The 57671-nt window shown below is 62.8% G+C and carries 53 protein-coding genes and 3 pseudogenes (2 of these 56 cut by a window edge); 42 read left to right on the top strand and 14 right to left on the bottom strand.

The genetic code is table 11. The annotated features are described in order from the left end of the window. Positions 1 to 927, bottom strand: the 5' end (the start) of a protein-coding gene (gene fdh / locus ACR65J_RS10090) for a formate dehydrogenase (RefSeq protein ID WP_440168275.1). The gene continues 2406 nt to the left of window position 1, outside the view; only the first 927 of its 3333 coding nucleotides appear in the window; it begins with the start codon at positions 925 to 927; the stop codon falls past the left edge of the window. 177 nt (positions 928 to 1104) lie between these two features. Further along, positions 1105 to 1377, bottom strand: coding sequence for a hypothetical protein (locus tag ACR65J_RS10085; RefSeq protein ID WP_440168273.1), 273 nt, complete (start codon positions 1375 to 1377; stop codon positions 1105 to 1107). Between the two features lie 233 nt (positions 1378 to 1610). On the opposite strand from ACR65J_RS10085, the gene ACR65J_RS10080 reads away from it, so the two are divergent. Together ACR65J_RS10080 and ACR65J_RS10075 are read left to right on the top strand one after the other, a co-directional pair. Then, entirely contained in the window at positions 1611 to 2657 is a 1047-nt protein-coding gene (locus ACR65J_RS10080) for a glucose 1-dehydrogenase (protein WP_440168271.1), read from the top strand. A gap of 14 nt (positions 2658 to 2671) precedes the next feature. Further along, positions 2672 to 3640 (top strand): aldose 1-epimerase family protein, encoded by a 969-nt coding sequence (locus ACR65J_RS10075; protein ID WP_440168270.1) that lies wholly within the window; start codon positions 2672 to 2674, stop codon positions 3638 to 3640. A 124-nt stretch (positions 3641 to 3764) separates the two neighbouring features. On the opposite strand, the gene ACR65J_RS10070 is transcribed toward ACR65J_RS10075, so the two are convergent. Further along, complete coding sequence (locus ACR65J_RS10070) at positions 3765 to 4265, bottom strand: MarR family winged helix-turn-helix transcriptional regulator (protein ID WP_440168269.1); 501 nt, start codon at positions 4263 to 4265, stop codon at positions 3765 to 3767. 91 nt (positions 4266 to 4356) lie between these two features. On the opposite strand from ACR65J_RS10070, the gene ACR65J_RS10065 reads away from it, so the two are divergent. From ACR65J_RS10065 to ACR65J_RS09995, 15 genes are all read left to right on the top strand, one after another. After that, positions 4357 to 4824, top strand: coding sequence for a hypothetical protein (locus ACR65J_RS10065; protein ID WP_440168267.1), 468 nt, complete (start codon positions 4357 to 4359; stop codon positions 4822 to 4824). After that, on the top strand, positions 4821 to 5462 hold the full coding sequence (locus ACR65J_RS10060) for a gluconate 2-dehydrogenase subunit 3 family protein (protein ID WP_440168265.1): 642 nt from the start codon (positions 4821 to 4823) through the stop codon (positions 5460 to 5462). The genes ACR65J_RS10065 and ACR65J_RS10060 overlap by 4 nt, the downstream gene beginning before the upstream one ends. Next, positions 5459 to 7114 (top strand): GMC family oxidoreductase, encoded by a 1656-nt coding sequence (locus ACR65J_RS10055; protein WP_440168263.1) that lies wholly within the window; start codon positions 5459 to 5461, stop codon positions 7112 to 7114. The genes ACR65J_RS10060 and ACR65J_RS10055 overlap by 4 nt, the downstream gene beginning before the upstream one ends. A gap of 2 nt (positions 7115 to 7116) precedes the next feature. Continuing rightward, positions 7117 to 8907 (top strand): thiamine pyrophosphate-requiring protein, encoded by a 1791-nt coding sequence (locus ACR65J_RS10050; protein ID WP_440168262.1) that lies wholly within the window; start codon positions 7117 to 7119, stop codon positions 8905 to 8907. A 3-nt stretch (positions 8908 to 8910) separates the two neighbouring features. Continuing rightward, a complete protein-coding gene (locus ACR65J_RS10045; protein WP_440168260.1) occupies positions 8911 to 10032 on the top strand; it encodes an enolase C-terminal domain-like protein in 1122 nt (373 codons plus the stop codon). A gap of 87 nt (positions 10033 to 10119) precedes the next feature. Then, positions 10120 to 10875, top strand: a complete 756-nt coding sequence (locus ACR65J_RS10040; RefSeq protein WP_440168258.1) for a ZIP family metal transporter — start codon at positions 10120 to 10122, stop codon at positions 10873 to 10875. Between the two features lie 21 nt (positions 10876 to 10896). Next, positions 10897 to 11532 carry a hypothetical protein gene (locus ACR65J_RS10035; protein ID WP_440168256.1) on the top strand — a complete coding sequence of 212 codons (636 nt, stop codon included), beginning with the start codon at positions 10897 to 10899 and terminating at the stop codon, positions 11530 to 11532. Then, positions 11525 to 13387 carry a glycoside hydrolase family 15 protein gene (locus ACR65J_RS10030; RefSeq protein ID WP_440168254.1) on the top strand — a complete coding sequence of 621 codons (1863 nt, stop codon included), beginning with the start codon at positions 11525 to 11527 and terminating at the stop codon, positions 13385 to 13387. The genes ACR65J_RS10035 and ACR65J_RS10030 overlap by 8 nt, the downstream gene beginning before the upstream one ends. Positions 13388 to 13593: 206 nt before the next feature. Then, positions 13594 to 14931 (top strand): MFS transporter, encoded by a 1338-nt coding sequence (locus ACR65J_RS10025; protein WP_440168252.1) that lies wholly within the window; start codon positions 13594 to 13596, stop codon positions 14929 to 14931. A 687-nt stretch (positions 14932 to 15618) separates the two neighbouring features. Further along, on the top strand, positions 15619 to 15840 hold the full coding sequence (locus tag ACR65J_RS10020) for a hypothetical protein (RefSeq protein ID WP_440168250.1): 222 nt from the start codon (positions 15619 to 15621) through the stop codon (positions 15838 to 15840). A gap of 151 nt (positions 15841 to 15991) precedes the next feature. Beyond that, entirely contained in the window at positions 15992 to 16441 is a 450-nt protein-coding gene (locus tag ACR65J_RS10015; protein WP_440168248.1) for a rhodanese-like domain-containing protein, read from the top strand. Positions 16442 to 17072: 631 nt separating this feature from the next. Next, on the top strand, positions 17073 to 17876 hold the full coding sequence (locus ACR65J_RS10010; protein ID WP_440168246.1) for a helix-turn-helix transcriptional regulator: 804 nt from the start codon (positions 17073 to 17075) through the stop codon (positions 17874 to 17876). A gap of 214 nt (positions 17877 to 18090) precedes the next feature. Then, complete coding sequence (locus tag ACR65J_RS10005; protein ID WP_440168244.1) at positions 18091 to 19017, top strand: SDR family NAD(P)-dependent oxidoreductase; 927 nt, start codon at positions 18091 to 18093, stop codon at positions 19015 to 19017. Positions 19018 to 19102: 85 nt separating this feature from the next. Continuing rightward, positions 19103 to 19459, top strand: a complete 357-nt coding sequence (locus ACR65J_RS10000) for a hypothetical protein (RefSeq protein WP_440168243.1) — start codon at positions 19103 to 19105, stop codon at positions 19457 to 19459. Positions 19460 to 19563: 104 nt separating this feature from the next. Further along, entirely contained in the window at positions 19564 to 19752 is a 189-nt protein-coding gene (locus tag ACR65J_RS09995) for a hypothetical protein (protein WP_440168242.1), read from the top strand. Positions 19753 to 19945: 193 nt separating this feature from the next. On the opposite strand, the gene ACR65J_RS09990 is transcribed toward ACR65J_RS09995, so the two are convergent. Then, positions 19946 to 20467: a response regulator transcription factor gene (locus ACR65J_RS09990; protein ID WP_440168240.1), complete on the bottom strand. Its 522-nt coding sequence runs from the start codon at positions 20465 to 20467 to the stop codon at positions 19946 to 19948. A gap of 481 nt (positions 20468 to 20948) precedes the next feature. Between ACR65J_RS09990 and ACR65J_RS09985 the strand changes: the two genes are divergently transcribed. After that, the gene (locus ACR65J_RS09985) at positions 20949 to 21272 is read left to right on the top strand and encodes a hypothetical protein (RefSeq protein ID WP_440168238.1); all 324 of its coding nucleotides are present in this window, start codon (positions 20949 to 20951) and stop codon (positions 21270 to 21272) included. An 877-nt stretch (positions 21273 to 22149) separates the two neighbouring features. Next, positions 22150 to 22974 carry an alpha/beta fold hydrolase gene (locus ACR65J_RS09980; RefSeq protein ID WP_440168236.1) on the top strand — a complete coding sequence of 275 codons (825 nt, stop codon included), beginning with the start codon at positions 22150 to 22152 and terminating at the stop codon, positions 22972 to 22974. On the opposite strand, the gene ACR65J_RS09975 is transcribed toward ACR65J_RS09980, so the two are convergent. After that, complete coding sequence (locus tag ACR65J_RS09975) at positions 22959 to 23312, bottom strand: hypothetical protein (RefSeq protein ID WP_440168235.1); 354 nt, start codon at positions 23310 to 23312, stop codon at positions 22959 to 22961. The genes ACR65J_RS09980 and ACR65J_RS09975 overlap by 16 nt on opposite strands. A 146-nt stretch (positions 23313 to 23458) precedes the next feature. Here ACR65J_RS09975 and ACR65J_RS09970 point away from each other — a divergent pair, with 146 nt between their 5' ends. Continuing rightward, positions 23459 to 23851 (top strand): nuclear transport factor 2 family protein, encoded by a 393-nt coding sequence (locus tag ACR65J_RS09970; RefSeq protein ID WP_440168233.1) that lies wholly within the window; start codon positions 23459 to 23461, stop codon positions 23849 to 23851. A 189-nt stretch (positions 23852 to 24040) separates the two neighbouring features. Here ACR65J_RS09970 and ACR65J_RS09965 read toward each other — a convergent pair whose 3' ends face one another. After that, positions 24041 to 24208, bottom strand: a complete 168-nt coding sequence (locus ACR65J_RS09965; protein ID WP_440168231.1) for a hypothetical protein — start codon at positions 24206 to 24208, stop codon at positions 24041 to 24043. Positions 24209 to 24925: 717 nt separating this feature from the next. Here ACR65J_RS09965 and ACR65J_RS09960 point away from each other — a divergent pair. The 10 genes and pseudogenes from ACR65J_RS09960 to ACR65J_RS09915 all read left to right on the top strand — a co-directional run bounded on the left by ACR65J_RS09960 (position 24926) and on the right by ACR65J_RS09915 (position 34314). Continuing rightward, the gene (locus tag ACR65J_RS09960) at positions 24926 to 25552 is read left to right on the top strand and encodes an HD domain-containing protein (protein WP_440168229.1); all 627 of its coding nucleotides are present in this window, start codon (positions 24926 to 24928) and stop codon (positions 25550 to 25552) included. A gap of 209 nt (positions 25553 to 25761) precedes the next feature. Next, a complete protein-coding gene (locus ACR65J_RS09955; RefSeq protein WP_440168227.1) occupies positions 25762 to 26745 on the top strand; it encodes a GlxA family transcriptional regulator in 984 nt (327 codons plus the stop codon). Positions 26746 to 26868: 123 nt separating this feature from the next. Then, complete coding sequence (locus ACR65J_RS09950; RefSeq protein ID WP_440168225.1) at positions 26869 to 27240, top strand: tautomerase family protein; 372 nt, start codon at positions 26869 to 26871, stop codon at positions 27238 to 27240. Beyond that, a pseudogene (locus ACR65J_RS09945) lies at positions 27185 to 28017 on the top strand (alpha/beta fold hydrolase). The gene ACR65J_RS09950 and the pseudogene ACR65J_RS09945 overlap by 56 nt, the downstream one beginning before the upstream one ends. Before the next feature lie 90 nt (positions 28018 to 28107). Next, on the top strand, positions 28108 to 28665 hold the full coding sequence (locus tag ACR65J_RS09940) for an NAD(P)H-dependent oxidoreductase (protein ID WP_440168223.1): 558 nt from the start codon (positions 28108 to 28110) through the stop codon (positions 28663 to 28665). An 80-nt stretch (positions 28666 to 28745) separates the two neighbouring features. Continuing rightward, a complete protein-coding gene (locus tag ACR65J_RS09935) occupies positions 28746 to 29708 on the top strand; it encodes a quinone oxidoreductase family protein (protein WP_440168461.1) in 963 nt (320 codons plus the stop codon). 64 nt (positions 29709 to 29772) lie between these two features. Then, the gene (locus ACR65J_RS09930; protein ID WP_440168221.1) at positions 29773 to 30507 is read left to right on the top strand and encodes an SDR family oxidoreductase; all 735 of its coding nucleotides are present in this window, start codon (positions 29773 to 29775) and stop codon (positions 30505 to 30507) included. A gap of 270 nt (positions 30508 to 30777) precedes the next feature. Then, the gene (locus ACR65J_RS09925) at positions 30778 to 32688 is read left to right on the top strand and encodes a hypothetical protein (protein ID WP_440168219.1); all 1911 of its coding nucleotides are present in this window, start codon (positions 30778 to 30780) and stop codon (positions 32686 to 32688) included. Next, a complete protein-coding gene (locus ACR65J_RS09920; protein WP_440168217.1) occupies positions 32685 to 33845 on the top strand; it encodes an ROK family protein in 1161 nt (386 codons plus the stop codon). Before ACR65J_RS09925 ends, ACR65J_RS09920 begins: the two co-directional genes overlap by 4 nt. A 67-nt stretch (positions 33846 to 33912) precedes the next feature. Further along, the gene (locus ACR65J_RS09915) at positions 33913 to 34314 is read left to right on the top strand and encodes a hypothetical protein (RefSeq protein WP_440168215.1); all 402 of its coding nucleotides are present in this window, start codon (positions 33913 to 33915) and stop codon (positions 34312 to 34314) included. A 106-nt stretch (positions 34315 to 34420) separates the two neighbouring features. On the opposite strand, the gene ACR65J_RS09910 is transcribed toward ACR65J_RS09915, so the two are convergent. Together ACR65J_RS09910 and ACR65J_RS09905 are read right to left on the bottom strand one after the other, a co-directional pair. Continuing rightward, positions 34421 to 35275, bottom strand: a complete 855-nt coding sequence (locus ACR65J_RS09910) for a 3-hydroxyacyl-CoA dehydrogenase (protein ID WP_440168213.1) — start codon at positions 35273 to 35275, stop codon at positions 34421 to 34423. Positions 35276 to 35299: 24 nt separating this feature from the next. Next, positions 35300 to 35932: a TetR/AcrR family transcriptional regulator gene (locus ACR65J_RS09905; RefSeq protein ID WP_440168211.1), complete on the bottom strand. Its 633-nt coding sequence runs from the start codon at positions 35930 to 35932 to the stop codon at positions 35300 to 35302. Between the two features lie 69 nt (positions 35933 to 36001). Here ACR65J_RS09905 and ACR65J_RS09900 point away from each other — a divergent pair, with 69 nt between their 5' ends. Both ACR65J_RS09900 and ACR65J_RS09895 read left to right on the top strand, forming a co-directional pair. Then, on the top strand, positions 36002 to 38410 hold the full coding sequence (locus tag ACR65J_RS09900) for an alpha/beta fold hydrolase (RefSeq protein ID WP_440168209.1): 2409 nt from the start codon (positions 36002 to 36004) through the stop codon (positions 38408 to 38410). A gap of 693 nt (positions 38411 to 39103) precedes the next feature. Then, the gene (locus ACR65J_RS09895; protein ID WP_440168207.1) at positions 39104 to 39577 is read left to right on the top strand and encodes a hypothetical protein; all 474 of its coding nucleotides are present in this window, start codon (positions 39104 to 39106) and stop codon (positions 39575 to 39577) included. 1635 nt (positions 39578 to 41212) lie between these two features. On the opposite strand, the gene ACR65J_RS09890 is transcribed toward ACR65J_RS09895, so the two are convergent. Further along, positions 41213 to 41356 carry a hypothetical protein gene (locus ACR65J_RS09890; RefSeq protein ID WP_440168205.1) on the bottom strand — a complete coding sequence of 48 codons (144 nt, stop codon included), beginning with the start codon at positions 41354 to 41356 and terminating at the stop codon, positions 41213 to 41215. Positions 41357 to 41578: 222 nt separating this feature from the next. Next, a complete protein-coding gene (locus tag ACR65J_RS09885; RefSeq protein ID WP_440168203.1) occupies positions 41579 to 41785 on the bottom strand; it encodes a ribbon-helix-helix protein, CopG family in 207 nt (68 codons plus the stop codon). 275 nt (positions 41786 to 42060) lie between these two features. Between ACR65J_RS09885 and ACR65J_RS09880 the strand changes: the two are divergent. Continuing rightward, positions 42061 to 42276 (top strand): annotated as a pseudogene (locus ACR65J_RS09880) (transposase); the annotation flags it as partial. Here the strand turns inward: ACR65J_RS09880 and ACR65J_RS09875 are convergent. Together ACR65J_RS09875 and ACR65J_RS09870 are read right to left on the bottom strand one after the other, a co-directional pair. After that, positions 42273 to 42479, bottom strand: a pseudogene (locus ACR65J_RS09875) (IS30 family transposase); the annotation flags it as partial. The pseudogenes ACR65J_RS09880 and ACR65J_RS09875 overlap by 4 nt on opposite strands. A 1380-nt stretch (positions 42480 to 43859) precedes the next feature. Next, entirely contained in the window at positions 43860 to 46895 is a 3036-nt protein-coding gene (locus ACR65J_RS09870; protein ID WP_440168201.1) for a tetratricopeptide repeat protein, read from the bottom strand. A gap of 569 nt (positions 46896 to 47464) precedes the next feature. Between ACR65J_RS09870 and ACR65J_RS09865 the strand changes: the two genes are divergently transcribed. The 7 genes from ACR65J_RS09865 (at position 47465) to ACR65J_RS09835 (ending at position 52244) form a co-directional block, all read left to right on the top strand. Beyond that, positions 47465 to 47824 (top strand): DoxX family protein, encoded by a 360-nt coding sequence (locus ACR65J_RS09865; protein ID WP_440168199.1) that lies wholly within the window; start codon positions 47465 to 47467, stop codon positions 47822 to 47824. 21 nt (positions 47825 to 47845) lie between these two features. Next, entirely contained in the window at positions 47846 to 48073 is a 228-nt protein-coding gene (locus tag ACR65J_RS09860) for a hypothetical protein (protein WP_440168197.1), read from the top strand. A gap of 221 nt (positions 48074 to 48294) precedes the next feature. Then, positions 48295 to 49200: an NADP-dependent oxidoreductase gene (locus ACR65J_RS09855; protein WP_440168195.1), complete on the top strand. Its 906-nt coding sequence runs from the start codon at positions 48295 to 48297 to the stop codon at positions 49198 to 49200. A 51-nt stretch (positions 49201 to 49251) separates the two neighbouring features. Next, positions 49252 to 50313, top strand: coding sequence for an alkene reductase (locus ACR65J_RS09850; RefSeq protein ID WP_440168193.1), 1062 nt, complete (start codon positions 49252 to 49254; stop codon positions 50311 to 50313). Positions 50314 to 50325: 12 nt separating this feature from the next. After that, positions 50326 to 50814, top strand: a complete 489-nt coding sequence (locus tag ACR65J_RS09845; RefSeq protein ID WP_440168191.1) for a MarR family winged helix-turn-helix transcriptional regulator — start codon at positions 50326 to 50328, stop codon at positions 50812 to 50814. Further along, positions 50811 to 51728 (top strand): SDR family oxidoreductase, encoded by a 918-nt coding sequence (locus tag ACR65J_RS09840; protein WP_440168189.1) that lies wholly within the window; start codon positions 50811 to 50813, stop codon positions 51726 to 51728. Before ACR65J_RS09845 ends, ACR65J_RS09840 begins: the two co-directional genes overlap by 4 nt. Positions 51729 to 51857: 129 nt before the next feature. Continuing rightward, positions 51858 to 52244 (top strand): MmcQ/YjbR family DNA-binding protein, encoded by a 387-nt coding sequence (locus ACR65J_RS09835; protein WP_440168187.1) that lies wholly within the window; start codon positions 51858 to 51860, stop codon positions 52242 to 52244. A gap of 1193 nt (positions 52245 to 53437) precedes the next feature. Here the strand turns inward: ACR65J_RS09835 and ACR65J_RS09830 are convergent. Together ACR65J_RS09830 and ACR65J_RS09825 are read right to left on the bottom strand one after the other, a co-directional pair. Next, positions 53438 to 53581 carry a hypothetical protein gene (locus ACR65J_RS09830; RefSeq protein WP_440168185.1) on the bottom strand — a complete coding sequence of 48 codons (144 nt, stop codon included), beginning with the start codon at positions 53579 to 53581 and terminating at the stop codon, positions 53438 to 53440. 6 nt (positions 53582 to 53587) lie between these two features. Continuing rightward, positions 53588 to 53794 carry a Fic family protein gene (locus tag ACR65J_RS09825; RefSeq protein ID WP_440168183.1) on the bottom strand — a complete coding sequence of 69 codons (207 nt, stop codon included), beginning with the start codon at positions 53792 to 53794 and terminating at the stop codon, positions 53588 to 53590. Between the two features lie 597 nt (positions 53795 to 54391). On the opposite strand from ACR65J_RS09825, the gene ACR65J_RS09820 reads away from it, so the two are divergent. Together ACR65J_RS09820 and ACR65J_RS09815 are read left to right on the top strand one after the other, a co-directional pair. After that, entirely contained in the window at positions 54392 to 55420 is a 1029-nt protein-coding gene (locus ACR65J_RS09820) for a serine hydrolase domain-containing protein (protein WP_440168181.1), read from the top strand. A 662-nt stretch (positions 55421 to 56082) separates the two neighbouring features. Continuing rightward, positions 56083 to 57671 carry the 5' portion of an alkaline phosphatase family protein gene (locus ACR65J_RS09815; protein ID WP_440168179.1) on the top strand. Its footprint extends 1312 nt past the window's final position, so 1589 of the gene's 2901 nt are visible here — the first part of the coding sequence; its start codon is at positions 56083 to 56085; its stop codon lies off the right edge, out of view.

Genomic DNA, 57671 nt, shown 5'->3' with positions numbered 1-57671 from the left:
GCGGTAATCGTCGTGGACCAGCGTGGCTGCGTTGGTGTACGCGCTGACGTACTCCTTGAACCAGAGGTCGTTGGTGATCACATAGTTGATGAGCGCGCCAAGGAGCACAACGTCGGAACCGGCGCGGATGGGAATGTGCTTATCTGCGACCGCGGACGTACGGGTGAAGCGGGGATCAACGTGGATGACCTTCGCTCCGCGGGCCTTAGCTTCCGCCACCCACTGGTACCCCACAGGATGGCATTCGGCCATGTTGGAACCCTGGATGACGATGCAGTCGGCGTTGGCCATGTCCTGCAGTGACTGCGTAGCGCCACCGCGTCCAAACGAGGCTCCCAAACTGGGAACCGTGGCGGAGTGTCATATGCGGGCCTGGTTCTCGGTCTGCACCGCCCCCGCAGCTGTGAAGAGCTTCTTGATCAGGTAGTTTTCTTCGTTGTCCAGGGTTGCGCCGCCCAGCGAGGCGATGCCCATGGTGCGGCGCAGCAGCCGCCCTTGATCGTCTTCCTGCTGCCATGTCCTGCGGCGGGTTTCGAGGAAGCGGTCCGCCACCATTTCGACGGCCGTTGCCAGGTCCAGGTGCTGCCACTCGGTGGAACGCGGTGCACGGTAGAGGACTTTCGTCTGCCGGCCCGGCGAGTTGACCAGCTGCTCGCTGGCAGAGCCCTTGGGGCAAAGCCGGCCGCGGGAGATGGGTGAATCCGGATCGCCCTCGATCTGGATGACCTTCTCGTCCTTGACGTAGACACGCTGTCCACACCCGACGGCGCAGTATGGGCACACGCTCTGCACCACGCGGTCGGCAGTTGCCGTCCGCGGGGCTATTGCCTTCGTCTTGGCCGACGTAACCGCCGGCCCACGGCCCAAGAGGTCGCCCGTACTCAGCTGACGGACGACCGGCCATTGAAGAAAACTTCGCGGTGCCATTTCTGGAGCATATCCCAGACGGTGTCGGGAGCAACAGGACAAGGGCAGGCGTGTCTCCCGGCCGGGTCAGGCCTGGCCTTGCAAATTCGCCAACAACAAAACGGCCGTTGCAGTCCCGGGAATTCCGGGGCTGCAACGACCGTGGAAGAGCCGGCGGTCCGGGCTCCGCAGAGCCGGTTACCGCTCGATGCTGACGGTGAGGTCCAGGTGGATATTCTCGCAGGCGAGCCGGTCCTGGAGGTACCGCGCGAGGCTTGCATTGGTGGCAGTGTGCGCGCCTTTTGGAACCGCGCCGCGGAAAACGGCCTCGGTATTCGTCGACCTGAGTACGTCCAGGGGAGTGGACCGGAGATGTCCGTCGGTCAAGCGTTCGATGTCGGTGCGGAAGGTGCGCCGGTGGTCCTGCCGCACGGAGGCGTGCAGGGTGAATGGAATAAAAGCTACGGGCAAGAGGGTCCTTTCGAGCGAGGCAGCTTCCGGTTGGCGCCTCGTAGGGAACAAGGCAAAAGTGATCCGCGGTATTCCCGCTCAGCCCAAAGGAGGCGGATGTCACGGCAGGCCTCGTTCCACGATGCTGCCCGGCTTCCGACGGCGGGACAACGTATTTGCCTCCCGGTTACCATTGCGCGTGCGCAAGTAATGGGTGAGACTGGCAGTACGGACCTTCCGCTCGAGGAGAGACGATGCGTGCATTGACAGTTACACCCGGCCAAAAGGACTCACTCCGCCTCCGCGATGTTCCGGAGCCGCCGGCCGGCGAGGGCGAGGTACTGGTAGGGGCACTTGCCGTAGGCCTCTGCGGCACCGACAGCGAGATCATTGCGGCGGAATACGGCGAAGCGCCTCCCGGCCAGGACTACCTGGTGCTGGGGCACGAGAATCTGGGCCGCGTGCTGGAGGCTCCCCCGGATTCAGGATTTGCCAAGGGCGACCTGGTGGTGGGCATTGTCCGCAGGCCTGACCCCGAACCGTGCAAGGCCTGCGCCGCCGGGGAATGGGACATGTGCCTGAACGGGAACTACACGGAGCACGGGATCAAGGGCATCGACGGTTTCGCCCGGCAGCAGTGGCGTGCGGATGCAGATGCAATGGTCAAACTTGATCCCGGACTGGAGGACGTGGGCGTCCTGCTGGAGCCCACCACCATCGTTGCCAAGGCGTGGGAACAGATCAACAGAATCGGGCAGCGCGCCTTCTTCGACCCCCACACCGCCGTCGTTACCGGGGCCGGGCCCGTTGGTCTCCTCGCGGCATTGCTGGGGATTCAACAGGGCCTGGACGTCCACGTCTTCGACGTCGTCAAGGACGGTCCCAAGCCCCAGCTTGTCCGCGACCTGGGCGCCACCTACCACAGTGAACCCCTGCCGGAATCGGACCTGTTGCCCGACATCCTCGTCGAGTGCACGGGGGTCACGCCCGTGGTCCTTGATGCACTCAAGTGCCGGGACCAGGACGCCATTACGTGCCTCACCGGCGTCTCCGGAACCGGGAAACAGACGAAGGTGGACGTGGGCGCGCTCAACCGGGAGGAGGTGCTCATGAATGGCGTGGTGTTCGGCAGCGTCAATGCCAACCGCCGCCACTACGACGCCGGAGCACAGGCACTTGCGAAAGCTGACCGTGGCTGGTTGCGCCGCCTCATCAGCCGAAGGCTTCCGCTGGAAGACTATTCGGACGCCTTCGACCACCAAGACGACGACGTCAAAGTCGTCCTCGACCTGCTGCAGTGACGGCAGGCGCAGCCATGACTGCGGAGCCAGGCCCTGATAACCCCGGCGCGCCCCGCCGGCTCCCCTCAGGACGGCAGTATGAGATCGCCGTCGGCGGGCAAAGGGTCCTGCTGACCGAAGTCGGGGGCGCCCTTCGCGCTTACCTGCAGGACGGCCGCAACCTGTTGGATGGGTACGGGCCGGAGGACATGTGCACGGGCGCACGCGGGCAGTCCCTGATCCCCTGGCCCAACCGGGTCAAAGACGGGCGGTACGAGTGGGGCGGCGACCGGCTGCAGCTGGACCTGAGCGAGCCGGACAAGGGTGGTGCAATCCATGGCCTGACCCGGTGGCGGAACTGGAGCGTCCCGGTCGTGGAGCAGGAGATCAACAAAATTTCGTTCACTTATACCCTTCACGCCTGCCAGGGCTGGCCGTGGGTCCTTGATGCCAGGCTGGATTACCTGCTCAGCGACCACGGCTTGAGTGTGCGGACGACGGTAGTTAATCGAAGCGCATCCGCCTGCCCGTTCGGGACGGGAGCCCATCCCTACCTGAGTACGGGGGCCACGCATGCGGGCGCCATCGACGGCGGCCTGGTGCAGGTGCCCGGCCGCACCTTCCTGCCGGTGGACGAACGCGGCATCCCCACGGGGCACGAGCGCGTGGATGGCACCATGTACGACCTACGGGAACTCCAGCAGCTGGGCGGGCGGCACATTGATGTTGCCTACAGCGACCTGATCCGTGATGCGGACGGACGCGCACGGGTAAGACTGCTGCGGCCGGACAATTCCGGAGGGGTTGAATTGTGGGTGGATGAGTCCTATCCGTACCTGGAAATTTTTACCGGGGACACCCTTCCCCAACGGGACCGGCGGCGCAGCGGACTCGGGGTTGAACCCATGACGTGCGCCCCTGATGCCTTCAACTCAGGCGAAGGCCTGATAATCCTTGAGCCGGGCCAGTCCCATACCGGTCAATGGGGCATCAAGCCGCTCTAACGGAGCTGCGCCGGCGCCCGGACCCGAAAGACATCCACACCCACAGCGAAGTGCCAACTATTGCGCATGCGCAAGTACTGTAGTTCAATGAAATCATGCGTTGCCGCAGCAGTCCCAGCTCAGTTCACGCGCCGGCTCCCAATGTAAAGCGGCCGTCGGAGGTGCCCTCGCCCCCGGCGGCGGCTGCAAAAGCCTCCAGCGCTGCAGCCAACGCCGGACGGCGGCCCGATGGCATTCTTGAAATGACCTCCGCAATCGCCTGCCGCCGGTGGTCGAGCACCGAATCCACCAGCGCATTGCCTTCCGCTGTGAGTTCGAGCCGGACATATCGCCGGTCTGCCGGGTCCTCCCGCCGTTGCAGCAGCTCAGCAGCTACCAGCCGGTCACAGATCCGCGTCGCATTCGAGGCATGCACGCCAAGTTCGGCGGCGACTCCGCCGAGGTTCTGCGGCCCCCGGTTGTGGATCAGGACCAGGACCCGCAGTTGCGGGGTATTCACTACATCCTCCACCTCAGCGACAGAGCGGGCCACCACACGCAAAAGGGTATCGGCAGCACGCATCACCGCTTCAACTTCCCGGCTCGAAGGTTCCGGGATTGTTTCAGATCCGCCAACTGTATCCATGGGCACCAGTTTCCTCCGATAGTTGCTTCCCCGCAAAGTTTGAAGCTTCCACGGGACCGGTGCGGGACAGTCAGTCCAGGTAAGGAGAATCGTGAGAACAATACAGGCAAAAGATTCTGTGGCAAGCACGGTCAGTGGAATCGACCGGCTCATCAGGAACGTACAGACCGGCCGGTTCGAACGTTCGCTCTCCGGATTGACGGCGGCAGGCGCCCTGGTGACTGCTGCCGAGATCTTCCTTGAGCATGACAAGGCCAGCTTCGGCAACAAGTGGATGTGGGTCCCAGTGGCCCTGGGACCGGTGGGGGCAGCGGCCGGGGTCGCGGGTGTCTTCAGCCGGCGCATGGCAAAGACGGCGCTTCCACTGGCCAGCGCCGCCATCATCGCCAATGGCCTGCAGGGAACCTGGCTGCACCTGCGCGGCATCCGGCAAAAGCCGGGGGGCCTGTCCAACCTGCGCTACAACCTGGAGATGGGCCCGCCCCTGTTCGCACCGCTGCTGGTCACCCTGGTGGGCGGGATGGGCCTGCTGGCCTCAGTCCTGAGGAGGGAACCGTGACCGGTCTCCCCCTGGGCGAGGACGACGGCGGCGGCCGGTACCCGGGCTTCAGCACCCTCGCGCAGGCGAAGCATTGGGACCACGCAACTGCCGCCGTCGTACAGTCCAGGCTGGGCCTGCCTCCGGACGTGCGCTTCTTCACCCCGGCGGAGGAAGCGGCGGCGCGCGCCCTCTTCGACCAGTTGCTGGACCAGCATGCGGAGCCACGGGTGCCGGTGGTGAACATGGTGGACGCCCGCCTGGCCGAGGAGCAAACCGATGGCTGGCACTACGGGAACATGCCGCGCGACGGCGAGGCGTGGCGTGTTTCCCTCGCGGCGCTGGACCGCGAAGCAAACTCCCGCGCCGGCTGCATCTTCGCCCGCCTGGATGCAGGGCAGCAGGCCGGACTCCTGCAGGACATCTGCGATCTGGACCAGGAACTCTGGCAGGGCCTGCCGGCGGACCGCGTATGGAGTTTGTGGACCCGGTATGCCTGTACTGCGTTCTACTCGCATCCGCTGGCCTGGGACGAGATCGGGTTTGGTGGGCCGGCCTATCCGCGCGGCTATAAGAACCTTGGCGTGGACAGGCTGGAACCGTTCGAGGTACGTGACGTCCGCCCCGGTGCGGACCCCACCAGCGGGGCCGACCGGTGAGCAGCCTCCGCGGGCGCAATGAGTCGGCGTGGCTGTTGCCCGCCGGCCCCGGCAGCAACCTGCGGCTGCGCGAGGACATGCGCCGGTACCGTGACGATGACGAAGTGGACATTGTCATCGTGGGCTGCGGTGCAGGCGGCGCCACGCTGCTCCAGCGCCTTGCCCGCGCCGGGTGGCGTGCGGTGGGCCTGGACGCGGGGCCGTTCTGGGAACCCGAGCAGGACTGGGTCAGCGACGAAGCCGGCTCCCACCACCTGTACTGGACGGAACCGCGGGTGATCACTGGTTCAGATCCCGTCCCGCTGGGTTCCAATAATTCAGGCCGGGGCGTAGGCGGCTCCATGGTTCATTTCGCCGGGTACACCCCGCGTTTCCATCCCAGCGATTTCCGCACCTTCAGTGCGGACGGAGTGGGGGCCGACTGGCCGCTGGAGTACGCCGACCTGCGGCCGTTCTATGAGGACATCGAGGGCGAGCTGCCCGTTTCCGGAGAGCACTGGCCGTGGGGAGACCCGCACAGCTACCCCCACCGCCCGCACCCGGTTTCCGGCAACGGGGACCTGTTCCTGAGAGGCGCGAACGCGTGCGGCATCACCGCAAAGGTGGGACCGGTGGCGATCGCCAACGGCCGCTTCGGCAACCGCCCGCACTGCATCTACCGCGGCTTCTGCCTCCAGGGCTGCAAAGTCAACGCCAAGGCCTCACCACTGATCACGCACGTCCCGGACGCGCTGGCCCACGGCGCCGAAATCCGGCCCGACTCCATGGCGACCAGGATCCGACTGGACGAACGCACGGGCCTGGCAACCGGCGTCGAATACCTCCACGGGGGCGTTCAAAGGTTCCAGCGCGCCCGCCTTGTGGCGGTGGCCGGCTACTCGATCGAAACTCCGCGGCTGCTGCTGAACTCCACCTCACCGCGCTTCCCGGACGGAATGTGCAACGACTTCGACCAGGTGGGCCGCTACCTGATGGTGCAGGGCGCGCCTCAAACCGGCGGGCGGTTCCAGGCCGAAGTGCGGATGTGGAAGGCCCCTCCACCCGAAGTCAGTACCGAGGACTTCTACGAGACAAACCCGGCAAAGCCGTACAAGCGGGGGTTCTCCGTCCAGTGCGTCTCCCCGCTTCCCATTACCTGGGCCGAACATGTGGCAGCACAGGGACACTGGGGCGCCGCCCTCCGCCGGTACATGAGCGACTACCCGCACTGGGCCTGCCTCGGCGCCCTCTGCGAATTCCTCCCCTTCGAAGGGAACCGGGTCACCCTTGCGGACGAAACGGACCGCAGCGGCATCCCTGTGGCCTGCTTCAGCTACAGCCAGTGCGACAACGACCGGCAGCTGATGTCCGCAGCGCAACAGGTGATGGAGCAGATCCTGACGGCCGCCGGGGCCCAGGAAGTCATCACCATCAACCGCTATGCACACCTGGTGGGCGGTGCCCGGATGGCCGCCGGCGAGCGTGAAGGAGTGGTGGACCGGAACCTGCGGAGTTTCGCAGTACCCAACCTGCTGGTCACCGACGGCAGCGTCCTGCCGACACAGGGCAGCGCAAACCCTGCCCTGACCATCATGGCCCTGGCAGCCCGCGCCGCCAGGGACCTGATCCAAGGTGCCCGCCTGGGCGCCGCGATGAGCGTGAAGGAAGACTGATCATGGCAACTACAGTGGCTGACTACCTGCTCTCCCGTTTGGGCGAGTGGGGCGTGGATAAGGTCTTTGGCTTCCCCGGAGACGGCATCAACGGCATCCTTGCCGCCTTTGGCAAGGCGGGCAACCAGCCGAAATTCATCCAGGCCCGGCACGAGGAGATGGCCGCGTTTGAGGCCGTGGGCTACGCCAAGTTCGGCGGCAGCCCGGCCATCTGCATGGCCACCTCCGGACCGGGGGCGATCCACCTGCTCAACGGCCTTTACGACGCCAAGCTGGACCACGTTCCGGTGGTGGCCATTGTGGGACAGACCGCCAGAAGCGCCATGGGCGGTTCCTACCAGCAGGAGGTGGACCTGCTGACCCTGTTCAAGGACGTCGCCTCCGATTACGTCCAGATGGTCACCGTCCCGCAGCAATTGCCCAATGTCATCGACCGGGCCATCCGGATCGCCGAAGCGCAGCGGGCCCCCACCGCCGTGATCATCCCCGCTGACGTCCAGGAACTGGAGTATGCCGCGCCCACCCATGAGTTCAAGATGGTGCCCTCCAGCGTGGGAATCCGCTGGCCAGAGATCCAGCCGGACAGCGAATCGATCCGCGGTGCGGCCCAACTCCTTAACGAGGGCACCAAGGTGGCCATCCTCATTGGGCAGGGTGCCCGGGGGGCGGCCGCTGAGGTGCGGGAAGTGGCAGAACTGCTGGGAGCGGGCGTAGCCAAGGCCCTGCTGGGCAAGGATTCGCTGCCCGACGACCTGCCGTACGTCACGGGATCCATTGGTTTGCTGGGCACCCGGCCCAGCTACGAGATGATGCGCGACTGCGACACCCTCCTGACGGTGGGTTCCAGTTTCCCCTACACACAGTTCCTGCCCGAGCCCGGCCAGGCCCGGGGCGTGCAAATCGACGTGGACCCTAAAATGATCGGCCTGCGCTACACCAACGAGTTCAACATCGTCGCGGACGCCGGCACCGCGCTGCGCGCGTTGATCCCACACCTGGACCAGAAGAAGGACCGGTCCTGGCAGGAAGGCCTGGAATCATCTGTCAGCCGCTGGTGGGAAACCATGCACGACGAGGCCATGGTCAGCGCCGATCCCGTCAACCCCATGCGGCTGTTCGCCGAGCTCTCCACCCGGCTTCCGGAGAACGCCATGCTCAGCGCCGACTCGGGCTCCTCGGCAAACTGGTACGCGCGGCAGCTCAAGTTCCGGGGTTCGGTCCGCGGCTCACTCTCAGGCAACCTGGCCACCATGGGGCCAGGCGTCCCCTACGCCATCGGGGCCAAGTTCGCCCACCCGGGCCGGCCGGCCATCGCCTTCGCCGGCGACGGCGCCATGCAGATGAACGGACTCGCCGAGCTCATCACGGTGAAACACTACTGGCACGAATGGGATGATCCCCGCCTGGTGGTCGCCGTCCTGCACAATAACGACCTCAACCAGGTCACCTGGGAAATGCGCGCCATGGGCGGAGTCCCCGCCTTCCGGGAATCCCAGGCCCTGCCCGACGTCGATTATGCCGGTTTCGCCGAAAGCCTTGGGCTGCAGGGCATCCACGTGGACAATCCCGACGACGTCGGGCCGGCCTGGGAAAAGGCCCTCGCCGCGGACCGGCCCACACTTTTGGACGTCCGGACAGATCCCGACATTCCGCCGATCCCGCCGCACGCCACCTTTGAGCAGGCCCGCAAGACCGCCGAGGCCATGATCAAAGGCGATGACAGTGCCTGGGGCGTGGTGAAGGAAGGGGTCAAGACCAAGATCCAGGAGTTCCTGCCGCACAAGGAGGGCTGACCCTTGGCAAGTCGCGCCACGAGCCAAACGGACGCTCCCGTTACCGCCGTCCGGGCAGCGGCCTACACCGTCCCCACGGACGGTCCGGAAGCGGACGGCACGTTCAGCTGGGACTCCACCACCATGGTGCTGGTCCAGGCAGCAGCGGGCGGGAAAACCGGCCTGGGCTGGACCTATGCTCCCGCCGCAGCGGCGGGGCTGGTGGAGGAACTCCTCGGCCCCGCGGTCTGCGGCGTGGACGCACTGGACGTGCCCGCAGCGGCGGCGGCGATGGCACGTGCGGTGCGCAACCCGGGAAGCACCGGGCTGGCCTCCTATGCCGTGTCCGCCGTCGACTGCGCGCTCTGGGACCTGAAAGCCCGCCTCCTGGACCTGCCGCTGCACCAGCTGCTCGGCGCCGTCCGGGACCAGGTGGCCGTCTATGGCAGCGGCGGGTTCACTACCTATTCCGAAGACCAGCTGCGGAAGCAGCTGGAGGGCTGGGCCCTTGGCCAGCGCATCCCGCGGGTGAAGATCAAGGTCGGCCAGGATGGCGGAACCAACGTGCCGCGGGACCTGGCGCGCATCCGCCAGGCGCGTGCCGCCGTCGGCCCTGGCACGGAACTCTTCGTTGACGCCAACGGCGCCTATACCGCCAAGCAGGCGATCCGCGTCATGCAGGCGGTTGCTGCCGAGAACGTGACCTGGTTCGAAGAGCCGGTCTCCAGTGACCACCTGGCCGGGCTCAGGGTTGTCCGGAACGCCGTGGAAGCGGATGTCGCCGCCGGCGAATATGGGACCGGGCTCCCCTACTTCCAGCGTATGTGCGCGGCCGATGCCATCGACTGCCTCCAGGCGGACGTGAGCAGGTGTGGAGGGATCAGCGAATGGTTACGCATCGCTGCTGTGGCCGCCGCCCACGGCCTGGAGCTCTCCGGCCACTGCGCTCCCCACCTCAGCGCCGCCGTCGCCGTTGCCACTCCCAACTTCCGCCACCTGGAGTGGTTCCACGACCACGTCCGCATCGAGGACCTCTTTTTCGACGGAACCTTGGACCCCGCCGGAGGGTGGATATGCCCCGGCGACGGCCCCGGCAACGGGCTGCAGTTCCGCAGTAGCGATGCTGAGCAATACCGGGTCCCCTAAGGTGTCCCGGCCGGCTATACGAGAGGACTGAACAGTGAAGAACGTGGGCAATAGCCTGAGGAAACGTCCGACGGCGGGTGTCGCCTGATGCCGATGTGGCTGCAGGCCTGGATGTGGGGCACTATCGCCGGGGCAGCACTGGTGGTGGGTTGCGCGCTGGCGTGGAAGTGGAAGATCCCCGCCAAGGTGGTGTCTTCCGTGATGTCCTTTGGCGCCGGTGTGCTGATCTCGGCCCTTGCCTTTGAACTGGTGGAAGAAGCCGTCAACGGCGGTGGCCTGTGGCCGACCATCGGCGGATTCGCCACCGGCGCCGTCGTCTACGTCGCTGCGAACGCATTGCTTGCCCTCAAAGGAGCCAAGCACCGCAAACGGTCGGGCGGGAAACAGCCATCGGAACAACAGAAGCCAGGCAGCGGGACCGCCATCGCCGTCGGGGCCCTGCTGGACGGGATCCCGGAATCAGTGGTCCTGGGCGTGGGCCTGGTGACTGCCGGCGCCGTCAGCCCTGCCATGCTGGCGGCCGTGTTCATCTCGAACGTCCCGGAAGGCCTCTCCAGCACGGCGGGCATGAAAAAGGCAGGCCGCAGTGCCAAATACGTGTTTGGGGTCTGGGTGGGCATCGCCGTCCTGTCGGGGATCGCCGCCCTGATCGGTTTCCTGGTCCTGCAGGATGCACCGGGGGAAGTTGTGGCCTTCATTACCGCGGTGGCGGCGGGAGCCATCCTGGCCATGCTGGCCGACACGATGATTCCTGAGGCCTTCGAGGAGCACCACCTGCTCACCGGCCTCATCGCCGCCGCCGGATTCCTGGCCGCCTTCACGGTGGACCAGGTAGGGGGCTGAACCATGACCGAAAGGAACCCCATGAGCAGCGACCCACACAAGGCCGGCCCCGTCAACGCAAAGCCCCTCAGCGCAGATCCCACCGGGCAGGATCCCGCCGCCAAGGACCCGGCCGCAGAAGCCAAGCTAAGGCTCCAGCTGGCCATCTTCGACGTTACCAACAACGCCAAAGGCAAAAGCCTGCACGAGATCCTGGAAAGCCTGCGGTCCGCCTTCGCCACCCAAGGTGTTGAGACACCGCCCGCCACGTGGCTTGAATCCGTAGCCTCCTCGGCCTATTACGGCGAGCCCTACATCATCGACCTCCCGGCAGCCATCGCGGCGGACGATGCCGTGTCCGCCCCCAACAAGAACGTCCGTGACCGCCTCGCCTCCCGCCGGAAGCTCCGCCAAAAGAAACTCCCGGCAGGAACCTTCCCCTCCCCCACCGACTGGGACGTGCCAGCCAACGAAATCAGCCACACCGGCGCACCCGGGCACGTCCACCCCGTCACGGTGTCCAGGACGAGACGAGGAACCCGCCCGATCCTGGCTGCGGCCGGCGTCGCAGCGGCGGTGATTGCGGCCATCGTGGCCGTGCGCGGGGCCGGCCGCCGCCCTGTACCCCTCCCACTCCAACCGCGCAACGCTATAACAAGGAAGGGCAGCCATGTCTGACATCAGCGATTACGCACTCGTGGGGGACCTGCACACGGCGGCTCTGATCAGCACAGCCGGGTCAGTTGATTGGTTATGCCTGCCCAATTTCGACTCCCCCGCCTGCTTTGCAGCCTTACTGGACACCCCGGCCGCCGGCCGGTGGCTCCTGGCCCCCGCCGGAGCACATAAGTGCACCCGCCGCCAGTACCGCCCGGGCACCCTGATCCTCGAAACCGAATGGGAAACATCCAATGGAAGCGTGAGAGTCATCGACTTCATGCCCATCCGCGACGACGCCGCGGACATGGTGCGTATCGTCGAAGGGATAAGCGGCAGCGTGCAGATGTATGGGGAATTGTGTCTGCGCTTCGATTACGGGCACATCGTGCCGTGGGTGCGGCGCAATGATCACGGCCTGAGCGCCATCGCAGGTCCGGACGCCGCCTACCTCACCACCGCAGCCCCGCTGCAAGGCAGGGACATGCGCACGGTCAGCGAATTCACCGTCCGGGCCGGCGAACAGGTGCCCTTCGTGCTGACTTGGGTTCCGAGCAGCAAACCAGCCCCGCGCCCAACCGATCCAGACACGGCGCTGCGGGTAACGAAGGAGTTCTGGCAGAAATGGACCGGCCGCAGCAGGCTGGACGGAAAGTACAAGGACGCGGTCGAGCGGTCCATAATCACCCTCAAAGGGCTCATCTTTGCCCCCACAGGCGGCATCGTGGCCGCACCCACTACGTCACTCCCCGAGGACCCCGGCGGATCCAGGAACTGGGACTACCGGTTCTGCTGGCTCCGGGACGCAACCCTGACCCTGCAGTCACTGCTCGCCGGAGGCTACACCGAAGAAGCCGCCGCCTGGCGCGAATGGCTGCTCCGCGCCGTCGCGGGCGACCCCGCCGACCTTCAGATCATGTATGGGATCGACGGCACCCGCCGCCTCCCCGAAACCGAACTGCCATGGCTGTCAGGGTTCGAAGGCTCCAAACCTGTCCGGATCGGCAACGCAGCCGCACCGCAACTCCAGCTTGATGTATGGGGCGAGGTCCTGGACGGGCTCTCCCTTACGCGGGCGGCCTTCCCGGACACCGCCGACGATTCCTGGGATATCCAGGTCGCCCTCATGGAATACCTCGAAGGGGCCTGGGACCAGCCCGACAATGGGCTCTGGGAGATGCGCGGACCACGCCGCCACAACACCCATTCGAAAGTCATGTGCTGGGTGGCCGCAGACCGGATGGTCAAGGGAGTAGAGCAATTCGGGCTGCCAGGTCCCCGGGATCGCTGGGCCGCGCTGCGGGAGCACATCCACGACGACGTCATGACCCACGGCTTCAACGAAAAACAGAACACCTTCGTCCAGTCCTACGGCAGCACCGAACTCGACGCCAGCCTGTTGCTCATCCCCCGCGTCGGGTTCCTCCCGCACGACCATCCGCGCGTCGTGGGCACCGTCGAGGCCATCCAGAAAAACCTCACGCAGGATGGTTTTGTTCTGCGTTACCACCCCGAGGCGAGCAATGATGGGCTCCCCGGGACCGAAGGAGTATTCCTGGCCTGCTCCTTCTGGCTCGTGGACGCGCTGCTGGGGATCGGCCGCAAGGAGCAGGCCACGGAGCTTTTCGAACGCCTGCTCACCCTCCGAAACGACGTAGGCCTGCTGAGCGAGGAATGGGACCCGGGGAAGAACCGGCAACTCGGAAACATGCCACAGGCTTTCAGCCACTTCCCCCTTATCCACTGCGCCCTGCAACTCGAGCACGGACGCTCGCGCCACAGCGACACGCCGTTGCCCGGCTCCCGGCACTCCGATCACCGGAAGCCCGTGCGAGAACGGGCTGACCGACAGGACGGAAGGAGATCCTTGCGTTAACGCAATAGTTGCCGTTGAATAATAGAGTGGTTCGTGTGGGAGGACCGCCGCAAACCGACGCATCTGGATTTCGCCGCGCTCGCAGCCCCCCCAACAGTCCTGCTCCTTCCGTCCTGCACGGAAAGCTGGCCAGCCTGGGTCCGCGGGAGAGCAACAGCACGCTGGGGGTGCTTTCTGACAGGCCATATTGCAAAGGAGCAATTCCGATGGCACGCAACGTTACGTCAGCACCGGCAGTGGGCAATGCCCGCTGGAAAAGGCTGATTCCCGTCGCAATCATCGTCTACATCATCTCGTTCATGGACAGGACCAATATTGGGTTCGCCCTTAACGGCCTCCACCAGGACCTGGGCATAGACGCCGCCCAACAGGGACTGGCCGCCGGTATCTTCTTCATCGGCTACCTCGTCCTGCAGATACCCGGCGGCCACCTCGCCGAACACTGGAGTGCCAAGAAGTTCGTGGGAATCATGGTGCTCGTCTGGGGCGTCCTGGCTGTCCTCTCCGGGTTCATCCAGGACTTCACCCAGCTGCTCGTGGTGCGCTTCTTCCTTGGCGTCGCCGAGGCCGGGATCTGGCCCGCGATCCTTGTCCTGATCAGCCACTGGTTCCCCGCCGCCGAACGGGCCCGGGCCTACGCGTTCTGGATGATGAACATCGCCATCGCTTCGATCATCACCGCGCCCCTCTCCGGGTGGATCCTGTCGTTCTCGGACTGGCGGTGGCTGTTCATCATCGAAGGCATCTTCCCGTTCGTTATCGCCGCACCCCTGTGGTGGGCCCTGATCGCCGACCACCCCCGCGAAGCGAAGTGGTGCTCCATCGAGGAGCGTGACTACATCGAAAAGGGCCTGGCCGCTGATGCTGCAGCGCATCCCCAGCAGGAAAAGCTCGGCCTCCGCCACGTCCTGTCCAACGCAGTGGTGTGGCGGCTGACGCTGGTGTACTTCCTCATCCAGATCGGCTTCTACGGCATCAACATCTGGCTCCCCCACGTGATCAAGACGATCACCTCCGGATCTTCCATAGAGGTGGGCCTGATCACCGCCATTCCTTATGTTCTGGCGATGTTCGGCCTTTGGTACAACGCCAAAGCAGCCGACCGTTCCGGCCGCTACTCCACCCACGTGCTGCTGTCGATGGCCGTGGGTGCTGTCGCCCTGGTCATCTCGGTCGCAACCGGAGACAACCTTCCGTTCCTTGCGGTCACCCTGATCAGCATCGCCGTCGCCGGCGCCCTTGCCTACGACGGCCCGTTCTGGGCGTCCGCATCCCGTGCCATGCCGGTGGCCGTCGCCGGCACCGCCATGGGCCTGATCAACGCAGTTGGCAACCTCGGCGGATTCGTCGGACCCTACGTGGGTGGTTACCTGCAGGACCTGACGCACGGCAGCTTCCTTGCCACGTCCATCTTCCTGGCATGCTGCCTGCTCGCTGCCGGCCTGGTGATGCTCAGCCTGCGCCGCGGCGGTGACAGGCCAGTGGCAGCCGGACAGGCGCCCGGGCACAAGTCCCCGGTGAGGCAGGCAGGAAAGGGGACGTAACCTTCGGAAGCTGGGTTGGCTGCCCAGCAGGCCTGGGCAGGCCTGGGCCACGGCGGCCGGGCCCCCGATCACCCGAAAGCAGCCCACGCCGTCGAACGCTCAGCCGGGGAAACCCGCCCCGCTTCCAAGCCGGCGCCTGCGTGGCCCGGCGCCGGCACCGGCATGATTGTGCCCTTGCCTCCTTTGCCGGATGAGCGGAAACTTGACGTACCGGGTTATGCAGCCAGCCGAATCGGCAGCCAGCAAGAGCCAGGCCCATGATTACCAGCGCTGACCCAACCCCCCGCACAGGCTTCCGCGGATGCATCCCGCGCTTTCCTCGAAGTGTCCGTCATGAACACGGTTGACGCCGTCGTCCTGATACTCCTTGCTGCCTTCGCCTGGGTTGGCGGGACTGCCTTCGTCCTGATGAAGCTACGCCGCCGCAGAAGAGGCTCTTCGCTGGTAGCTTCAGCGCCACCTCCCGCTGCGCCTACCACTCCCCGGTCCCACAGGCCATGGCGCCGGGTCCGTTCCGTGACAGGCCAAAGCCCTGGCCGGCGGCGCCGGCTGAGACTCAGAAAAGTCCGCCATTGAAGTCCTGCACCGCCCGCAAATTGGTCCCGCGGTTCAGTGCCGCCGGCTCAGGGCCACGCCACGTACAGTTCAGTGCCACCCATTGAGGGTGATTAGTTCTTGGGAGCAGTCATGGATACCGGGACGATCCTCGGGTTCCTTGCCGGATATCTTGCCGCAATCACCGGCGCCTTCCTCCTCTACCTTCCGGTTATCGTCTTGGTCGTTGCTCTGCTGGTCGCTGGCGGGTTGCTGCAACTGCTGTTGCTGCCGATCATCATCTTGGTCAGGAGGCTGCGGCACCGCCAAGAACCGGATGTGGATCCATCGTGGCTCCTGGAACGCCGTCGCTAGGTAGGCCGCCTGATGCAGGCAAGACGGCTGTGCACAAACAGCCGGTCACCAGGGCTATTGGCCATAGTCTGGGAACCGAGGAGCATATGGCTCGTCGTTCCGCTTGATGGTGGAACTGTTAGGGTCCCAGATCAGCAGGCAAAGCGAGGAAATGATGGAACAGCGCCATATCGCCAACGAGGGCACCACGAGCGGCAAACACGGACTGGATCCTGGCGGTTCCCCTGCGACCGTCACGATCGAGCAGTTACTGATAGAGAGCCGCGCCGGGCTTCAGCGGGTCCAGCCCGCGGATCTTGAGCAGGAGATGTCCGCGGGCGCCCTCGTTGTTGACACGCGTCCGGTCGAGCAACGGGAGCGCGACGGTGACCTTCCTGGAGCAGTGGTTATCGACCGAAACGTTCTTGAGTGGCGGCTGGACCCTTCCAGCCCCCACCGGCTCCCCATCGCCAACGACCCGGCCCGGCGGATTGTGGTGGTCTGCAACGAGGGCTACAGCTCCAGCCTCGCTGCCCACACCCTGCAACGGCTGGGGCTGAGCCGTGCCACTGACCTTATCGGGGGTTTCCAGGCCTGGGCTGCGTTGCGGAGCGGTTCCTGAAATTTCTTCTGTGCAGGGCCACAGCGAGGACAATGAGGGGTACATGGATGGCCGGGAGGTTATGGGCGAACCAACGCGGCAGGTAAATGTCCGTTACAGATCCATGGGGATCACCCAGGCGTTGTGCGAGCGGGGTAAGGGGGCAACGGAAGCCGTTCACCACGAAGACCAGGGTTTCCCCGCCCACAACTGCAGCAGCCACCGCCGCGCGCCTATCGCTCTTTCCAGAAAACCCCGCATAGAGCAGGTAGACCATGCAGGCCTCGATGCTGAACCATGCTGCAGTATGAAAGCCCTTTACCGCCCGAAGGGCGGCATCTCTGCTGATCATGCCGTCAAGACAACCATGGCAGGTGGCGCGGCATCAGGGGCTTTAGGCATGACGCTTAGCGAGGTCCAACGCCCCAGATTTTGTCCCCCCACCTGAGAAGCAGCGCCTCCGCGGGGCCACTCGAGCCCGTCCTGTCCGTCAGCATTCCGTATGCTGAATCCATGGCACATAACCAGGCCTCGGTGGCGCGCCCTCCGGCTGAATTGGCACGTACCCCGTTGGTTAGTTCCGTACGGCGCCGGGCCTGACCCCTTGGGAAGGAATGTTGCCCTGAGCGAGTACCTGAAGGCGCGTCGTCAATTGGTACAACCCGAGCAGGCAGGGCTCGTCAGCTATGGACGACGGCGGGTGGCGGGGCTGCGCCGGGAAGAGGTCGCCAGCCTGGCCGGAATCAGCGTGGATTACTACGTACGTTTGGAACAGGGCAAAGACCACCATCCCTCTCCGCAGATCCTGGACTCGCTGGCCCGCGCTTTACGCCTGGATCCGCCGTCAACCCTGCACCTGCACCGGCTTGCCCAGTCGTCCACCGCTCAGGCTCCGCTAGCCGCTCCTGCCGGTGTCCCTGCTGCCGCCGAGGGCGTCAGCCCAGCGCTTTCGGACCTGCTTGTCACTTTGGGACACGTGCCGGCGTTCGTCCAGGACCGGTTCATGACCGTGCTCGCCGCCAACCCCCTTGCCGTAGCGTTGTCGCCTCGAAATGCCCCGGGCACCAATGTGCTGCGGGCAGCGTTTCTCGACCCGGCTGAGCAGGCGCTCTACGAGGACTGGGAAACGGTCATGCAGGAGGCCGTCGCAGGCCTGCGCGCTTCCGCAGGTTCGCATGTCAACGACCCACAGCTGAAATCGCTCGTCATGGACCTGGCTGAACGCAGCGCGTATTTCCTTCAATTGTGGAACCGCCACGACGTGCGGCCAAAGGTCTCCGGATACCGCCTCCTGCACCACCCTGTCGTGGGCGAGCTGGAACTATTCCACGAAAAACTCGGTGTCAGCGGTACCAACGGGCACCTGCTGGTCATCCACCATGCCAAACCCGGAAGCCCGTCCGAGCAGGCCCTGCAACGCCTCGCCTCCATCTCCCGGGCGGACATCACGCCTTGAAGACCACCCCGCCAGGAAGCCGGCGGTCGAAACCCACCGTGACACCCTGGAAGGGGTAATTCCCGGAGGGTAGCCCTGGCATTCATATGAAGCAGGGGGATCTACCTGTCCTTTTCCAGCCGGAGCACACTGAAACAGCACCGCCGCGAAGTGCCGGTCATCGCCGGCCTAGGCGCTCCCAGTATCAGTACTCCCCCTGGAAAGCAGAGACACCATGTCATCCATCAACTCAGGATTCGGATTCAATTCCACCGCTTCAGATGTCAGCGCCGGCATCGACTTCACCGGCAAACGGGTCGTTATCACCGGCGGCGCGTCAGGCATTGGCATCGAAACAGCCCGCGCCTTTGCCGCCATCGGCGCCGAGGTCACCCTCGCGGTCCGGAACCTGGACGCGGCCGCCACGGTGGTGGCAGACCTGCGCGCCGGGACAGGCAACGACAACATTCATCTTGCCAGGCTCGATTTGGCCAACATGGCAACCATCGCCGATTTCGCTCATCAGTGGCGCGGACCGCTGGACGTCCTGGTCAACAACGCAGGAATCATGGCGCTGCCAGCGCTGGAGCGGACATCCGAAGGTTGGGAAATGCAGTTCGCCACCAACCACCTCGGCCACTTCGCGCTCGCCCAGGCCCTGCACCCTGCTCTCACCGAAGCCGGCAACGCCCGCGTCGTATCCCTAAGCTCCAGCGGCCACCTCTTCTCCCCCGTCCTCTTCGATGACCCCCACTTCAACTTCATCCCGTACGACCCCTTCGTCGCCTACGGACAATCGAAAACAGCAGCAGCCCTTTTCGCAGTGGGGTTGACCCGGCGCTGGGCCAATGACGGGATCACGTCCAACGCCGTCATGCCGGGGGCGATAGCAACTAAACTGCAGCGCCACACCGGCGGACTCCGCACACCCGTCGAGCGCCGGAAAACACCGCAGCAGGGCGCAGCGACGACCTTGTATGTTGCCACCGCACCGGCTCTCGAAGGGATAGGAGGACGCTACTTCGAAGACGTCAACGAAGCACCCCTTGTCGACCACCGCGGTCCGGACTACACCGGTGTCGCTCCCTATGCCCTGGACAGCGCCCACGCCGAACGCCTTTGGGACCTGACCCTCGAACTCCTCTCAGAACAGCAGGCCTAGAGCACCGGACCGAAAGCAGCACCTTTAACACCTACGCCGTTACCGGCCGTCCGTCCGTCCGTCCGTCTCAAGAATAAGGAACCCCATGTCCACGAATTTCACCCCGCTCGACCTGCAGAGCCACCAGCTGCCGACAAGCATCTTGACCTACCTTCGTGCCAGCAAGGCTCCGAAAACAATTGAGGTGTTCATCGAAGACCCGCAGGTGACCGATAATGGCACCCGGTATGCATCAAGAAAGGAAGTACTTCACTTCCTCACCAGCGTCACAACAGAGTACGCGTACACCACCACGTTCCAGCGCGCCGCTCAGGCAGAGCCGGATCAATATGCCGTGTGGAACCGCCTCGAAGGCAACTTTCCCGGATCCACTGCTGATCTGAAGTACACCTTCAACCTTCACAACGGATTGATACGAAGCCTTGAAATCACCGCAGCCTAACCCGGCCAGCAAGAGCCCCTGCCAGGCTTGGCAATGACTTGTTTGCGGACAGCCGCTACTGGGGGCGGACCCGGCTGCTGCATTTCCATGCGCCCAAGGTTGAAATGCGTCACCAGCCGCTCCGCCCACGGGGCGACGACGACGAACACCGCGCCTACGGTGCTGCCAAAGGCGGACTCCTCGCCCTGACCAAGGGGATCGCACGCGGCTCCGCGAGGGAGGACATCCTTGCGTACGCCGCCGCACCGGCCTGGGCTGCCACCGACATCACTGGCGCTGACTACGTGCGCTGAGCGCCGTCGTCGTTCTTCCTTCAGCGAAGGGGAAACGTTAAGATTCAGCCGCATGCTCAACGTCGTGGATGCACACCCCGAGGTCTGGTCCGGCAAGGTGGTGGTCGGCCGGATAAGCACGTTCCCGGGAAACCATGTTCGATAAAGTGCGAGGGATGTGGCCAGCTGAGCCGGGGACTGGGGATGTCCCGGCTCACCACGGGGCGCGGAAGTCACTGGTACCCGGGGCACGGCGGCAAGTCGATGTAAACAGCCTGACGGCATCCACGCGGTTGTTGCACCCGAGCTTTACGTAGGAGTGTTCCAGGTGTCTGGTGACTGTCCGCGGGCTGATTCCCAGCAGATGGCCGACTGCCGTGCTTTTCAGGCCTTGCGCCACAAGCGCCAGGATCTCTGTCTCGCGGTCCGTCAGGCCAAAAGCGTCAACAGGCCACGGGTTCGTCATTGAAGTGTGCGGATGTGAATAGGCTGTGTCGAGGAGACACAGCACGGGTTGGACTTCCCTGGCAAGGTCCATTTCCTTGTCGCTGAAATCGTGGTTCCACCGGTTCATGACCCAACTGTGCAAAATTCCGGGGCCCAACTGCGCGGCCCGCAGTGACAATTGGCGGTTAATCCGCATTTCCCGGAAACCCTCACGGTAAAGACGCGATTCATAAAACTCCCGGTCGGAGACAACGTCGCTGAGGCGGCGCGGTCGCCACACCCCGGTCATGGAGTCAACTAAATCGCTTCTAACCAGCGGATGGTCGTTTCGACTTTCAAGCAGTTTCCGGGCAAGGTCACCGAATGGGTGAGTCTGGGGGCGCGCGTAGACCTCCGCCCGGACCGCTCGCATGTCCAACTCATTCCACGCAAGCCCATCACAGGGGAAAAGCTTAGAGAGAAGCTCGCTGGCGGCTCTCAGATATGTCCCGCGGTCCGGCAGCCGGACAAGCTCGCTGGCCAGGTCCCCAAAAGTATCCATTGTTCTGCCCACCCAAAAACGAATGGCTGGTTTCCCAAGGCTAGCGAACGGGATTCAACACATTCAAGGGACTGCCGGCGGTTGGGGCTACCCCATCTGGCCCGCTCCCGACATACGCAGTATTACGTATATAAGCCCCTCGACCGGGGTTCTATATTCGCCTTGCTGGACATGGCGGACAACCACCTGCGGGTCCAAAAAACCGACCCGCTCCAATAAGGAGAAGATCATGGCAGTCGCAATCATCATGGAGTTCGACGGGACGACGCTTGAACAATACGACGAGATCAACAAGAAGATGGGCTTGACCCCAGGCGGTCCCGGTCCCGCAGGTTCAATATCCCACTGGGCCACCGCTACGGATAAGGGATTCCAAGTCACCGATGTGTGGGAAAGCCGCGAGCAGTTCGACGCCTTCGCCCAGGAAAAGATCGGCCCTCTGAGCATGGAACTGGGCTTTGCGGCGCCCCCGAAATTGACCTTCTACGATGTGCACAATTACTTCACTTCCAATACTGACACCTTCCGGTCGTCAGTCCCGGCTCAACCGTGAAGGAGCGCAACAGCTAACGAAACCCAGTTCTGCGCCTGTTCCCCAACGATAAGGTTCAGAAGGTCCCCGACCCATGAACAGGTGAAGGCCACCGCAGCAGGAATTTCCGAAACTGCACCTTAATATTCAGGCGCTGGGCGGTGTTGGCCGACCCGCGTCAACGAGGGCAGCGGAATGAGGTACCGCAGACGCCACGTCTCCAGCTGGGAGGCTGCACCGGCCAGGTCGTGATGCTCCCCAGGGGCAAGGTATTCCGAAGGCCACTGAGAAGGCTGAATTGCCCGCAGCACTATGCACGAAAGGGTGTCTCACACTCCTACATCCGCCCAGAAGATCGGCGCCGGAACCGACGTGAGATTCGTGAGCCAGACGGCCCACTGACGTGACATGAACGCACCGGCCTCGGGTCTGCGGTTTCACTTGGATCGCCTAGTGTCATTCTGGAGGGAGAGATGTTAGCTGGGCGGATCCTCCGCACAACCAGGGCGCTGCCGCGCCGCCCCCGGGGACCGGAAATTTCCGCGTGGCATGATCACTTCTGCAGCCGGACGAAGTTACCGAACCCCGGCGCTGGTTCCCTAAGTTGCACTCCAGCCTCTCAACCCAGCAGCTGGTCCCCTGCAAGAACGAATCCAAAGCCCTAGGACCGCCACAGGACAGCAACCAGGCATCACATTGGCGGGGCGTTCAGTATCGGAGTTCCAGCTTGGGCCCCGAGCTCGATCGGCCTGGCCTGGGAATCCCGGCAGGCACGTCGTCTCCCATGGGCTGGATCGGCGTCACCGTGAAGGTCATAGTGGCTGGAGCCCTAGGATTTCTCTGTTTCCCGTGGATAGTCTGGGAAAGAACGCCACCCTAGGTGAGGGTAAGTAAGAAAGTGATCAAAGCAGACGCTGTGGTAATCGCCCGGAACAATGTCACCCTAATGGGCCGGGAGGACGGGCCTGTGTTGATGTTTGCCCACGGCTTCGGCTGCGATCAAACCATGTGGCGGAACCTGGTCCCCTACTTCATGAATGAGTACCGGCTGGTGCTTTTTGACCACGTTGGTGCAGGACACTCCGACATCAGCGCCTATGACTGGGAAAAGTACGAATCCCTGAAAGGGTATGCGACGGATCTGCTGGAGATCTGCACAGCCCTTGACCTCGAGGACGTCATCCTGGTCGGACACAGCGTCAGCACCATGATCGCCGTCGTCGCCGCAAACCAGGAACCCACCCGTTTTTCCCACCTGATCCTGCTGGCTCCCTCACCCCGCCACACGGACGACCCCTACGACGGCTACATCGGCGGATTCTCCCGGGAAGACATCGTAGGCCTGCTGGCAGCTCTGGACAGCGACTATTTCGCCTGGGCCGCGGCCCTGGCACCCATCATCATGGGCAACCCCCAAGAGCCGGAACTAGCGGAAGACCTGCGTGCCAGCTTCTGCCAGACAGACCCGGCCATCGCCCGACACTTCGCCGAAGTAACATTCTTCTCCGACACCCGCCCCGAACTGAGAAAGCTGCACACCAACTGCCTCATTCTGCAGTGCTCCGACGACCGGCTAGCCCCGCCCGAAGTGGGCGCCTACCTGCACCAGAACCTGGAGCACAGCACCCTTGTGCAGCTCCAGGCAACAGGGCACTGCCCACACATAAGCGCACCGGAGCAAACGGCGCGCGCAATTCTTCACTACCTTCACACCCGCTCCTGACGGGCCCCGTCGGCTTCAACATCGTTGCTGGATGTCGTTGCGGGTAGTAGACCCACTCCCGTCTGTTGGTCCTCCGACAGCCTCGGGTCAAGCCGCCAGTAGATTCCCGCCCGGTCCAGGTCCATGAGCCTGTACCACCGATGCCCAGGCGTTTGACGGCCGCGAGGCGCATCAACACGGAAAAGTGCGTCTACGCCGGCCGTATAGTCTCGACGTTCGCCGACTTCGTGCCCGAGTGGAAGGGGCACATGTTTGCCGAGGAAGTTCTCGTGGACACCCGTCCTGTTGGCGATTTTTTTGATCGTTGCAGCCGGGGCCACCAGCAGCTCATCGTCCATCTTTGGAATCTGCCAGCAATAACCGACAGGAATACGGGATGTGAAGACTGCCGTCCTGCCCCGGGCCCTTCGCCTCTCGACAAGCCCCTGCCCTAGGCTTACTGTAGCCTCGCCAAATTCCCACAACGATGACTGAGGTGTGTGAAATGGGAGCACAGGAAGACGTCGCACTGGTGCGGCGCGGCTACGACGCATTCGTCGCAGGCGACATGGACACGCTCCGGGAGCTATTCACCGAGGATGCGATCTGGCATATCGGTGGAACCGGTGGCCTTTCAGGAGACAAAAAGGGCGTCGGGGAAATCCTGGCGTATTTCGGTGAGTTGTTCTCACGGTCCGAGGGGACACTCAAGCTCACCCTGGACGATGTTGCCGCGGGCGACAGGTACACGATCGGGGTGCAGTCCAACCACGCCGAGCGCGACGGAAAGGCGCTGGACCAGCGGACGGTCATCGTGTTCACCATCTCCGGAGGCAAGGTTACGGAGGCCCTTGAGATGGCGGAGGACACTGCCCAAGTGTCCGACTTCTGGTCATAAGCGCTCCGACGGCACCGCAACCGGGAATGATGCCTCAACAGGCCAACGGGAGCATTCTCAAGCAGGGGACGTCACCACCGGCCTCTACTGCTGGAATGTGCGCATCACCCCACGACGGATGAACGCGACCGCACCGCTGCTCCGCTCTCTTCCCCTGGAACCAGCACCTGCGGCGCAACCGTATGTCACTCAAAAATCACCAACGCGCAAGCACCGGTTCTCGTCAGCGATGAGCCCCTGGAGGGCCGGCATGCCGAGCTGGGACCGTTCACTGTCGCGTTCGAGCGGTTCCACCTCGACGCGGACTCCGCTCCACTGTTCCGCGGACTGCCTGAGGACCGGTGCCAGTGTGAGCACTGGGGTACGGTCCGGAGCGGAAAGATTGCGTTCCGCTTCAGACCATGATGAAGAATTCGTCGCCGGGGATTTCTACTATGCCCCTCCGGGACATGTGCCCATTGTGTCAGCCGGAACACGGGTCGTCGAGGTCACTCCGACGGCTGATCTGGCGAGGACGATGGAGGTTCTGCAGGCCAATATGGCAGCGGAATGAGCGGGACGATGATCACCAAGATCCCTATGGAGCAGGGATCCGGCCCGGAGAGAGTTCGAAACGCCCCCGTAGATCAGCCAGTCGCGGATGCGGCCCGGGCCGTCCTGTAGCGGAAGTTCATTGAGTTCCTGGAGACCGGCGAGCTTCCTGAGGGTCTCTTTGCTGACAACGTCTTCCTTGATTTCACAAATCCGCTCTGATGGCTGCAGGCATCCGGGATGCGGTTGCCTTGCGGCGCTCCGGCCGCCCCTCCCCTGGCAGGGTTCCCCGGTGGCGGACCGATCGCACTGACAGGGGTATTGGCTGAAAGCCTGATTTTTCGCCGCCTCCCCAATGTACGCGAGCCCTGGACAGGTGGCGGAGCCTCTCCGCGGTCCTTGGCGGCGCAAGGCGAGGATTCCTTTACGCTAAGAAATGCCCAGGCTAAGGCGAGGTGTCCGACGAACTTCAGACTGTTTGGTTTTGGGTAGTCCATGATGATGAGTGAAACGCCGACCCCGCAGCCACGAAAAGGAAGATACATGACGAACTCAGGTACAAGAGGGTCCACTCCCATGAATACCGAGGACGCCGTACTTGCTGCTGCCGAGGATTTGTTGGTTCAGCTCTTGCAGCTGCCCGTCTTCAACCACAGCGCCCGGGTGTTCGAGTATGCCAGAGCCATCGCTGCAAACGAGGACTGCGCTGTTGATGTGGCAGCTCTGCGGGTCGCTTCCCTTTTCCACGATGCCGGGACCGCCGACGAGTATGACGGCCCCCAGCGGTTTGAAGTCGAAGGTGCGGACGCGGCCGCGGCGTTCCTGACCACCTACGGATGGAAAGCCACCCGGGTTGACTCGGTCTGGGAAGCGATTGCGCTACACACCTCACCTCAGATCGCTGAACGCCGGGGACCCGTGGCAAGGTACCTCCGCCTCGGCGTTCGGGCCGACTTCGGGGACGATACCCTGCTGCCTCGCGCGGAGAAGCACCGTTCCGAGGTCGAAGCGATGTATCCCCGGCTGATGATCGAGCAGTGCCTGGGCCAGACAGTCGTAGAACAGGCACTGCGCAACCCGGAGAAGGCACCTCCATCCTCCTGGCCTGGTGGGCTGCTGCAGGCTCACCTGGGCAGAACTCATGCCCAGGGAATCAACCCCGCCTTCTAGCCGCTGCTCAAGCGGTTGCATTCGCGGGTGGGCCGCGCGCTTCACGCCGCCAGGCCCTGCTTTCTGAGCCAATCCCGTAAGTCCGGTGAGCACCTGCGGAAAGAGTGCGGCCTGTTGTGAACTATCGGGTCAGGATTCATGATTGGAAAGGCGCGCAAAGGAGTGCCTGGAGGCGTGTGCAGCGCCGGATGCGAGGACTGCGGTGAGAAGTGAGTGAACGTGGCAGGACCATCGGGTTCCTGGTCCACGACAACGTCACGATGATGGACATCGCCGGGCCAGCTGACGTGTTCCATCATGCCAATGCCTTTGGCGCCGGCTATAAGACGGTCATGGTTTCAGCGGACGGCCAAGCCAAACGGGCTGCAAACGGCCACTATCTGATGGTGGAAACCACCGCCGCGCGGGCAGGTGCCCTGGAAACGGTGCTCGTTCCTGGGGCCTACGGCATGGTGGCCAAGCCCTTCGAGCAGGAACTGGTCGACGCCGTTGCCCAGCTGACGACCGACGCCACAAGGATTGCATCCGTTTGCACTGGCGCTTTTCTCCTGGCGCACACGGGTTTGTTGAACTACCGGAACGCGACAACGCACTGGACCCAGGTCGAGCGGTTCAGAAAGTCATTTCCCCTGGTTAACGTGGTCCCCGATGCGTTGTTTGTGCAGGATGATCCGATCATCACTTCCGCTGGCATCAGTTCCGGCGTGGACCTGGCGTTATTCATGGTTGAGGACGACTATGGTCCGGAAGTAGCCCGCGCCGTCGTTCGGCAAATGGTCATATTCAACCAACGGCCCGGCAGCCAATCACAGCGTTCGGTTGCCGTCAGCGCGAACACATCCCGGGACCACGTCCTGAGGGAACTGCTGGACCGCATCACAGCTGAACCAGCCGCCGATTACTCGATCGATGCCATGGCCGCCATGACAAATCTCAGCGCCAGCAGCCTTACCCGCAGGTTCCAAGAGGCAACCGGGACCAGTCCAGCCCGGTATGTCGAAAAGGTACGCATCGAAGCCGCACAGGCAATGCTCCAACGCAGAGCCACTGTTGCCGCAACGGCAGCCGCAACCGGATTCGGAAGTGCAGAGACACTGAGGCGCGTATTCACGCAGAAAGTCGGAATGAGTCCCTCCTTATATCTCGAGCGACTCATGCTGCGCCACGGCGACGGCGGCCACCTCCCTGCGTAACTTCTACAGCTTGACGCTAATTGTGTGATTCCTGACCGAATCAGCGGGTCCGCTGATTCTTTCCAGGAACGATGCTTGACGTACCGGGGCAAACCGGAGCATCCACAACAATAGGAGAAGGCAATGCCCTTCGTAAACGTCAAGCTCGTCGACGGGGTCTTCACCGAAGACGAAAAGCACCGGATGGCGGCGGCACTGACCGACGTCATGGTTCAGTTTGAAGGATCCGAAGCTTTCCGCGAGGTCGTATGGGTCCTCATCGAAGAACTGCATACTGACGGTTGGCACATTGGCGGCCTTCCCTTCCGTGGACCAGCCAGCCTGATGGACGGCCTCGCCCGTTCCAAGAGCCTCTACGAATCCGTCGATGGCCATCCAGTGACCCGGACCGAGTGGCCGAAAAAGCACCCGTTCGGGACAAGTAACCGGAAGCAGAACAATGGGTTTCATCAAAGTCGGTACGGAAAACAGCACGGACATCGAGCTTTACTATGAGGACCACGGCACGGGGCAGCCGGTTGTCCTGATCCATGGCTACCCGCTGGATGGCGGGTCATGGGAGAAGCAAAGCGCAGCCCTCCTGAACGCCGGTTACCGCGTCATCACCTACGACCGCCGGGGCTTCGGCAGGTCAAGCAAACCGACCACCGGCTACGACTACGACACCTTCGCTGCAGACCTCAACACCGTCCTCGAATCCCTGGACCTGCAGGAGGTCGTCCTGGTTGGCTTCTCGATGGGCACCGGCGAAGTGGGACGGTACATCGGCACCTACGGCGAGGCACGGATAGCCAAGGCAGCGTTCCTTGCTTCCCTCGAACCATTCCTCCTGCAAACCGAGGACAACGCCACCGGCGTTCCTTCCTCAGTGTTCGACGGCATCCGCAACGCCGCCATCGAAGACCGCTACGCCTGGTTCGCCGTTTTCTACAAGGATTTCTACAACACGGACACCTCCCTTGGAAGCCGACTCAGCGAGGAAGCCCTGCGCGCGCATGGAACGTTGCGGCCCGCTCCTCCTGGTACGCCTCGTTCGCCGTCGTCGACTCATGGCTGACGGACTTCCGTGCCGAGGTCGAGAAGATCACCGTCCCGGCCCTGATTGTCCATGGAACGGAGGACCGCATCCTCCCAATAGGCGCAACGGGCCGACAGTTCACCAAGCGTGTTCCATCCGCTGAGTACGTGGAAATCGAACGCGCCCCGCACGGCATGCTCTGGACGCACGGTGGCGAGATCAACGAAATCCTGCTCCGCTTCCTGAACAAATAACCCAGCCCTGCCACCCGACTGCAGAGTGTGGAACCGACCGCTGTCCACACCCTGCTGCGGCTTCCCCTCCAATGAAATGGAACCACGACCATGACAGCTGTACATCACAAGACGCTGGTCCTTCTGGACCATCCCAACCTTTCCGCTTCCCGTATCAACAGGGCCCTGGCAACCGCGCTCGAGGATGCACCGGATCTGACGGTGCACGACCTAAGACGCCTGTACCCGGACGGCCACATCGACCTTGCCGCCGAGAGGGCCGCGGTGGAAGCGGCCGAGAACATCGTCCTGCAATACCCAACCCACTGGTACGCGCCTCCGGCATTCCTCAAAACCTGGCTCGATGAGGTGCTTGTCCGCGGCTGGGCCTACGGCACCGGGTCACCCGGAGCCCTTGCAGGCAAGACACTCCGGGTTGCCACCAGCACCGGCGGCGCCGGGGAGGCTTACTCCCCAGACGGCTTCCACGGGTGGGACTACAACGACATCCTCATCCCGCTGCAAGCCACAGCCCGCCGGCTCGGAATGCAATGGCTGAGCCCCTTCATCCTTCACGGCGTAAGGGACCTGACGGACGAACAGCTGCGGGACCTGGCGCAGGACTACAGGAACCAGCTGTCGTTACGCACCGTGCCAGAGCACGTCTAGGCAATTCCGGCGAGAACCAACACCGATAGGACAACCACAATGAAAAGCATGTCGACCACGGCCTAGGCGGCCCCGAAGTCATCCAGGAAGTCCACCTTCCCACCCCCGAGCCGGCCGCGGGGGAAATAACCATTGATGTCCAGTACGCAGCCGTCGGCCTCATCGATGCCATCATCCGCCGAGGAACATTCGCCAACCTCGACTACGTCCCCAAGCCCTCCTATGTACCGGGACTCGAAGTCACCGGGACGGTCCGCGCCCTCGGGGAAGGGGTTACCGGTCTCTCGATCGGTGAGCACGTCGCAACCGTGACCCTTCCGAACAGCGGAGGATACGCAGAAGTCGTATCCGCCCCGGCCGCGCTGGTCGTCTCACTCGAAGGATCCGGTGCTGATCCGGTCCAAGTGGTCGCGGGACTTGGCAACGCCGCGACCGCCTATATGGCACTCACCGAAGTCGGCAACATCCGTGCCGGATCCCGCGTGCTGGTCCACGGCGTCATTGGTGGCCTCGCCTCCGCGTTTCCCGCCGTCGCCCGAATGCTCGGAGCCAGCCGGGTAGTTGGTACCGTCCGCACCAGGGACAAGGCTAACGCTGCTATGTCTCTCGGGCTGGACCGTGTCATTGTCTCCGACGAATTTCCCGACGCCCTCCACGACGAAACATTCGATCTCGTTATCGACCCCGTAGGAGGAGACCATCGCCTCGCCACGCTGGACGTCATGGCACAGCACGCACGCATGCTTGTCGTCGGCAGCGCCGCACAGGACGCGGGCACCATGGTCGACACCAACAGGATTTGGCGCAGCAACATCGGCATCCTGGGCTTCAGCGCCGGGCTGGCGCTCTCCGAAAACCCCGAACGCGGGGCAGCCGCCGGACGTGCTGTCCTGCCTCTCATCGCAAGCGGTCAGCTGACCTTCCCGGTGCTCGTGCTCCCGTTGGAAGAAGCTGCCGAAGCACACGCACAAATGGAAGCACGGACCGTCACGGGCAGGCTGATTCTTGCCGTAAGCAGCCACCGACCCATTGGGAAGTACTGACAAGGTGCGGCACTCCCAGGCAGACCTGTCCTTTCCGCATCCGCAAGTGAATGAGTATCAAAACATGAACCATCAAAACCAAAAGAACATCATCGTCACCGGTGCCAGCAGTGGCATCGGGGCGGCCACTGCACGCGCGCTGGCAGCCCAGGGCCACAGGGTATTCCTCGGCGCGCGGCGTGAGGATTCACTGCGGACCCTCGTGGCCGGCATCCAGCGCGATGGAGGCGAGGCAGAGTACCGCCGGCTCGACGTTACAGACCTTGCCGACTTCAAGGATTTCGTGAAAGCCGCCGAAGAGCAATTTGGTCCAGTCGACGTTCTCGTGAACAACGCGGGCGTCATGCCGTTGTCCCCCGTGCATGATCTGCGCATCGAAGAGTGGAACTCCATGATCGATGTGAATCTGCGCGGCGTACTTCACGGTGTGGCAAGTGCTTTACCCGGCATGCGGTCCCGGCGGGCAGGTCACATCATCAATGTCGCCTCGGTCGCTGGCCTGCGCGTTGACCCGACCGCAGCCATGTACAGCGCTACAAAATACGCCGTCCGGGCCTTCTCCGAAGGGCTCCGCCAGGAGAACACCGACGTGCGCGTAACCGTGGTTTCGCCCGGCTTCACGCTGACTGAATTAACGGACCGGGGCGGCAATCCCGAAGTCCGAGCGGCTGCCCACGCCGCAGCCGAACAGTTCGGGATTCCCGCTACAGCTGTGGCCGACGTTATCGCCTTTGCCGTCGCGCAGCCAGCAAATGTCGACATCAATGAGCTCGTCGTCCGGCCGACCCTTCAGCAGTAGCCCCCAGCCCCCGACGTTTCAGGGCCGACACAGGCATAACTCGATTTGACTGCTCTTGGGTCTGTCTATGCCGGCCCACGAGCCACTTCTGAAACCGGGGTATGCATCTGGCCAAAGACCAACGCACTGAGCGAGAAGGTGTGCCAGCCTGTCTGCCACGAGGGCCGCATTCCCAGGATGGACGACCCAAGAATAATTAAATGCTTGACGCATGAATATAGCCGGTGAATACTTTTGAGTGCCTCCAGCCCCCACTCGAAGGACCGATCAATGAAGAACCTGTCCCGCCGCACCGTGCTCGCCACCGGCAGCGCCGCCAGCTTGGCCTACGCCCTAGGGATGGCCCAGTCCGCCCAGGCAACCACAGCAGTCACCGCGCAGCCGGGCACGCCGGCCACCAGTGCTCCGCCCCTGCGCCTTGCCAGCCGCAACAGTGCGTACACCCGCAGCGGTGCCGGTCCCCGATACTGGAACATCTACGGCTACTCCTTCCCCCACAACGCACCCATCCCCGAGAGCGAATGGAAAGCCAACATCGATTGGCTGGCCGGGAACTTCGCGGAATTCGGATACGGCATCGCCTGCACGGATGGCTGGATCGAAGGCTCAAGCCGCACCACCAAGAACGGCTATATCACCAGCTATAACGACTCCTGGCAGAACGGCTGGGCCTACTGGGCCAAGTACCTCAAAGCGCGGGACATGAAGCTGGGCGTCTACTACAACCCGCTCTGGGTCCATCGGGCAGCCGTCGAGGACAGCTCCAAAACCGTCCTGGGACGGCCCGACGTCAAGATCGCGGATCTGGTGGTCCCCAACGACTTCTTCGCCCGGGACATCGGCGGGAACCAACTCTACTGGCTGGACGCCACCAAGGCCGGGGCTAAGGAATATGTGCAAGGCTACGTCCGGTACTTCAAGGACCTCGGCGTTCCGTACCTGCGGATCGACTTCCTCTCCTGGTACGAAAACGGCATGGACGCCAACATTGGCCAAGTCAACGCACCCCACGGCCGCGCCAACTACGAACTTGCACTTTCCTGGATCAACGAGGCTGCCGGGGATGACATGGAGGTCTCACTGGTCATGCCGCACATGTTCGCCAACGGTTCGGCGGAACTGGCCAACGGGGACCTGGTGCGGATCAACGCCGACGCCGACAAGGGCGGCTGGGACCGGCTGAGCGGGATGCGCCAGAACTGGCAGGATGCGTGGCCCAACTGGGCCAACCCCTTCTGCGGCTTCACCGGCTGGTCGCACCGGAACGGCCGGGGGCAGCTTATCCTTGACGGCGACTTCATGCAGGCCAGCACATTCGCCAATGACGAAGAGCGCAAAACCATGATGAACCTGATGGTCGCTGCCGGATCACCCCTCGCCATCGGGGACACCTACCAGCAGATCGGAAAAAACGGCTGGGTGTACACCAACAAGGAAGTGCTTCAGCTGAACGAGGACGGCCTGGTGGGTAAGCCCATCTATAGGTCAGCCGCCCCGTTCACGGTGGCTCCAGGCTCCCGTGACACCGAACGCTGGGCAGGCCAACTCCCGGACGGCTCCTGGGGCGTCGCCCTGTTCAACCGCGGCGACACCGAAACCGTCACCCGGACCATAGACTTCACCGCAGACCTTGGCCTGGCCACCGGCGCCAACGCCCGGGACCTGTGGGCGCACCGGAACCTTGGCATGGACTCGAAGGTCACGGCACTACTGGCCCCGCACGCTTCAGCCATCTTCCGGGTCACCCCGCCGAAAGCGCATGGCACAACGCGCTACCCGGCCGCTTTCGCGGCCTGGGGCGGCGGGGCCGGCTTCAACAACAACCACCCCGGCCATGACGGCAACGGCTTTGTGGACGGACTCCAGGCCACCAGCGCCGGCGCGGACCCGCTGGTCACCTTCGCAGTCCAGGCTTCGCACCGCGGCACCTACACCGTCCGCTACCGGTACGCGAACGCCACCGGGGACACCAGCACCATGACCGTCAGCGCGGAAAGGGCGGATCGCTCCGTCGTGGACGGGCCGATGCACGCGAGCTTCCCCGCCCTCCCCTCCTGGGACACCTGGGAGATTGTGGAGGGCACTATCAAGCTCGACGCCGGCCTGAACCTGATAACCATCGGCAGGGGTGTGACAGATCAAGGAGCCATCAACCTGAACTGGATAGAGTTGGACATGTGAGCAGACGGAAGCAGGCCTTCGGCGTTCCCGCCCTCAGCGACCCGCACAGGGCAGGCCTGTTTTCCCTCGTGCTGCGGCATGCACCCATCTCCCGAGTGGAGCTTGCGAGGCAAACGTCCCTGGACCCGTCCACCATCGCCCGGACCCTCCGGCCGCTGGTGGACGAAGGGTACGTCACCGAAGCGCCCACGGCTCCCAACGGACGTGGCAGGCCGGAGCGCCTGATCGAAATCGTCGCCGCCAAACACACAGCCATTGGCATCAAGATCGGCCCCAGGGTTATTTCCGGGGTCGTGACAGACCTGGGCGCAAACGTGCTCGCACGCGGCGAAGAAGAAGTGGGCGTTCCGCTGGAAGCATCCGACACGTTTCGGGCCGTGGCCGGTCTCGTTGACCGCCTCCTCGCATCCGTGCCCCAGGCACGCGAACGATCGCTGGGATTAGGGATCGCGGTCAGCGGGCACGTCGATCCAGATGCAGGCACCTGCCGCTACTCGCCAATTCTCGGCTGGCGAGGAGTGGATGTTGCCAAGCCCTTATCCGAAATGACCGGACTTCCGGTAACCGTGCATAACGACGTCAACGCCCTGGCCGTGGCCGAGCACCTGTTCGGCCACGGCAGAAACGCGCGGAACTTCGCCGTCGTCACCTTGGGACCCGGCATCGGGTTGGGCTTGGTGATCGACGGGAAAGTGTACGGCGGCGCACATGGAACCGCCGGGGAGCTGGGTCATATCCCGCTGGTGCCGGGCGGCCCCTTATGCAGTTGCGGCAGGCACGGCTGCCTGGAAGCGCTGGCGGGAGATGCTGCCATCGCAGCCGCCGCCGGAACCACTGACGTCGCCGGCGCGATGATCGCAGCCCGAAACGGACCTGACCGCCAGGCAGTGAAGGCACAGTCAGCCTTTACCGCTGCCGGAAGATGGGTCGGCCGCGGCCTTGCGGTGGTCAGCAATCTCGCCGCACCGGAACTGATTGTCATCACGGGCGAAGGCTCCGCCGCTTACGACCTGATGGAGCATAGCCTGACGGCCTCCCTCAAGGAGTACGCGTTCGAAGGCGGGGACTTCCTGCCCCGTCTCGAAGTAGCTGCCGCGGACGCCGACCTCTGGGGCAAGGGCGCCGCCTGCCTGGCCATCCAGCGTTCCCTGCGCTGAGTCACCAAAGAAATTTCAGTAGCTGATCCTTCCACTCCTGAATGAAGACGCAACGAAGGAAACCGACATGACCTCAACGGCTATACCCACAAAAATCGACACCCCTCTCCAAAAGTACCCAGAACTTGCGGAGCAGCGGCGCCGCGCGGTCCTGCTCCTCAATCTGGCACTCCCCCACCCCTTAGACATCTCACAGCTCGGCCCTGAAAACGACGACGCTTCCTGGAACGACCTCCTGGCCACAGCCCTCGAATGGCGCGCCGAGCTTGAAACCTTCGCCGACGTCCAGTGTGAAGACTCCCCGGGCCTCCTGCACTTCAGCCGACCCTACGGGTGGCACTGCCTAACCAACTTCAGCGCCAAGCCAAAGCCGTTGCCGGAAGGAATCATCGTCATAAGCAGCAGCCCGATCACGAAAGGAAACCTGCCGCCAGCCACCACAGTGTGGCTGCTTCGGTGGGTGGGATAGCTCCGCACCACGGCGAAGCGGCGGAGGGCAATGAGTTCTGCCTGCTCTCCCGGTCGGTCCAAGACGTGGAACGGGAAGAACCGCAGCAGCACTAAAGGTCCGCGGCTCAGTACTTGTAGAAGCCCTCCCCCGAGGCGACGCCCAGCTTGCCCTGGTCGATGTAGTGCTCCTTCAGGTACTGGGCGAACGCCTGGGAACCGGCATCCGGCGAGGCCGAGGCGATATTGTACGCCGTGGTGAGGCCGACGACGTCGTAGATCTGGAACGGGCCGCTCGGGGCCCCCGTGGCGATGCGCCAGGTCTTGTCAATGGTGTGCGGGTCGGCGACGCCCTGCAGCAGCAGGCCGGCGGCCGCGTTCAGCAGCGGAACCAGCAGCGAGTTCAGGACGTAGCCGGCCTTCTCCTTCTTGATCTCGATAGGTTCCAGTCCGCTGTTCCGGGCAAAGTCGACGACAACGGCGTACACCGCCGGGTCAGTCTCCGCGGTGCCCATGACCTCGGCGATGTTCTGCGCCCAGATGTTGTTGGCGTAATGGAGCGCGAGGAATCGGTCCGGGCGTCCGGTGAAGTCTTTCAGGTCACTGGGCAGCAGGGTGGACGAGTTGGTCGCGAAGATGGCCTTGGCCGGCGCCAGCTCCGCGAGCTTGCGGTAGACGTCGCGTTTGAGTTCCAGCAGTTCGGGAACGGCTTCGATCACGAGGTCCGCGTCGACGACGGCGTCCCCGAGGTCTGCGGTGAGGCGGAGGTTTGCCAGGGCTGCTTCGGTCTTGCCCTCGGAGGCGCCGGCAACCTGTGCCCGGTAGATGCCGGCGAGGCGGGTGAAACGGTCCCGCGCCTTGGCAAGCGCGTCCTCGTCGACGTCGCACGCGGTGACCGCGAAACCGTGGAATGCGGCCTGGAAGGCGATCTGGGAGCCGAGCACTCCGGTGCCGAGCACGGTGAGCGCCTTGATGGAGGGCATTATGGTTTCCTTTCGGCGCGGGCCTTAGCGGCCGCCGGGGTTGTCGGACCCGTAAATACTGCGGATCCAGATGGTTGACAGGACGTCCAGGGCGGCTGTCTCCGCGATGGCGGGACTCTCCCGGTTGAGGACAGCAGTAATGACCCGCTCGTTCATCAGGTTCAGGCTCACCGCGAGGTCGTGCGCGTCGATGCCCGCCGGCGCGGCCCCCCGGACCTGCTCGGCACGGATCACGTCGCTTGAGAAGTCGACCCAGGACTGCATCGACTTGGACCACAGCCCGCGCACCTCGTCGTTGCGGGCGCGCGCCCCGATGGCGGCGGTCGACACACCGCGGTGCGCGACAAACACCTCAACGAACATTCCGATGGAACGGGTCCACGCACCCGTTGGGTCGCTCTCGAAATCACGCGGCAGGTGCCCCACCCGGTGATCGACCTCGGTGATGACCCGGTCCAGCAGGGCCAGCAGCACGGCATCTTTCGAGGGGAAGTAGAAGTAGAACGTGGGGCGCGAAATGCCGGCACCCCGGGCCAGATCCTCGATGGAGACGTCGTCAAAGGCACGGCCGGCCAGGAGGGCCTCCGCGGTGACCAGGATTGCGTCCTGCCGCTCATCGCCCGAAACCCTCGCGCTGCGTCTTCCTCTTTGAGCCATGCGCCCATCCTAGCCCCGGCTCTCAACACAGTGTTGACTATCTCAACATTAAGTCGATAACTTGGCGGCATGAGCGAGCACGTAGATGTGTTGATTGTCGGCGCCGGGCTGAGCGGCGTGGGTTTCGCCAGCCGGCTAAAGCGCGAGGTACCCGGAAAAACCTTCACCGTACTGGAGTCGCGGAATGCCGTCGGGGGGACCTGGGACCTGTTCCGGTACCCCGGGATCCGGTCCGACAGCGACATGTACACGCTCGGCTACTCCTTCCGGCCCTGGGCCGGCGCCAAGGCGATCGCGGACGGCGAGTCCATCCGCGAGTACATCGAGGCAACGGTCGCCGACGAGGGCCTGACGCCGCGTATCCGGCTGAACACCAGGGTCATTTCCGCCGCCTGGTCAAGCGAAACCGCGCTGTGGACCGTGACGGCGGTCCACACCTCCGGCGGCGAGTTCCGGTCCGGCCACACTGCCTCCTCCCCCGAGGCGCTCACCTTCACCTGCTCGTTCCTGTCCGTCTGTTCCGGCTACTACCGCTATGACGAGGGCTTCACCCCGGCCATAGACGGGGCAGACACCTTTGCCGGAACGATCGTCCACCCGCAGCACTGGCCGGCCGACCTCGATTATGAGGGAAAGCAGGTGGTGGTCATCGGCAGCGGCGCCACGGCAGTGACGCTGGTGCCATCCATGGCAAAATCGGCCGCCAAGGTGACGATGCTGCAGCGCTCCCCCACCTACATCGCCCCGGTGCCCGCGCGGGACCACCTGGCCGACCGTCTCCGGGGTAAGCTGCCCGCGCAACTGGCGTACGACGTCGTACGCTCCAAGAACATTCTTTTCTCCATGTTCACCTACCAGCTCAGCCGACGGCGGCCCGAGACGATGAAGGCGATCCTGCGCAAGTCGGCAGTAGCCAAACTGCCGGCGGGCTTTCCGGTGGACACGCACCTGGCCCCGTCGTACCAGCCGTGGGACCAGCGGGTCTGCGCGATCCCCAACGGGGACCTGTACCGGGCCATCAGTGCCGGCACTGCCGAGATCGTGACCGACACGATCTCCCGGATCACCCCGGACGGGATTGACCTGGCCTCCGGCACATCGCTGCCCGCCGACGTCATTGTCACGGCCACGGGACTGAACCTGCTGGTGATCGGCGGCATGAAGCTTTCCGTCGACGGCGAGCCCGTGGACGTCGGCAGAACCCTCACCTACAAGGGCATGATGCTGGAGGGGGTCCCGAATTTCGCCCTCACCATCGGCTACACCAACGCGTCCTGGACCCTGAAGGCGGACCTGGTCGCCGGCTACATCTGCAGGCTGATCAAGCAGCTCGACCGCCGGAACCTCCAGTGGGTGGTACCTGTGGCACCAGCCGAGGTCGCCAACGGCACGCTGTCCTCACTGATCGACCTGAAGGCCGGCTACATTTTCCGCGGCGCCGACCAATTGCCACGGCAGGGCGCAGGCGCGCCGTGGCGGCTGCACCAGAACTACTTCCGCGACTTCGCCCTGCTCCGGGCCGGCAGGCTGACCGACCACGTCCGGTTCGGCCGGCGCGGGCAGCCGGTGCGGGAAACCGTCCGGCAACCGGCGGCCCCGGCCCGGGATCCCCTCGCGCTGCAGGGAACGGGCCATGTCACCGTCGCGGGGACACGCCTGCGCTACCGGAAGACCGGCAGCGGGGATCCGGTCCTGCTGCTGCACGGCATCGGCCAGAGCCTCGAGGACTGGAACGAACAGCACGAGCGGCTCTCGGACCGACACACGGTCTACAGCATCGACCTTCCCGGCTTCGCGTACTCCGAACGGCTCCCCGGCACGACGACGCTCGCGAAGCTGGCCGGGATCCTGCCGGCCTTCCTGGACGCCGTCGGGGTTTCCGGGCCGCTGCCCGTGATGGGCAACTCGCTCGGTGGCGCCGTGGCCATGAAGCTGGCCGCCGACCATCCGGACCGCGTCTCCGCGCTCGTGCTGGCCAACAGCGCCGGATTCGGCAAGGAAGTGGCACTGGTCCTTCGCCTCCTTGCGGTCCGCCCGCTCGCGGCCCTGCTCCTGCGGCCCGACGAGAAAGCATCACGCCGGACCGTCCAGTCGCTCTTCTACGACAAAACGCTGGTCACGGACGACCGCATCGGCCACGCGCTCGCCCTGTCGCAGCGGGAGGCGCACCGCCGGACGCTGCTCGACGTCGCCCGCGACCTGGGAACGATCTCCGGTGTCCGGGCCGAGTGGCGCACCGCCCTGATCGAGGCGCTTGGCAAGTCCAACGTTCCGGCGCTGGTGATGTGGGGTGACCACGACCACATCCTGCCGTTCAGCCACCTTGAAGCGGCCGCCGCAGCGCTGCCCCTCGCCGAGTCGCACGTCTTCGCCAAGACCGGACACATGCCGCAGATCGAACGGCCCGACGAGTTCGCGGCCGTAGTCGAGGACTTCCTCACGAGGGTCTCTGTAGACCGTCAGGCGGCAAGCATCTAAGCTGCTTCTCGACGTCGGCAAGTCGCTATTTCGGCAGGAGCTCCCCGACATTTTGGGGATCGTAAATATATTGAGCGTCCGGAAGTGAGCCTCCAGATCCGCAGCCGGGGGCAGTGTGATTTCCTCGCGGATGCCGTCCCAGATCTGCTCCCGGGACAGCTGGCCAGAACCTTGCAGCCCCCGGATTCGACAAAGTGGACTGGCTGTTTGTCCCGCGCGGCCTAGTGCCGGCCGGGCCATGGCTGGGCACCGTAACCACCCAGGTCCGCTGAGCCCACAAAACATAGTGCCCCTGATTTTGCTGCCACTACCTAAATGACCGATACCCAAAAACGTAGGTGGCCTGGAGGGGAGGAATTAGGGGGCGGCAGGTGTTGCCCACCGATTAGTCCTCTCCGTAGCGTTGGTTTAAACCTCTCCCCCAAAGGGCATCCCGAGGGGGCGACGAGTGACAGAGAGGGCAAGCAGAGCTCTGATGTCAACACCGCGGTGGTCCTTCCGGCACCTTCGTTGCCGAGGAATCACCCCTCGGAAGATCAGGAAGCAGTACAGAGCTCATCGTTAGGCGAGTTCTGGCATCCCCAAACACAGCGGTGCCTTCTGCACAGCTGTGTGCTTGGGAGACGAGAACCACAGGGATAGGTGAGCGGCGGACCGTCTGCCGATGACGCCGGCGCACGCACTAGATGTCTCGTGTCCCTGCGGCTGTTTTTCATCATCATCGACCGTCAGGAATATCTCATGAACAAGGTATCTCGCCTGCTTAGCTCGGCTGCATTGGCCGGGGGCTTGACCTTCAGCGGATCAGCGCTGGCAGCAGGCGCCGCATTTGCTGATAGTGGTTCCACCACGAACTATCAGGCCGCCCATCAACAGGGCCGCGACAACAACGGCCGTAACAAGGACGACCACGACAAGGGTTACAACAAGGACGGCCGCGACAAGGACGGCTACAACAGAGAGGGCTATGACAGGGAAGGCTTCGACCGCGGTGGCCGCGACCGTTGGGGCTATGACAGGGATGGCTACGACCGCAACGGCTACGACTGTAACGGGTACGACCGCCATGGCAACGACAGGCATGGTCACCACAGCAAGTGGCATGGGTGGTACAAGCACGAGAACGGCACGGTCATCTACGTCATCGTCATCGTCATCGTGCAGTAATCCGTGTTCGACTAAATCCGTCCCCAGGGTTGCATCAACGACCTGCTTCGGCCCGTGGCCGATGGGGCAATGGCTCCCTTACCAGGCTCACCGAGGACGGAACGTCACCTTGGTCGGGGGCGGATCGGCCCCGCCCCCGGCTACCCATAGCCACTGGGCCTGCTGATGGGACAATGGCAATCCTGGTTCGGCACACCTACTATGCCAGGCTACGGGTACGGGGCAGCCCGGACTTTGATGGCGTCGTTTCGCCCTCGACTGTCGCTGTTGCCGCAACTGCCGGCCGATATTCCGGTGGCGGCACGGCGGCCATCAACGGCATTATCGAACTTCACCGCCGACTAACCACAGTTACGGCAAGCGGGGATAACTATCGTCTCCTCATGCTTCTCGCGGACAGCGGACCCACAGCATGAGCCCGCTGGATCCCAAGCGACTAAGGGACGTCCTCCTTAGGGCGCTCAAGGGGGTCCGCTTTCGCCGTACGCTGTGTTATCCACCGTCAGGAGACCCCTCAGTTCCAGCTTTCGACAAGAGCTCGGGCATCAGACGAGTAATCCCGGTGCCGTCCCCGAACGTGCCGGGGGACCATCATGGAATCAGTTGTACCCCTTCGCGCCCCACCCCAGACGCTCCCATCCTTAGTTGTTGCGAAGGCATCTGCCTGGCCCACCTATTATCGCCTCGACGTCGGTGAGTCCTGTGACCTGTCCAGGGGCGATCGTGCCAGTGCAGCCAACCGAAGTATCCGTACCAGTTGCTTCCTCAGGACCAGACTGTACCGTCGTTGCGATGCCCACTACTTCATTCAGACCAGCAACATCAGCCCCGGAAACCTGGATGGCTATGCCGTGACTGGATCCGTGCTGGAAGAGTTTGTCCTGATGCCATGACACGCGCCACCCTATACGCTGGTGAGGCCGGGATACGGCCCCTCCTGCCGCACCGACCGGTTAGATTACGTGCTAACCGGACGTCAGGCAACCTGCAGGAAACGTCAGGTTAGTGTCCGAAAGTCACTTCCCGCACAAGCCCAGTTAGCAATCTTGGCTACCAACCTGACTCCAGACTCAATCCATCTCGTCCTCAAAGCAGATATACGTGTGGACACTGTACACACCTCCTTTGATAGGACAAGGCGAAGGCGGGCCACCCTCTCTGGCTATCCCCAGACCACTTGCCGCGGGCCGAAGTGCAGGTACGGAAAAGTTCAAAAGCCATGTTGTTCCCGCTCCCCCGGCACATGCATAGGTGTAGGCCAACACCGGCAACCAAACAGAACCGAAACGAGGATTCGCATAACCCCAGCTCATCACGCGGAAGTCTTACCAGCCAGGGACTTGAACCCGCCACCCCACACACCTGAACAGGCCTCCGCGGCAGCCAGGCCAACGCCCGCGACGCAACCCGTCAGACGACGCGACCAAAAGCTTTGTCAACACGTCAAAGCAAGAAACGCCTCTGACGAGGGGATAACCTGTGCCCGAGGTGGGACTCGAACTACATTCCCGTTCATATAAATCCTGGGAACCCGCGAAAAAATGCGGAATTCTAGCCAGTTCGAGGGCTGTTTGGCCCAGTGCGAGACGAAAAGTGTTGACATTGTGCACACCCCCATTCGGGGGCGTTGGAGGACTACGGGCGCACCAGATGCCTGGAAATCGCGGCGGCAGAGTCCAGCAAGTCGACAGTGCCCTCGGCGACTCCGACGACGAGGCCGAAGCCTTCATCCGTGGTGAAGTCATGCCGGTAACCGTTGATCCACAGCAGCAGCACCATGAGCGTCCATGCCGTCCATTTGTTGCCATCAACGAGTGGACGGGGACCGGGCGACCGACTCCAACAACGCGGCCGCCTTCACCGCCAATTCCGGATAGGCCTCCGCCCCCATGACAGTGGTAGCCGGCCTGGCCAATGCCGAGGCCAACAACCCGACATCACGGATATGGACGCCGTACCGATCAACTACCTGAAGTGCATCCTCGGTGTCCAGGTACGCGGTCACGCGTCCTCAAGGCGCTTCAGCAACTCAGCGTCATGACTCATAACAAAATCAAGGCCCTCGCTGATGTCACGCCGGCGTGCGTGGCGCTGCAGAACCAACTCCGCCCCCTGCAACAGAAGCGCGGACTTGGACGTGTGTTCCTCGGCAGCCAACTTCTCCAGCCGCCGATCGAGGTCTTCAGGAACACGGAGAGTCATAGCCATGTCCTCATGGTACAAAAACCGTACCGGCCTGGATCGCTTGGCTGCAGAACCCGGAAGTGTGTTTCCTTCCGGACCATGCAGGCCGGACGCCTATTCGCTCGATGAGACATCTCGTTTCCCGCGGGTTACGAAAAGCAGTTGCCGGATCTCTTGAGCCAGTTAGACCCGGGCGGAGTAAAGCTGGCACCAAATTCGGCATTTCGTCAACGCCGCCTCAGGGCGGTCCTGTCATTTCGGGGGTGGCATGAGTCGAAGCTGGTCTCCGTACAACTCTCTGGGAAGGGGACTTAATCATCGGTTCGACGGCATCGAAGTCCGCGATCGGAACCCTCGTCGAAAGGACCAGCGGTTACGTTATGCTCCTGCATCTGCCCGAGGACCACACTGCCCGCACTGTCGCCGACGCCATGATCACCGCGATGAATACCCTGCCCGAGCAGCTGCGCCGTTCGACGACCTGGGATCAAGGAGCGGAGATGTCCCGGCATCGCTCACGTAACGACAAAAGCCCTGCACGGGGCACACTGAAATCCGGAACCGGCGATGGCAACACCTTCTGATGGTCGCTCAACCACCGGTACGCGGTCGGACGCGACACCCCGGCGGCCCGCGCCGCTACGGCTACCGCCAGCCCGGCATCCAGTCCTTCCCAGAACGCCAAACGAACACTCAACGGCGACCACGGTCTGCCCATCGACGACACCCCACAGAATTCAGGGTGTTGCGCTCACCACCTGAACTCGCCTCCCTAGCCTTTCGAGACAACCGGCCTGCAGGCTAGAGCCGGCCTGACTGCCTCTTACACCCGCGGAGGGGCATCGGAAGTCGCCACGTAGGGGGCTGAAGCACCGCCGTTCATCGGACCAAACCACCCCAAAATCGCAGTCACATTGTGCTCCAAGAACCAACTTTTCAGGGACCTTGATCGAAAGGTTTATGGCCCAACCAGGCATAGGACTCAAGTCCTCACGGCCCTCCGATAAAGCAGACGTAAGTGTGGACTTTGTCCACACCCTCTTTGGCAGGACAAACGTTGAGGCGCGACTGTCGCGGGCACGCCGTGAGACCGACTCCAAGGGCGTTCTTAAGCGAGAGCGCCGAAGTCATGTCGTCCCCGCTCCCCCGGCCCATGCATAGGTGTAGGCCCCCCGGCCCACCCGACAGCACGGGAACGAGGAACCATATAAACCACTTCAGCAGGCGGAAGGCCAGCCAGGGTCTTGAACCCGCCACCCCACACACCTGAAGAGGCCATCGCGGCAGCCAGGCCAGAGACCGCGAATCAGCCGTCAGAGCGACGCGACCACCAGCTTTGTCAACACGTAGAAGCATAATCGCCTCTGACGAGGGAATCTGTCGTGTCCGAGGTGGGACTCGAACTACATTCCAAGCCCTGAGTACACAGGGAAATCGCGGAATTATGCGGAATCCGACCGAGTCGGAAGGCTGTACGGCCCAGTCCGAGATGGAAAGTGTGGACATTGTCCACACCCTTCTAGTTCAGTTGAGTGCACTCCGAACGGTAGTGGCCGGGCGTCCGGCAGTGCTCCCATCTCCGGGGTTAACATGCAGCCGGTGAAGCGTTCACTTCCTCCCTCACCTATCTGGAGGCATCAGTGGCGGTCGCTTGCAGATTGCCGAAGTAACCGGTAGCTGCTATATGAAATACGAAAAGGGAGAGTCCCGCCCGGGGACACCCATGAATCCACGTCTTTCAACGCTGATCGCGCTGTGCCAGGCCCTTGGCCTTAGCCTGACTGATGTGCTGCCGCGGAACGCACCCGACATGACAGGGGGACGCTAGCAACAGGCCATAACCAGTCGGCCGGAAGCGTCATTCTCTGTCGGCTGAACCCAAGCAACAACACTTTGCATCAAAGCTGACACGCCCGGATGTATATGCTTAGGTCAAGTCCAAAGACTGCTCGCCGTCGCCCGGTCGAGACGCCCTTTCCCGGGAGGCTGATTTTCAGGGCGAACGCCGCGACGGGAGTTGGACGTGGGAAGGGCCGAGAAAGCCCGCCGCTGGCCAACAACTTATGGGAGCGATAGTTGGGTTGTGTCCCGACGGACCCTAAGGTTCAAGAAGGTTGAGAGCGGCCCTGGTTGTTTCGGTATCGGGGTGATCGTGGCCGAGAACTCTAATTTGATCAGCCAGAACGGACCGCCGCAGTCGTGTGGCTTCCGCTAGTCGCAAGGTCATCTGTAGAGCGTTCGCGAGACTAAAGCGCGTGCGGAGGGTAAGGCGATGATCTTCTCCTAGTGTTCTTACTTGTCGGGATAGCACTGCCTGAAAGAGCTTCAAGGCAGCATCGGGCTGTTGAGCGCGAAGCATTGCGTTACCAAGGTCATGCTTAGCCCTAAGCGTGTCGGGATGATCCACGCCTAATACCAACTGTCGGTTTTTGATTAGCTTCACAAAAGCGTCGATGGCTTCGGCGTGCCTTCCTTCTGTAGACAGTAGGCCAGCAATGTTATGGCAAGTATTCAAAGTCCTCGGATGATTCTGTCCGAGAATTCGCCTGCGATCGGCTATAACTTCTTCAAAAAGTTTCATCGCAGCCTTGGGAGACCCGTCGAGCGCGAGAGCATCTGCCAGAGCATGTTTGCTTTCCAGGGTGTCAGGGTGTTCGAAACCTAACACTGAGGAGCGCTTGGACAGTACCTTTTCAAATAGCTGAATTGCCTCTTTACGTTTGCTGGCTCTGAGCAAACTTACAGCCCAATTGTTCTCAACGTTAAGCGTTGCAGGGTGGGTCGGCCCCATTACCCTGGTCACATCGTCGTGCAAAGTCTCGAACCACGCTACTGCTTCCTCTACTCGTTCTTCTCCCAGAAATGTCAAACCATAGTCATTCTTCGTTGCGAGATTATCAGGATCGTCGCCCATTGATTCTTGCTCGTGCGCAGAAAGAAGCTCTCGGTATAGCACGGCCGCCTCATCATTGCGGTTAACCTTCCACAAAGCCTGCCCAAAGGCTTCTAACGTAGGCCAAGTATTCTTATGACCTGGCCCATAAATCCGTTCTTCGTCTGCAATCAGAGACCGAAATGCAGCTTCATCGAAGGACGCTGTTGAATTAACGATTGCTATGTCGCGCCGAGTCGCAAGCGTGTCAGAATGAAAGCCTCCTAAATGCTGGATCTGATCAGCCAGAAGGACTTCGTATAGTGAAGATCCGCGATGATAATCACCTGCCATAGCGATTGCACTGGCAATTTTTCTGCGGTATTGGAAAACTATTTGACTGTATTGCCCTGCGAGCGTCTCCAGCTGCGGAAGGGACCTTTCGTATACAATTAAGGCCTCCGCAAACCGACCAGCTTCGTGCAGCGCATCCCCGTATATAAGTTCCAAAGAAAGCGCCGAGATACTCCACTGGTCCACCTGAGGGAGTACGTATTCAGCTATTCGGATAATTTCAACGAAGTCTCCTGCAGACCCTCGAAGGCCAGTCACCAAGTAGTCTGCAGCCTCAACTAATAGCTGACCGTCCCTAAGCAACCCTCGGGCATAGAGTGCCAAAGTTAACCTTGCCGCATGCTCTTTAGCCGGTTCATCGCCTGAGGGATGCATCTCAAACTCATGAGCCACTTTGTGCGCTAGGAATTCCAGAAGTTTGTTTAGTTCATGAGCAAACACAAAGGAGTCGTCTTCGAGGGCTACTAGCATTTGATCCGCTTCATGAAATTGATAGAGGACTACACTCATGTGACGGATCCACGAGTAGCTCGTTTGCGCGTCTTTTGCAACCAGGGCGACTTCGTCCTCCGCCATGAATCCTAGGGAAATGAGTGATTCAAAAAGCCAGTTTTGGTTCCATTGTTTCGAATTGTGCTCTTGCGGGCTAATGGCTGCAGGAGTGCTTTGGGCGGCAACCGATAGAAAGAGTCGAACACTTTTCGGCAGCGCGTGCCAGGCGACTCTGTAGAGATCTCGGACCTTTGCGGGTAACGCCAAGACCTCCGCTTTATCGAGGCACAATTGCTTATTTGAAAACCGTTTCTGGTACTTCTCGATTTGACAGAATAATTCCAGTGCTAGTGGATTGGGGTAGCGCATTGCTAGTGCGGTGCCCGTGTCCCTCTCAATGTCAGGATAGTAGAATCCTAAAATCTTTTTTCTGTCAGGAATTGAAAGTTTGCCGAGCCCGGTCTTTCGCGACGTTACTCGGCCATCATGCTCTTGATGTGTTACGACTATCAGCCTGTCGGGACGCGCATTAAGGGCACGATCTAACTCGGTATTGTCGGCGGGGTTTCCTGGCCACGCAGTTGTTAACAGCAACACGGGGACCTCGGAGCTGATGAGTTTCTCAAGAAGTTGTGCAAAAATTGCTGTCGATTGTTGGACATCCTCAGCAAGTATCACCACCGGAAGCCCGCGACTGGCAAGGCCGGTGATTAGCAAGTAGGTTTCCCCAAGAAGGTCCTGTGCGGTGCCAGTACCTTGCCCCAGGATATCGACACTTCCTTCTAACAAATGCTTACGTCGCATACGTTGCTTGTTTGATGCTATCGCTCGTTTTACCCCCCAAGTGACTAGGCCGACACCCGGTACAGCAGCGTTTGCAAGCTCTTCTGCCGCGTGACCAAGGCCTTCATTAAACCCTTCTTCACCGACAGCTTTTGCGAAGTCGACCCATATGTTTCCCCCTCCCTTTCGTTTGACGGCCATATCGAGATACTCTGCGTGCGCCTCGAACTGACGCAACTCCTCAGCAAGCATGTTCGATGCTCCACCTGACCGGTTGGAGCAATCAACTCCCCACCACATCCAAGAAGGCAAGCTTTTAGGAACATGTGTAACAGTGGGATATAGGCGCTTGCGACGTGAGGAAACATCAGTGAGGTCAATGTTGTCCGCGGCGAGCGAACCAAGAATAGTGTCGGGCCAATAATTGGGAGTCGATTGTTTATCCGCAGCTAAGCGCGCGTAGAACTCCCTCGCGATGCGTGTTTTACCCCACCCTGAAGGTGCGGTGAGGTGTATCCATTGCGGTCGTTGAGCAGTAGACACTTGATTGAAGGCCGACACCAAGTCATCGACGATGATTCTCTGTTCTTCGCCAACAAACGGAGGTTCCCACACGTTCCGCTCACCGTTCATTCGGTCACTCTCGTTCTGAGCTGAGGCCAGCTGCACTCCTAGTAGGGGCCAATGCTACGACGAAAGCATCCGATGGTCACGGAAGACCGTTCTGAGGCTTATTTTATCTGAGGGTTTCGGTGTTTGGCTGCCCCCGGGCTGGATGTCGCACCACCCACCTAGGACTTGCCGGTTCCCGGAACAAACGGCTGTAGCCGGGGGTGCATGTTTGCTTGGCGCTAGGGATGCCGTGAGCACGTAGGACCCGGCTGCGTCTTCGAACAACCCTTGGGGCCGCTGGGGCGCAGCCCACAGCCGGGGACAATCCTGACGGGTTATCCACCGCTACTGCTGCTGAGGGAGCTTTCCCAATGGCTCCTGACCTTTAGCAGTGGATAACGACCTCTACCTCCTCGGACCTTCAGAACTTTGGAGTGCTTTCTCGCAGTTCCTGCAGAAATATTGATTCGGGCAATCTTCATGCTGGTTCTATGTCTGAAGCGAGTGGCCAGCGGCAAGGCAGAAACGAATCATGCAACGTCCGAAAAGTCAAGCTTTGTCAACACTACTCACGCCAATAAGCCTCTGACGTGCGGAAACACTGTGCCCGAGGTGGGACTCGAACTGCAGCCGGAACGATGAAAATCGCCCAGCCAAAAGCGAAACTCGCGGCTACCGGCCAAGGATGGGTGGAAGACTTCTCCGACGCCGCAGTCAAGAGCATCGGCGCACTCGAAATCCTCGCCGCCCTCGGCCTCATCCTGCCGGCAGTACTGGGTATCGCCACCGTGCTCGTGCCCGCTGCCGCGGCCGGGCTCGTCCTCCTCATGGTTGGTGCGGCCATCACCCACGGCCGACGCCACGAAACGCCGAATGTCATCATCAACATCGTCCTTGGGATTCTCGCCGCTGGCGTCGCCATTGCCCGGTTTGGCCCATCCGGCCTCTGAACGGGAGGGAGTAATCCCTCAATGGGGTTTGCGGCAGCCCACACCGGAGCACCGGTGAAAGCCACCGTCCACCCGAGCACGATGACCTTCGGCGACGCTGAGGCCGCATCACCCCAGGTCATCTCCGAACCGCTCGCCGCGATCACCCAACCCAGTGGGCCACCGGCCGCGGCGGCAACGGCGGCGTCCCCGCAGAACAGAGCGGCGCAGCCAGCAGCCAAGGTAGCAGAAGCACTCAAATGGAACTGAGTGGTGAACCTGAGCCTCAGACTCTCCTGAAAAGACCGGGCGCTTTAGCGATGCCGCTACAACCTCGCCGCCGCGCTGAAGTCCCGAGCCACGATGGACACGGCGTCCGTGTGGGCGGCACCATTGGACACTCGCTCGGTCACCTCGTCGATCCTTGGCTGGTTATCGTGGATATTTGTGGCTAGCCACATACTTCGTTTTCAACAGGAAGAGAAGAGATCATGAAAGCTATCCAGTTTGACCAGTTCGGCGGAACCGATGTTCTGCACGAGGCGGACGTCGAGGTCCCACAGCCCGGTCCGGGGCAGGTGCGTGTCCGGGTCAGGGCGGCCGGAGTGAACGCACTGGACGGAAAGATCCGCTCCGGCGCCCTGCAGGCCGCTTTCCCGACACCACTGCCGGTCATTCCAGGCTACGAGGTCTCCGGCACAGTGGACGCAGTGGGCGTCGGCGTAACGGAGGTGAGCGTGGGAGACGAGGTCGTTGGATGGTCAGATACCGGCGCCTACGCACAGTACGCCCTGGCCACGACCGTCGCCCCCAAGCCCGCCGACCTTGACTGGGAACACGCGGTCGCGCTCCCCGTGGCGGGCGAGACAGCCGAGCGGGTCTTGAACCTGCTCAGTGTCGCCCCCGGGGAGACCTTGCTCGTCCATGGCGCCGCAGGAGCGGTCGGGACCATCGTGGTCCAACTCGCCGCCGCCCGCGGTGCTCGCGTCATCGGCACGGCCGGCCCCACTAACCAGGACTATGTCACCTCACTCGGCGCCGAGGCGACCTTGTACGGGGAAGGGCTCGTCGAGCGGGTGCAGGCTCTTGCCCCCGCCGGGGTGGACGCGGTACTCGACGTTGCAGGGAAGGGAGCTCTCGAGGACTCCATCACCCTGCGCGGCGGCACCGACAGGATCGTCACCCTCGCCGATTTCCGAGCTCATCAGCTCGGGATCACTTTTGCCACCAGTTCCAAAGAGCGCTCGGCCAACCGCCTGGCTGCGCTGGCGCAGGACGCCGCGACCGGAAAGATCGTCACCACCGTCAATGCCTACCCCCTCGCTCGAGCCGCCACGGCCCAGCAGGTCAGCGACACCGGGCACATCCGGGGCAAGCTCGTGCTCACCGTCGCCTGACCGCGCGCTGGCTGTCCGCCCCGTGACCATCACCGCACCGAAGGAAGACCCATGCTGAATACCCTCTGGACGCCGACCACCGTCGGCGGCACCTCTCTCCCCCACCGCCTCGTTATGGCCCCCATGACTCGCGATCGCTCCACCCCCGAGGGGGTGCCCACGGAGCTCAACGCCGAGTACTACGCCCAACGGGCCTCGCACGCGCTCATCATCACGGAGGGCACTCAGCCCTCCCCCGACGGACAGGGCTACCTGCTCACCCCAGGAATTCACAATGACGAGCAGATCGCCGGCTGGCACCAGGTCACCGACGCCGTGCACGCAGCGAACGGCCGGATCTTCATCCAGTTGATGCATGTTGGACGTATATCGCACCCCGAGAACACCCCCCACGGACGCCAGCCTGTCGCCCCGTCGGCGATCCGGCCGGCCGGCGTCATGTTCACCGCATCCGGGCCACAGGAAATGCCGACCCCGCGCTCACTGTCCACTAAGGAGGTCGCCGCGAGCGTCGACGACTTCCGCCGCGCCGCGGCGGCTGCCGTGGCGGCGGGCGCTGACGGCGTCGAGATCCACGCCGCGAACGGCTATCTGGTGCACCAGTTCCTGTCCGACAACACCAACCAGCGCACTGACCTCTACGGCGGTTCCATCGAGAACCGCATCCGCTTCGCCGTCGAGGTCGCCACCGCCGTGGCAAACGAGATCGGCGCCGAGCGCACCGGTCTGCGTATCTCCCCCGGCAACCCCTACAACGACATCGCCGAGTCCGACACCGCTGAACTCTATCCGGCGCTCCTGCACGCCCTCAGTCCGCTCGGCCTCGCCTATCTTCACGTCCTCCACGCTGGCGACGATGCACTGTTGGACGCGCTTCGCGACCTATGGTCATCCACACTGATCCTTAACCGCTCCGGTGCCGACGTTCCCACCCGGGTCAAGGACATCGAGAACGGCTCAGCCGAACTCATCTCCGTCGGCGCCCTCGCACTTGCCAACCCGGATCTGGTCGCGCGGCTACGCTCGAATGCGCCGTTGAACACCCCTGACCCGGCGACTTTCTATGGAGGTGGCGCTGTAGGCTACACCGACTACCCGACGCACAGCGGCTGAATGGACCGAAAAATGCCGACCCCAAATCTGCACAACCCCACTACCTTCGACCAGGGCCCTGTGAGCTACGCAATCTTTCAACTTGCCCGTGCCCACCGGGGCTACGCTGCCGGGCTGCTTCGACAGCTTGATCTGCATCCCGGACAGGAATTGGTGCTCATGCACCTCTTCGACCAGGACGGCCAGACCCAGTCCGAACTTCTCGCCAGCGTTGGACTCGACCACTCCACCGTCTCTAAGACCTTGCGCCGCATGCAAGACGCCGGCCTCCTGATCCGCCAGCCGGCCGAACACGACCGGCGCGTCATGGTCGTCCATCTCACCGAGAAGGGTCGAGCCATGCGCAAGCCGATCGAATCCATGTGGCGGACGTTGGAGGAGACCACGATCAGAAACCTGTCACCTCAGCAGGCGGAATCCGTAGTGAACGCCGCCGACGCCATCGTCAAATCCATCAACGCCCGGGCCCAAACGATCCGGATGGAAAGTGAGACCTCATGACCACCACCCCTTCGTCCCTCCCGGTCCTCGTCGTCGGAGCAACCGGCTCCCTCGGCGGCAAGGTCGTCGACGAACTCCTTAAACGCGGCAAGAAAGTTCGTGCACTCGTCCGCCCGACCACCGACGCGAGCCGACTCGAGAACAAAGGTATCGAGATCGCCCGGGGCGACATGCTCGACCTCGACTCGCTCGTCGCCGCCATGCAGGGAGCGGATGCCGTCATCACTACCGCCGCCGGATACACACGCGGCGGCAAGAACGCGCAGGACATCGACACTGTCGGCAACTCCAACCTCGCCGAAGCAGCCCACCGGACCGGTATCCGGCGTTTCGTACTGACCAGCATCCTGACGAGCGACCAGACACCCCACGTCCCCCACTTCTGGCACAAAAAGGTCGCCGAGGACAAGCTCGAACAGCTCGGAGTCCCGTTCATCGCCCTGCGTCCAGGAGCATTCATCGACCAGGTCGCCAGCATGGGGGGCAACCCCGTCGAAAAAGGCCGAATGATGTGGCTGGGCAAGCCATCCGTCCCGCTGACCTTCGTCCACACCTCCGACCTCGCGTCATACCTGGCGGCGGCCGTCGACGCCGACGCCGATGACGCTGAGCGCATCGACATCGGCTGGGACCGGCCGGTCAGCGTGCTCGAAGTGGCAAGCCTTATGACTATAAACGCCGGAAAGCCCATCAAGGTGCGCGCAGTCCCTTCCGCCGTCACACGCTCCATAGGCGCCGTCGCCGGACGTTTCTGGCCGATAGTGCAGGACATGACGGCGATGTTCGGCTGGTTCGATACCGGCCGCTACGTCGCAAACCCCCGCCGACAGGAGCAGCTGTTCGGGCCCCCTCCCACGGCCGAGGACGCCATCGGCCGCCTCACCAAGGAACTGGTCAAACCGAACCGCCCCTAAGGCAGGCCCCACTAATCGACGTCAAAGTCCCGCCGGCGCCGGGCTGAAATCCCCTTCAACCCGCCGTTGGCGCGCCGTCGCACCAGTCAATATCAGTATTTACTGCCGTATCTTGGAAGGAATGTCACTTTGAAAGGCACAAAGCTGCAAGAGCGAGCAGCGGCCCGCACCCAGGAGCTGCCCGGTGCACAGCTGGAACACCCGTTCGGTGCGGACTGGGACGTGTACAAGGTGCGCGGGAAGGTCTTCATGCTTCTCACAGAAGTGACCGGAGAACCGATCGTGGTGCTAAAGGCCACCCCCGCAGACAGCAAAGCGTTGCAGCAATCGCACGAACACATCACCCCTGGCTATCACATGAACAAGAAGCACTGGATCACGCTGTCCGAGGGCAAGGACATCAACGGGCTCCTGGTTGATGATCTCGTGACCGAGTCCTACCTCCTGGTGGTGGAGAACCTTCCCAAGGCCCAGCAGCCAGTCGACCCAAGCCGCTTCGGGCAAGATCGTCCCTGACCCTTGCCGGGGACAAGGTGCCGGAGAATGCCCGCCGGGCGGCAGGTAACCTTCCCAGGTGTCAGCCGCGGTCACCCATGACACTAGACCTTGACGTCTCTGAAGCGGCCGAGGTGTTCGTGATCGTAACCGAAGAGCCGGATGGGCAGGTCATCATCGGCAGAATCGATCCGGGTCCACGGTGGGCGCCGCGACATTTGCACCTAAGTATGGAACTCGGCCGACGCAACAGCTCAGTTTGGCCACAGGATAGTGCGAACACTGCGTCTGGGCTGATGATGCGCTATAGCTATGCAGAAGAGGCCCAACAGATTTCCTCTGCCCTGGTGGAGGCGGCTGACTACTCCGGCGGGCCCACCAGTTCCTGCAACTCGCCCTCGAAGCAGACCCCGCCTACCGCCTAGCCAAGCTCAGCGACCTGATGATCGGCTCCGGAATGGTCGCCGGCTGGAACATGGACAAAGACCGGGCCTTCCGGCCCCGGGGCCTCGAAGCCTCCTAGCCACGCAGTCACAGCGATATGGACGACGACGGCGGGACCTTCCGAAGCCAGCTCTCCACCGCAGCGTCCCATCCCTCCGGATCGGAATTCCACTCCTTCGTGTGCTCCGCGGAACGGAAAGTGAGCAGCGTTGCTAGTTCGGATCTCCAAAGTCAGACGGATCACCCACACCAGAGTTTGACCGGAAGAAGAGACCGGAGCCCACACACCTTAACTCTGTCGACGGGTCGAACGCCAGCCACAGACTCCGGAGACGTTCCCACTGAACCCGGGACGTCCTCCGAAACCGCGGCTCGGCCGCAAAGTCATGTCGCCTGCAACAGAAAACTTCATGAAGTAGTGAAGGAAGAACCAGGAGGTAGGACCAAATGCAGTCAAAAAAGCCGCCCGTGCACCCAGGACCCTAACCCCGCCCCACACATAACTTCATAGGCCACCGCGGTGCCAGCCACAAACCGCGGCCAGTGTCAGAGGGACCCGCGGAGGGTCAATGTCCAAACATTAAAGCAAAAACCCCTCTGACGAGGGGGAATGCGTGCCCAAGGTGGGACTCGAACTACATTCCCGCCCATGCAAACAGTGGGAACCCGCGAAAACATAAGGAATCCGGGCCAGTCCGACGGCTGTTTGTCCCAGTACGAGACGAAAAGTGTGGACATTGTCCACACCCCCTTATGGGGGCGCTGGAGGACTACCGGGGCACCAAATGGCTGGAAATCTCGGCGACAGCGATCGCCAGGTCGATAGTGCCCGCGGCGACTCCGACGACGAGGTCGAAACCCTCATCCGGGGTAAAGTCGTGGCGGTAACCGTTGATCCACAGCAGCAGCACCAAGAGCGTTCATGCCGTCCGTTTGTTGCCATCAACGAGTGGATGGAACCGTGTGACCGACCCCAACAAGGCTGCCGCCTTCACCGCGAGTTCCGTATAAGCTTCCGCGCCCATGACAGTCGCAGCCAGCCTGGTCAATACTGAGGGCCACAACACGACATCGCGGATATAGAAGCGGTACCCATCGACTACCTGAAGCGCATCTTCAATGTTCAAGTACGCCGTCGCGTTCCTTCCAGGAATTGGAGGGTCAGGTCGATGCCCTCAAGTTCCCCTAACCAGTCTCTCGTGTGGGCGAGTTCTCGTCGGGCAAGGAGATCCGTGTTGATTTCGTCGAGGCGATCGATCATATCGGGGTCTACGACGCGGTGCCGGAGCCGACCTAATGACGCTCCTGGGCCCGTGGGCGGGTGCCGGCGGTTGCGGCGCTGTGTCGGCCAGACGGGGTCCTGCCTGCGCGCGACCCTAATCGAGCGATGGGAGACGTCACCTCGGACAGTGATAGTTCAACCGGCGACCTGAGGCTACTGGGGAATGCTTTCCCTGCTGTGATGGCCGGTAATAAAATTGCTGTGCTGGGGCGGCGGTGCCGTCGTGGTCTGGCCGGACGTGGTGCCGCAGGCGGCCAAGCTTGTCTCATAGGCGGAACGGCGGCACCCAATGACCAAGAAGAGCCACGTTTGGAGGCGGGCGGCCCTTGTATTCGCCCTGGTCCTCACGGCAACTGGCTGCACCCAGTCCAACGATGGACCCACCGCATCTTCGAGCTCACCGAGTCCCTTCGTGTCGCTGGAACATCAAATCCAGTTGTTCATGGATGAGGGAGCACCCTCCGCCGTCGTACAGATCCACTGGCCCGAGGGCGAGTGGTCCCGAGCCTACGGCGTCCGAGACCTCGAAACCAGGACGGCGGCGCAACCCACGGACCGCGCAGAGGTCGCCAGCGTCACCAAGACAATGACCGCCGTGGCCGTGCTGAAGCTCGTGGACGACCACCTCATTGGCCTCGACGAGCCCGTCAATGACGTCATCCCTGGATTCACTTCGTCACTCAAACCACCAGGCCCAATCACTGTGAGGCAACTGCTCAGCCACACTTCCGGGATGCCCGAGGTCAATGATGCCCTGCCGAAAGACATCGACTTCCGCCCCGTCCTTTCCCAGACACTCACCATGGAGCGTGGCCTGCAACTGGCGGGAACCTTGCCATGGACTAATGACGATGTCGGATCATTCAAGTACTCAAACACGAACTACCTCGCACTCGGACTCCTCATCCAGACCCTGCTGCACAAGCCCTTCGTCCAAGTAATGCAGGAGGAGGTCTTTGACCCTCTTGGACTAAAGAACACCAGTCTTAACCAGGTTGACCTGCACGAAGCCGGGCTTTTGCACGGCTACGTGGCCCTGCGCGGCGAGCGTATCGACACCACCAACAACACCTTCTCCGTGGGCAACCCGGCCGGCGGCGCTATATCGACGATGGAGGACCTGAACCTGCTCATGGCAGCAATCTTCCAAGGACGGGCGGTCTCTGCAACCTCCCTGCGCGAGATGAAAACCAGCCCGAGCTTCCGCCCCTACGGGCTGGGCGTGTGGGAGCACGGGGATGGGTGCTCGAAAGAATCCCGGCACGAGGGCAAGGGCTCCTTCGATGACTATCAGACGGTAGCGGTCAGCAGCGGAGACGGAAAGTATCAAGCCGCGATGACAGTCACGACCCCGCCGATGCCCTCGGAGCTCGAAGACCCCTCCACCCAGGAAAAACGCGACTACCTGAACGGCCGGATCGAATCAGCCCTCAACGAGACCCTCGATCGACTCTGCAGCGCGGCCAAATGATGAGTCGGACCCAATAGGCCCGGCTGCGCTTGGACAGCGTGAGCTTACTGGACGAAGAGCGTCCTTGCCGACGTGGTCCCCGTGCGATCAGTGATCCTGGCCTGGTAGGAAATCATGGCCATGGAGGCACGTCCTCGCCGGCGCCAGCGACTGGCCGTGGTAGCTGAGGAAGGTGCTGCTGTAGCCAGGCTCCCTGGCCTCATCCTCGCGCTTCAGCCACTCACCGAGATGAAGCTGGTGATGCTCCCCGTATTTTTCATTGGTTCTTTCGTGCATCCGATGCCCAAATGGATTCTTCGTCATAGGACACGCGACCTTAAACCACGTCTCTGGGAATGCAGAGAGGAAACGGTGCCACCGTGAAAGGAGCCACTTCGAGACCACGGCAATGGCCCGTTCGTTCTCCTGGCCATCCGCGCAGCAGTGAGTGGCGTGGGTTGCTCCGCTGCGCGTGACGCGAGCAGCTCCGTGAGCCGGCCACGAGCTACGGCCACTCGATTCTCCCGTGCGGCGCCCCTGGCGCGTCGGGCTCACGGCCTGATCTGGCCACCTCCGGTCGCGATCACTCCCGGATGCGGTCCTCTACATAAGGCCCCTGATGGTTGCCTGGAATAACCATTACGGTCACCTGAATTTCATTCGGCACCCTTAGTTTTGCCAGCATGACACCAGTCACAAGCCCCGCCCCTGAATCCAACAATGAAGAACAGCCCCGCCGCTCGGTGCTGCGTAAGCTGTCCCGTTCCGTCCGCACCCATAAGCCGCTGGCTGTAGTTGCCGAGGGATGCACTCTCGCCATTCTGGCCGGAGCCGGCGTCGCTGCAGCGTCGACGATCCCCTTCGGCCAGCAGCAGGTCGGCTCCGAAAACGAAAACGGGGAGCAGATCTCCTCGAACCAGGAAATCAAACCAATCGGTGACCGCCTCATGACGCCCTTCGGCAAGATTATGGGCTCCACGGTCAGCCCGGACGGCCGCTTCCTCGTCGGAACCAGCGCCGACCGCTCAGTCGATCTCCAGGTCTTCGACCTCACCACGTACAAGCCGGTCGCCGCGGCAGGCACCCAGGCAGCCACGGCCTTCGCGACCGCGGCAGCCAACGCCGGCTACGGGAACATGGCCTACCAGCACATCACGGATGGATCGGTCGGCCAGGAAGGTCCGGTTTTCTCGCCTGACGGCAAGTTCCTTTATGAGCCCGTCGCGACCGGCATCGTCCGCTACCCTTTCAACGCAGACGGCTCGCTCGGCACCGGCACGAAAATCGACATTCCAACAGCCGGTGAAAAGCAGGCCCTGACAGCTGGCATGGCCTTCTCCTCCGACGCTTCCACTCTCTACGCCGCCGTGAACGGCCAAAACACGGTGGTCGCGATCGACGCCGCTGCCGGCACCATCAAGCAGATCTTCAGCACGGGCATCGCCCCGAGGCAGCTGAAGTTTGTCGGGACCAAGCTTTACGTCTCCAACGAGGGAGGCCGCCCGGCCGTACCTGGCGAGGCAACCATGAACTCCTACGGCACCGACGTCCCGGCCGACCCCAAGCTCGGCACCTCAACAACCGGCACCCTCAGCGTCATCGACACGGCCAACCCCGCCGCTCCGGCGGCTTCCATCGACGTGCAGCTGCACCCGACCGCGATGTTCCTGGACGGGCCCACCCTGTACGTGGCGAACACCAACAGCGACACCGTCTCGGTCGTGGACACGGCCAGCAACAAGGTCCTCCAGACCATCGCCACCCAGCCGTGGTCCTCGTCCCAGGTCGGCTATGAACCGACTGGCATCACCATGCAGGGCGACCACCTCCTGATTTCGCTGGGTCGAGCGAACGCGGTCGCGGTCTACAAGGTCAACAAGCAGGATGCCAAAGATCCCGCCAGCTACATCGGCCTCCTGCCGACGGACTACTACCCCGGAAACGTCACCGCGGTGAACGGCCAAATCGTGGTCACCAACATCCGCGGCGTCGACGCCCGCGGCACGGAAGTAACCATCAAGGAAGGCGCCGGAACAGACGCCGCGACCGGACACGGAACACACTCCACCACCGCATCGCTCACCAAGTTCCAGATGCCCGACGACGACCAGATCCGCCACGACACCGAAACGGTCTTCGAACAGAACGGCTGGGACGGCGGCTCCGCCAAGCAGGCAACCCAGGGCCAAACCGACCATGACCCGGCCGTCGCCGTGCCAAAACGGGTCGGCGAACCGTCAGCCATCCAGCACGTGTTCCTGATCGTGAAGGA

It is taken from the genome of Arthrobacter sp. SAFR-044 (genome assembly GCF_059414985.1).
The sequence above is the reverse complement of the archived record's forward strand: the minus strand, read 5'-3'. Positions and strand labels throughout refer to the sequence as shown.

Bases quoted from the DNA above. Each gene is read 5' to 3' on its own strand.
- ACR65J_RS10080 (WP_440168271.1), top strand. From the start codon at position 1,611: ATGCGTGCATTGACAGTTACACCCGGCCAAAAGGACTCACTCCGCCTC.
- ACR65J_RS10075 (WP_440168270.1), top strand. From the start codon at position 2,672: ATGACTGCGGAGCCAGGCCCTGATAACCCCGGCGCGCCCCGCCGGCTC.
- ACR65J_RS10070 (WP_440168269.1), bottom strand. From the start codon at position 4,265: ATGGATACAGTTGGCGGATCTGAAACAATCCCGGAACCTTCGAGCCGG.
- ACR65J_RS10050 (WP_440168262.1), top strand. From the start codon at position 7,117: ATGGCAACTACAGTGGCTGACTACCTGCTCTCCCGTTTGGGCGAGTGG.
- ACR65J_RS10040 (WP_440168258.1), top strand. From the start codon at position 10,120: ATGCCGATGTGGCTGCAGGCCTGGATGTGGGGCACTATCGCCGGGGCA.
- ACR65J_RS10035 (WP_440168256.1), top strand. From the start codon at position 10,897: ATGAGCAGCGACCCACACAAGGCCGGCCCCGTCAACGCAAAGCCCCTC.
- ACR65J_RS10030 (WP_440168254.1), top strand. From the start codon at position 11,525: ATGTCTGACATCAGCGATTACGCACTCGTGGGGGACCTGCACACGGCG.
- ACR65J_RS10025 (WP_440168252.1), top strand. From the start codon at position 13,594: ATGGCACGCAACGTTACGTCAGCACCGGCAGTGGGCAATGCCCGCTGG.
- ACR65J_RS10020 (WP_440168250.1), top strand. From the start codon at position 15,619: ATGGATACCGGGACGATCCTCGGGTTCCTTGCCGGATATCTTGCCGCA.
- ACR65J_RS10015 (WP_440168248.1), top strand. From the start codon at position 15,992: ATGATGGAACAGCGCCATATCGCCAACGAGGGCACCACGAGCGGCAAA.
- ACR65J_RS10005 (WP_440168244.1), top strand. From the start codon at position 18,091: ATGTCATCCATCAACTCAGGATTCGGATTCAATTCCACCGCTTCAGAT.
- ACR65J_RS10000 (WP_440168243.1), top strand. From the start codon at position 19,103: ATGTCCACGAATTTCACCCCGCTCGACCTGCAGAGCCACCAGCTGCCG.
- ACR65J_RS09995 (WP_440168242.1), top strand. From the start codon at position 19,564: ATGCGTCACCAGCCGCTCCGCCCACGGGGCGACGACGACGAACACCGC.
- ACR65J_RS09990 (WP_440168240.1), bottom strand. From the start codon at position 20,467: ATGACCGGGGTGTGGCGACCGCGCCGCCTCAGCGACGTTGTCTCCGAC.
- ACR65J_RS09985 (WP_440168238.1), top strand. From the start codon at position 20,949: ATGGCAGTCGCAATCATCATGGAGTTCGACGGGACGACGCTTGAACAA.
- ACR65J_RS09975 (WP_440168235.1), bottom strand. From the start codon at position 23,312: ATGGACGATGAGCTGCTGGTGGCCCCGGCTGCAACGATCAAAAAAATC.
- ACR65J_RS09970 (WP_440168233.1), top strand. From the start codon at position 23,459: ATGGGAGCACAGGAAGACGTCGCACTGGTGCGGCGCGGCTACGACGCA.
- ACR65J_RS09960 (WP_440168229.1), top strand. From the start codon at position 24,926: ATGACGAACTCAGGTACAAGAGGGTCCACTCCCATGAATACCGAGGAC.
- ACR65J_RS09950 (WP_440168225.1), top strand. From the start codon at position 26,869: ATGCCCTTCGTAAACGTCAAGCTCGTCGACGGGGTCTTCACCGAAGAC.
- ACR65J_RS09940 (WP_440168223.1), top strand. From the start codon at position 28,108: ATGACAGCTGTACATCACAAGACGCTGGTCCTTCTGGACCATCCCAAC.
- ACR65J_RS09930 (WP_440168221.1), top strand. From the start codon at position 29,773: ATGAACCATCAAAACCAAAAGAACATCATCGTCACCGGTGCCAGCAGT.
- ACR65J_RS09925 (WP_440168219.1), top strand. From the start codon at position 30,778: ATGAAGAACCTGTCCCGCCGCACCGTGCTCGCCACCGGCAGCGCCGCC.
- ACR65J_RS09915 (WP_440168215.1), top strand. From the start codon at position 33,913: ATGACCTCAACGGCTATACCCACAAAAATCGACACCCCTCTCCAAAAG.
- ACR65J_RS09910 (WP_440168213.1), bottom strand. From the start codon at position 35,275: ATGCCCTCCATCAAGGCGCTCACCGTGCTCGGCACCGGAGTGCTCGGC.
- ACR65J_RS09905 (WP_440168211.1), bottom strand. From the start codon at position 35,932: ATGGCTCAAAGAGGAAGACGCAGCGCGAGGGTTTCGGGCGATGAGCGG.
- ACR65J_RS09900 (WP_440168209.1), top strand. From the start codon at position 36,002: ATGAGCGAGCACGTAGATGTGTTGATTGTCGGCGCCGGGCTGAGCGGC.
- ACR65J_RS09890 (WP_440168205.1), bottom strand. From the start codon at position 41,356: ATGGTGCTGCTGCTGTGGATCAACGGTTACCGGCATGACTTCACCACG.
- ACR65J_RS09885 (WP_440168203.1), bottom strand. From the start codon at position 41,785: ATGGCTATGACTCTCCGTGTTCCTGAAGACCTCGATCGGCGGCTGGAG.
- ACR65J_RS09870 (WP_440168201.1), bottom strand. From the start codon at position 46,895: ATGAACGGTGAGCGGAACGTGTGGGAACCTCCGTTTGTTGGCGAAGAA.
- ACR65J_RS09860 (WP_440168197.1), top strand. From the start codon at position 47,846: ATGGGGTTTGCGGCAGCCCACACCGGAGCACCGGTGAAAGCCACCGTC.
- ACR65J_RS09855 (WP_440168195.1), top strand. From the start codon at position 48,295: ATGAAAGCTATCCAGTTTGACCAGTTCGGCGGAACCGATGTTCTGCAC.
- ACR65J_RS09850 (WP_440168193.1), top strand. From the start codon at position 49,252: ATGCTGAATACCCTCTGGACGCCGACCACCGTCGGCGGCACCTCTCTC.
- ACR65J_RS09845 (WP_440168191.1), top strand. From the start codon at position 50,326: ATGCCGACCCCAAATCTGCACAACCCCACTACCTTCGACCAGGGCCCT.
- ACR65J_RS09840 (WP_440168189.1), top strand. From the start codon at position 50,811: ATGACCACCACCCCTTCGTCCCTCCCGGTCCTCGTCGTCGGAGCAACC.
- ACR65J_RS09820 (WP_440168181.1), top strand. From the start codon at position 54,392: ATGGATGAGGGAGCACCCTCCGCCGTCGTACAGATCCACTGGCCCGAG.